Below are 56,525 nucleotides of genomic sequence, written 5' to 3' on the forward strand. Positions count from 1 at the left end.
TCATCAATCAGGCTTATTGGCACAAGCCTGTCCTTGTGGTCTTTTCTGTAGTCTTCCATGTTCATATATTGCCCTCCTCAATGTTTTGGCTGCTCATCAGATTCCAGGAGCCACCCTGAAATGACCGCCCGAAGGCGGTTTCGCTTTATTTGCTGGTCAGTTTTTCCCCGCAGAAAGGGCAGAAGTAGACAAGCATCTTTTCCTTGAATATTTTCATCTTTGTTTTCCCATTCTTGAGGGTAAACTGAGCGCTGGCCTCAATGGGCATAAAAGGATGTTCATTGAGAGAGTTGCTCTCTCTATGCATTGTAAATGTGTAGCCTTTAAGCACCACGGCATGATCATTGGCTTTAGGGGCCTTTTTCTTGAAGTTATCGATAAGCTGTTCTTCCATCTTTTGTTTGCAATCACACATATGTGCCTCCTTGATTTGGTGCGCAGGCCTTCCGGCCTGAGCACCCTACATTTACCCCTGATATTCCAGCCCCAGATCCAGCATCCTAAGTTTGGTGTTCCTGATGCCGTTCATTGCCCTTGCCACCACTGCCTTTTTAAAATTCTCATCATCCGACCGGGTTAAAACCTGCAAATCCAGCACAACCGCGTTCAGATCCGCATGGATCGCGTTTATCTTTTTCTGCCTGGACAGTCTTGCGTATATTTTTTTAATGAACTTCTTCATAATTTCTCCTTTCCTCAATCCGGCTTTTTAATGATTCCAAAGACTTGTCATGCGCCTCGATCAACCTGACCAAACCATACTTCACACCCTGAACCATCACCGCAGCCTCGCTTTTCTTCCGTGCTTCCGCCGGAAGGTTCGCCATCTGCTCGTTTACATAGTTCCCGATCCCATCTATATCTTTCAGCATTGCGAGAAGCTCTTCACGCGGCATAATTACCTCCCTTAATATCAAGATTGCGTTTCACCACCCTTGAAGCCATCAGACCCCGACCATCATCCAGACGAATCCACACATATTCCGGCCTTTTCGGATCAAAACCCACATCCACCTGACAACCTTCGTATTCCCTGAGCCTCTGATCCGCGTAATCATTCTCATCCACCCGGATCACGCCTTTCCAGACCCTGCGCTTGATGATTCGTATCCGAACCTTTGACCCAGGGTGCTTTCTTTTGCCTTGGTTCATCTGCCCACCTCACACGCCTTGCAAGCCTTGAAAAGTCTCACCCTCAAAGGGTTACTTGCCGAAAAAGGCTGCCTTTTGTTTTCCGCGCATTCGGCCAGATCAATTTCTCCAAGCACCGGGCAGTTTACTTTCAGGCCGCCGAAAACCTCTTTAACCTTCAATAAAACCGAGTTTAAATTTCCATTATACTTGTCGTTAATCACAAGGCTGACTGTCGCCTTTGAATATCCAAGCCGCTTTGCAACCTCTCCCTGACCAAAATCATCAACCTTCTGTCTGAGCAATCCAAGAGCATCTACTTCATTCATTTTCGGCCTCCGCTCCGCCCAGATAAACAACCTTGCCTGTGTTTCTGTCGATAACCTGCACAACCCTTTTCACCGCTGGCGGCCTCGGCCCTGTGAATTTTGACTGCAAAGCCCTGTACCTGCCCAGACCATTCCGCTTCAGATAACCAGCTGATTTAAGCATACTGGCATACGTCCTGGCGTATTTTTCCTTGATCACACATTCTTCCGTCGATGACGTAACAGCCAGATCAAGAGCGGAAAATTCCTTGATTATGAAAATAGTCCGCCACATCTGCTCCTGCGCCTGCTCCCTGTCGAACTCAACCCCTGATGAATTAACAGAAGGAGCCGCTACAAGATCCAAAGCCTTTAATCTGTATGTGATTGGCTCTTCAGATATCTTTTCGATAAAACCGGCATTTTCCCAGCCGTAAATATATTTGCGTACATTCGACTTTCCGGGAACAAGAGCATGTTTCCTGAGTTCCATTATGGTGAACTCACCCAGCTCCCGCGCCGAGTCCCATATTTTTTGCCTTGTGTTTGATGCTGCGGAGATCATGAATTCCTCCCTATATCCCCACCTGTATAAAAAGGAGTTTTGCCCCATTCAGCCATGCCGATTTCCTCAAGACCCATGCCCAGAGCCTTCTTTTCTACCCTGTCAAGGTTCACGCACGCACGTCTCACTGAACCCTTGATTACCTTTGTGATTTCCTGAATCAGATCTTCCCTGATTTTAACCCTCTTGCAGTAAAACGAGGCCAGGAGCTTGACATCCTGTGCGTCTGCTGGCTGTGCGTAGGCCCACTCAAGAACTCTTCCGTGAAACCTTTCCCAGTTATTGAGATTCCTGGGCATGTTTTCCTCTCCGATCAGCAGGATGGGCGCGTTGGAACCTTCGTAAATGTCCCTGATAATCTCAACAGCCGAGCGTTTGACAAGATAATCCATCTCATCGATGATCAGGGCTTTCTCTGTCTTGGCGAGTTGCTCGGAAATCTGGTCAACCAGCTTGTAAACCGGGCCTTGAGCCGTAATTCCCATCTGGAGCAGAATGGCTTCAAGCAGGGCGCGTTTTGTCCAGCTTGACTTGCATTCAACATAATAAGCCTTGAATTTATTGGCCGTAACAGCCGCAGACCAGCTTTTGCCGTAGCCGGAATACCCGGAAAAAGAGACGATTCTTGGAAGATGTGAAGGGCTGTTTATTGCACGCTCCATCACCTTGGCGCACAGCGCCACATTCTTTAGCGGAGCTATGGTATTGACTTGATGCAGTTCCTGTGTCACATTTGCCTCCATACATTTTGTTGTTGGTTATCTTTAAGGCCCGGTTGTGTTCCCGCACTCCGGGCCTTGCTTTTTTTTATTCCCCCTTTTAAAGGGGGCAGGGGGATTTATAACCCCCCAGCCATAAGCTGCTCAACGCCCTCATCCATCATCCTGCAAGCGTTGTAATCCTCGGTTGTCTGGAAATAGGAATGAAACCTCGCAAGCCTGTCTGATATCTTTTCACCCGCCTTGATCAGCGCATCCAGACGCTTCCAGAAATCCCACTGATCAAACATGTTTTCAGGAATCTCCTCGTTCAAAATAGCCTGTTCAAGCATTGGAAGGATCGGAGCAGCCATCTCGGCCTCAAGCTTTGACCTTAACTCCTCAAGTTCCGCATTCGGCCCAGGAGCAGGAAGCACATCATTCACCCTCACGCCTGTTTCGGCCTGGATCTCATCCACCTTTTTCAAGGCTCTTTTCATTCTGCCGATTCCACGTTTTTCAAGGGCCTGCTCCTTCATGGATACAGGGAAGAAAGCCTTCTTGTTCGCGTTCCATTCAGGTATGGCAATAAGCCTTTCATTATGGTCATAAACCCATACCCTTGATGCATCGTGGACATCGTATTCAACGATCACAAGCATTCCGTGGTAATGTTCGAGGTTCTTGCTCTTGTCAAAATAGATGTTGGTTCCAATGCTGACCTCGTTGTTTCTGGTCTGTTTTTCAATCCTTGGACGCTTAAGCGAAACCAGTTCTTCTTCAGGCAGAATCTCCGGCCTCCAGCCCTGGTCAAGATACTGCTGCCAGCGTTCAGCAGGTGTCATGTGACGTTTCCTGCCTGTCTTGGGGTCAACTATTTTCGGAAGAGACGAATGCTTGTGATAATAGTTGTACCAGACCTGAAACTGATCCATGAAATCAAGGAACTCCACCCATTCCATAGGGATGTCGCTCTTGCCTTTTTCCCGGACATCTTTATCCATGGCCAGATACACAGAACGCTCGACATCATTGCTCATGCTTTTGCCACGGAATGTTTCAAGCAGCTTCGCCCAGTTGATGGCGTTTTTATTAAAGGCCTCTATCCCACCGCGTCCCTGGGGATTTCCCGGCCTTCCGGATTTGTGTGTAGTTCCGATTCGCTCAAAAAGGCCAGTGACGTCATCCGTCATTTCTATTGCCTTGTTACCCGAACCTCCGTCAGTATAGAAAAATAAGGGAATCCCGCCGTAGGGCTTTTTCTCGTTCAGCGTGAGCGTGTGCCTTACGCAATCGCCCACTGTCTGGGCAGACTCCGCAAGACCCGCGCTCCACCCGACCTGCATCTTGGTGACGTTATCCACCGCGAAACATACTTCAGGGATAAAAGGCCGACCGTGGATAGGGTGATTAACTTTTGCCTTGACGCTGTGACCGTCCATCTGCACGATATCCATGGGCATGAAGCCGTCGTTGCTTCTGCGTACAAATGCTCTTTGCGATCTCAGTTCTTTAGGAGACTTGCGGCCTCTTTCAATGTCCAGTCTGCTGAAATTTTTCACGAATCTGCGTACCTGATCATAAGAAGGGATGTTTTCGCATCCCATGTATTCCATAAATTCGAGAGTCCAGTTTATTGAAGGCTTTGACGGCTTTCTGTAAATCGTAAGAAACTCTTTGGCCCATGCTGGAATGGCTATATCCTTGTGCGGAGATTCCGGCACAAGGCCCATGTATCCGTATTTTGCGTAATCACCTGCCCAGCGTTTGAGGGTGCGTTCGGAAAGGCCGCGTTCACAGGTTCCGCCGGATCTGTTGTTGGCCAATAAAACTGCATCAGCGAGATAACCCGGAAGCGTGCCTTGAGTCTGCATTACCAGTAGATCAATAATTCCCTGACGCTGACTTTTTGGGTGATTCTGAAGAAACTTCACAAAAGTCAGACGCGCCGTCGCTGTGTCTTTCTGCCAACCCTTGAGGGCATGAACATCTGAAACTCCTTCCTTATTATATGTAGGTCGGGTTAGGGCGTCCTTTGCCCGTAACCCGACAGGAGGCTTTGCCACAACCGGCGCACGAAGCACGATAACCTCCGCTCCGGAAGGCTCGACATCAGCTTCCTCAACCACTGGAGCAGGGGCCAGGGATTCAAGAAGGCGGTCGGATTCGGCTTTGATTATGGCGTCCTTTATGTCCGTAGGCAGCTTGGAAGCCTTGTAAAGCTTCACCTTGCCGCCCTGAACAGACTGCTCTTCACAGATCCAGTTTTCCTTTTCCTTGCTGGCTCTTCTCTGAAGAGAAGAACGAGCAATCTGGGTTGCGTCTATTATTTCTTTAAGCGAATAAGCCGTTTTCATGCCGCAGCCTCTTCAGGAACACAGTCAACGCCGGGCATTGCCAGCCATTCTTTAGGGCAGCCTTTGTCAGCCAGACAGCCCAAAACCCTTCTGTTATTCTTAACGCCGTGGATGGTCATGCTTACAAGCTGCTCAGATACCTCAAGCTCAGAGGCAACAGCCCTGCCGCTTATCCCGTTCCTGACCATCCAGACTTTAATTTCAAGGCTTTCCCTCTTCATATAATCCTCTGTTTTACTTGCGATGCTTCATTCAATTTGATAACAGTTAAAAACTAAACACCCTTAATGGAGGCCCAGATGGACTCAACGCCAGACCCAAATGAATCCTATAAGTTCAATAAAGAATCTCTCATCGATCTGTACGCTCAGGCTCATATCCTTCTTGCTCTTTTAACCGTAATCCCGCAGAAAGACTTGCAACGGTTAAAAGACCACCTTGAGCTTCAAGTCGCAACTTGCGGGCAAGAAGGTTTGCTCGGAGAGTCGAGGCTTCTTGCTCTTCAATTAGTTTCTGGAAGTCACCGTAAAGAGGACAACCCTGAAGAGTCACGCAAGCTGTTCCGTGTGATTCAAAACAACGATAAACCTCAATAGTGTTTGCTTCTGTGTTACATTTAGAGTCAGTGGACAGGCGGGATCGAAAAGACTCATATCTCGTGTACATCTTGGCAAATTCCAAGTCCTCAGTGGTCAGAAAAAGTTCCGATCCATCTTCAAGCAGGAGGCTATGAAAATGGCTGGATGAGCTACGAAGTCCTGTCAGCGCCAGACACAAATTATATGGTTCGCTTTGAGATTGAGGTGATTGATTCTTTCGATCGCAAGTATCGGAAGAAAATTGCTCTGAAGATCTCAGATAACGTTTCCAATGAGCCAAAAAAGAACACAACCATCTCTTCATAACGAATCCTCCATCTTCTTAAGCTTCTGTTTTGCCATCTTCGCCTCATGATACGCCTCAGCCCAGGTCAATAATTTATCCTGCTGCTGATCAATCGCCCGGTATCCGAGAGGCCTTATCAAAATGGACAACAACTCCGTACAGTCACAATCCACGGCCCTGCAAAACACCGGGAAAAGCTTCAGCGGCATCACATGCTCGTCAGCCTGCGGATTGAGCCACTTTTCGAGCAACGCCATACTGATCTGAGTCTTTATGCCGTGTCTGCGGCAGCTCTCCTCCATACGTTCCAGAATCTGCTCTCTGGAGTATTTGGAAGCCTTGGCCGCCGCGTTCATAGCCAGCTTCAGATCATATGAGATGTTCAGGTTCTGCCCCCTGAATTTCAGTTCCATCTGATGCACTGTCCGAGAATTCCTTATTTGTTGTCCAAAATCCGTCAATTATCTGACGTTGTAACCATGCAAAAACTGTTGTAGATTGTAGCTTCCGGTTAATTGCTTAACTTTTATGTGTCTAAATTGCTGCATTTCTGGTCATTTGTCAAGCCTAAAAATGGGCATCTTTACTTTTTATGGTACTAAATGCCCTTTATTGCAATACCAAATGATTTCAAATAGATATGCGTGGGCATCTTTTGGAACATAATGAATTCTTTTTGGGCAGCTTCGGCTTGAGAAGCTGCCCACTTTTGAGAGGTTGAAATGAGTGCTATTGGAGAACGACTTAGATCTATAAGAGGGGATTCAGCCCAGGTAGATTTTGCTAAAAAGCTTAATATCCATAGAAATACTTGGGTAAGATACGAAACAGGCGCAGTACCGCCAGATGCTAATGTTATTGCAGAGGTGTGCACTAAATTTGGTATTAATTCTGATTGGCTCTTATTTGGTACAGGGCCAAAAGAAAAAAGTTCACAAATACAGCATGAACCCCAGTCCAGCGTGATCTCATGCGCCGATAATACAGCCATAGACATCGATAACTACTGCTTCATACCTATGGTTGAATGCAGGCTGTCCGGCGGCAACGGTGAACCTGTATATTCGGAGGGAATCAAGGATTATTACGCCTTCAGAAAGCGTTTCATCAATTATATAGCCACAAACGCAAAGAATCTGGTATTGATGAGAGTGTCGGGAACCTCTATGGAGCCTGAAATAAAGGACGGCGGGACTGTGATGATAGATATGGGCAGGAAACACCCTAAAACCGGCTGCTACTTCGCCCTGGGCTACGGTGATACATTGTCAATCAAGGAACTGGAAGTACTTCCGGCTGGCATCGTGCGTGTAATCAGTAAAAACCGCAAGGATTATCCGCCATACGAAGCCAACCTGAGCGACATCCGCATAATCGGCCAGGTCGTCTGGGGCGACCGAATGTTTCCAATATAATTTTGACAGGTTTTCTGATGAGTTTAATGATGTGTTTTGTGCTGGTTTTCAATTTCAAAGTAGTGCCAAAGCTCGCGCCGATTTTTGCCCAAAAACCAAAAGTGGTGCCAAAGCTCGATTTTAACCCGAATCCCACTAAAACCCAGCAAATCCCGGCACTTCCCACATATTTTCAGCTATATCCTATGGTGCCAAAGCATTTGCTGGGTCACACTTTTTTCAAAAAGCGACCCGCCGGAGGCCGCTTTTTATTAAAAGTATTAGTTCGTTTCCCAAAAACTTCATGTTGTTTAATATCCGTATTCGGGAATCAGATATAGATACCTTTTATAAGCGATATTTGAGTACAAAACGGATAATCCAGCAAATCCAAAAGTTTTTTGCCAAGCTTTTTTTCAAAAAAGCGATCTTTACCAGTTGCTTAATAATTATGAATAATGGGAACTTAAAGTCCCCATTTATAGTTCATAATTATTGTATCAAATCAATAGATCACATAATTATTTCCCAACGATCTTTGTTGTTCTCTGAAGCTCTTCCGCAATTTCAGCCAGAATCTTTGAAGATTCGACTATTTCTTCAAGCTCGTGTTCAACTGTGGAAACTGAATTTACAAGAATTTCAGCACCTGTTGCTATGTGATCACTTTTTCTTGCCGAATCCGATGTGATCGATGCAATGCTTCTGATAGTGTCGCTTTGAGAAGTCAGGTTCTCATGAATGTAAACCTGCATTTTGCTGATTGTATCAATTATTTTTTCAATCTCGTTATTTTTGGTAACAACCTTTCCAACTGTATCATCATTAACCTTGATTCTTCCGTGAATCTCGCCAGTGGCTTCCCTTGTCTTTATGGAAAGATTCTTGATTTCATCTGCGACAACGGCAAAGCCTCTTCCTGCTTCTCCGGCCCTTGCTGCCTCTATGGTTGCATTCAAGGCAAGCAGATTTGTCTGGTCGGATATATCTCTAATCATTTCAGTGACTTTGCTTATTTCTATACTGCTCTGACGAAGGTCTGATATCAGTGCTTCGGCTTCTTTTGTTTCGTGGACAGCCTTATCAGCAACCTTTGAAGCATCTTCAACCTTTGTAAGTACAGATTGGAGCGACTGAGCGGCTTTTTCAATGGAAATCGAAACATCCTGGAGATTAGCATTTATTTCAGAAGTGTTGCCAGAAACGATTCTGCTCTGGCCGGAAGCTTCCTGGAATCCACCTGCTATATTTGATCCGCTTTCTTCCAGTTTTTTGGATTCAGAGTTGAGAAGATCTGCCTGGGATGACATTCTTTCAAATGCAATTTTTAATTGGCTTGCTGTTTTTTCAAGTTCTATCTGGGATTTTTTTTGCTCTTCAACTGATTCAAGCTGCTTTTCAATAGCCTCGTTTTGTTCGTCTTTTGCTTTTAATCTGTCCTTTTCAACAATATAAAGGATGAGAGTCAAGGCTAATACTTGTTTTATGAAATTTTCAGTCCTGAAGGCAACAAGTTGCATCTGATCATAATCAAGGATGTTAAAATCCATGCCTTTTGCTTTCATGATTTTAAGGGCTATTATTTGAAGTATGGATAGGCAGGCCCAAGTCAAGGCGCTTTTATTCCCGTGTAGAAGCACTGCAATCAGAGGAACCGACATCAACCAGTAAATTGACGAAGAATTAATGCCACCAGAAAAAATATTGTACACGCTCATGTATAGAAATAATGATGAAATCAGGGCCTCAGTCGCAAATTTGAGAGATTTTGTAAGCTTGAGGGCGAAGGCGCAGGCAAATATGAGAAACATGGCCAGAACAATATTGCCAATAAGAATTGTCTGATGCTCTTTTATCCATTTAATGATTGTTATAAGAAAGAATGGCTGAAGGAGAAAACAGGCTGATACCAGAAGTTTAGCCTTTCGCCTTATTTCTGCTTCAGAGGTCAGTTCTTCAGGGACAAACCAGTTAATCAGCTGAGCATAAAAATTCGACATGATTCTAAATCCTTGGGGAATAGAGTTCTTACCTGGGTTTTAAAGAGAAACGTTGTTTTCATATCATAAAAAGAAACTAATTCAAAAAATAAACGTCAATTTAAATAAAAATTTTGTAACTATTTCCTATAATGACTTTTAATAGATTTTTTTTGAAAGAAGTTCTTCAAAAAAATGCAGTAAAATAAATGATGGACGAATTAATTTATGTGGTTATGCTCAATTCTCAGTAACATTTGAAAGTTCATGGGCTTAACATTTTTAAAACTCTAAAAATATCAGTTTTTTGCCTACTAACAAAACCATAAAGTTTTTGCGGAGCTTTTTACAAAAAGCAACCCGCTCGAGGCACTCCCCTATCAACTTCAAAACAGCCGAAAGAATACGCTTCATCTGATTTTGGTCTATTGGGTTATAAAGCCTCGCCGGAGGCACTCGGCTTAACGTCGGATTACGGACAATGGGCGTCCTAATCCGGCCTACGCATCACCCTTTTTTGATGGCAAATTAACCATAAAAGGCACTTCTTAACTGAAAATCAGGCAGAGCCACATTAATTTATATAATGAGAAGTTATTATGATAAAATTCTGTGGTTTTTGAAAGCCTTGGGGGAACTTTTTACAAAAGTTCCCCCATAACCCAAAATGATTTGTTCCATAGATTTAAACATTTAGCCGGATCATAGCTTTTTGCGAGCCTATTATACCCGGATCGTGCCGATCGATCAGAAGGAATGCCCCCTTTTACCCCATAATCCCATTTTATCAGCTTCTTTTATCATATCCTCCCTGAAGTCAGGATGACTTATGCTGATGAGGGCTTCGGCTCTTTCCTTTGTGTTTTTCCCTTTTAGCTGGACAATGCCGTTTTCGCTTACCACATATTGAACTATTGATCGTGGAAGCGTAACAATGGCCCCTTGTGACAGAACGGGCCTGATAGTTGATTTGAGCTGGCCGTCTTTGTCGTTGAAGGTCGATTTCATGGCTATTATGCCTTTGCCGCCTCTTGAAAGGAATGCGCCGTATATGTAATCAAGTTGGCCACCTGTGCCTGAAATCTGTTTGTGACCGGATGACTCCGAGCAGACCTGACCAGTGAGATCAATCTCAAGCGCATTGTTTATGGCAACGACATTGTCGTTCTGGGATATGATTTTTGCATCATTTATATAATCCACAGGATATGACGCGCAGGCCGGATTATTATTTAAAAAGTCGTAAAGCCTTTTTGTTCCCATTGCAAATGTGTATGTCATCTTGCCTTTGTCAGTATTTTTTTTGGCACCGGAAACGAGTCCTTTTTCATAAAGATCGGCAAACGAATCCACCATCATTTCTGTATGGACTCCCAGATCCGGAATTCCCATCTCTCCTATGATTCCTCCAATCAGATTGGGCAGACCTCCTATACCTAACTGAAGACAACAGCCCTCACGTATCTCATTTATGATGTAGGACGCAATTTTTTTGTCTTCGTCCGAGGCCTGTTTCATGCTTGTTTCTGCAAGGGCAGGGTGCTCACCTTCGATTATATGATCTACTTTGGAAACATGAATAAATTCCTGGTTACCTCCAAGGCATCTCGGAATGTTTTTATTGATTTCGACAATTATTTTTTTTGATTTGGATATTGCGGCAGAAGACATTGAATTGGAAATGCCTATGTTGAAATTTCCGTTTTTACCCATGGGAGCGGCAGAAATGAATGCCACGTCGTAATCAATATACTTGCGTATTATATGCGGTCCCTGGTGATAGGTCATCGGAACGTAGCTGATAAGACCCTGTTCTCCAAGTCGTCTTGATACCGCGCTGAAATGCCAGTCACTGGTTGTTACTCTTTTCTGTTCAGGGTCAGCTTTTATTACTTCAGGTACTTTTATAAGGCATACCACTGAAAGTTTCAGATTTTCCAGTTCACCGTCCATTATTCGTTTTGATAGTGCAAGATCCAGGGAGTGAGGAAAGAGTGTGAATTCACTGTAATAAATGTTGTCTCCTGTTTTGACCATGGCCGCAGCTTCTTTGGCTGTAATCACTTTATTCTTGTATGACTGTTGATGAATATTCATGTAAATCCTCCTTCATAAAACAGATAAAACCATGGAACGTAAATTTGAAAATGCCGAATCAGGGCTGGAAAATCTGATGTCAGCAATATCAGCAACATTGTTTTCATGCCAAAGATAGCATTAAGCGTGCCATCTGGTTCATTGATGGCAAATGAGAGTGGAGTTGTGATTGCGGTGTTATTTAAGCATTGTATTATTTGAAATGATGTAACCATATTTTACAATCTGTAAAACAGGGTAGATGTAGCTCTGGAGTCGGTTCCTGATTTGGGAAAACTGCATCCGGCTTTTAAAACCGGACGCAGTTTTCTTCTAAAAGCTATTTCTTGTTTTTGGTATCCTCAGCTGCAATAGGGATGGGCGGTATTGTGGTTCCTGTCGCATTCGGATAGTTTTCAAATTTAGCAGCTTTTTTGTTTTCTTTTATGAGTTCTCCAGCTTCATGCATCAGTAGATTGAAGCGTTTCTTGCATTCATAAAAACCATGCCACCAGGCGTAATCAGGAGCCATCATGGCTGTTCCCATTCTTGCTCGCCTACCTTCATGGTGCCAGAGTTCATAAAATTCGGTTTCAAGTGACTCGTCGAACTGCTTGGAAGAGTCAAGGAGGCCTTTTTCATAAAGGCTCTCCATCATTTCCTTGGCTGGTTTGAAGTATACATTGTTGTATTCGTCAATGACCTTGTCCAGCTTGCTGTAATGGGCGTCGACCCATGTAGCTCCATGGCACTGCTGACAGACTTCCTTCATCTTGGTTCTTTCTTCTTTCCAGCTTGTTTTTGCAGGGAAGGCCTTGAATTCCTCGGGTCTTATGGACATATTGGTCTGTAGTTCCCAGGAAAGCCTTTCCGTAACATCGTGGGTGGTCTTGGTCTTGCCGGAGCCTGACATATGGCATGAAGAACAAGTAGGCGCCCTATAGTCAACTCCAGGCGTCCACATTCCAGGAGGAGAATCCCATTTGAATTTGTTGCCTGTCGCATCGTAGATGTCGCCGTGCTTTGATTCCTTGTAGATTTCTATCTGTGGATGATCAGGGCCTAAATGGCATTGACCGCAGGCCTCTGGCTTTCTTGCCTCTTCAATTGAAAACTGGTGTCTTGAATGGCAGCTTGTGCAACTACCCTTGCTTCCGTCGGGGTTGACTCTGCCGACGCCCACATTAGGCCAAGTATCCGGGTCAAGCTCACCTTCTTTCATGGCTATTACTGTGCCATGACAGTGATTGCAGCCCGCATTTCTTTCAGTGTTGCTGTTCAGTCCCTGTTTGAGCCAAGGGTCGACCTTCCACATGATTTCGACTGTATTGGCATGTTTGCTGATACTGTACTGTTTTGCTTCGTCAGGATGGCATCTTGAGCAGTCTTTTGGCGTAACAATGCCGGAAATAGGCACTTTCAGGGATGAGGGCGCATAAGGTGCATCAGGTTTTCCGTATTGCTTGTCATGTTTGGCGCTGATGTCTGTGTCGCCTGGTTCTGCCTTGTGGCAGTCATAGCATGTGATTCCTGCATTTGCGTGACGACTGGAGGCCCAATCTGAAACTATGCCTGGATGTTCCTTCTGGTGACACTGGATACAGGCCGATGCTTCAGGAGGCATGCTTCTTTCAAGATTGAACGACTTTATTTTTGAAAAATTGTCAGCGCCGACAAGGACTGCAAACCCCAGGCATAAGAAACATGAAACAATACCGGTTTTCAATTTGAAGAAACGCATTTCTTCCTCCTTAATATTTGCGTGATGATTTTAAAAAATCAATTATTAGCTTTGAACAGACTCTTTTGTTTATGAACCAGATTTCGATGGCATAGAAAACAGCTTTTGCCTTTGCCGTTATCCCCAAAAATTGCGGAACGATGAGCCAGCATTGCACCTCTTTTTTCAGAAATATACAGGATGTTCTGATGACATTTAAGGCAGTTTTCATTGGTCATGCTTGAATACACAATTTCTCGCCTCTTGGTGGAATCGTATGGCTCACCAAAAAAATGACCCCAGAAGTCCTTGATTCCGTGTTTTGTTTTGGAAAAAAAGAAGTTCACTGTCTGTTCAGGAGGCGGAAGATGACAGTCTATGCAGCTGGCTGTGAATCCCTTGGAGTTGGATGCGTGGGATGATGTTCTCCATGCCTCCACGGCTGGTTTGATTTCATGGCAAGAGGCGCAGAATGCCGGAGTTGAAGTGTCAACCATGATTTTGTACCCAAGATTCATCAATGGGAACATCGACAATGCAATTAAGAATATTATAATGGAAAACCAGATCAGTTTCTTCATTTACATCCTCTGGCAGAGTGTTTGTGTTAGTTTTATTGCAGGGAAAGTTATTTTGGCTTGTCTGGAACGTATTAGTGGGACTAAAATAGTTATATCGAATATTATTATTCGTTTCGGACGGTTTTATAAAGAAAAAAATGTCATGTGGTGCGAAGCAGAAGCAAAAAAATGTCATTTTGATTTGGTCTGCGGCTCTGCTTAACATAGCTGTCCGCTAATTTGCCAGAACCATTTCGGTGCTGGATTATAAACAATTGAATGGTTTAAATAACGGTGATGATTTTCAAATGGATGACATATTAACTGCGGGCCAGTCCGGTGATGCCGGAACAAGAGTATTCAGCCTTTGTTTTGTTTGTGTTTTTCTTGTTGTTCTGATTTTTTCGATGGATATGGCGATCCCTCTTGGGGTTGCCATGGGGGTTCCATATCTGGTTGCTGTACTGATTGCTCTCAAGTCTCCAGGTAAAAAATTAACAGTTATCATAACCGTAATCTGTTCTTTACTTACGATCGGCGCATTTTTATATAAACCGGCTGTTGCAGAGATGTGGAAGGCTGTTTTTAACAGGGCGATTGCCTTGTTCTCTATCTGGGTGACTGCCATACTTGGGCTTCAAAAGAAAAATATTGAGGAAAAACAAGATGCCGCCCTTCGCCAGCGTGAAAAGGCACTGGAAGAAGTACGGATACTAAGCGGACTCCTGCCTATCTGCTCTTCATGCAAAAAGATCAGGGATGATAAAGGCTACTGGACCCAGATAGAATTTTACATAAAAGAACATTCAGAGGCGGATTTCACACACGGAATTTGTCCTGAATGCACAAAAGAGCTTTATCCTGAATTCTACGAAAAAAAGTATGGCTCGGGCAAAGGTTCTGAGATCTGATTATATTTTGCCATGTTCCCCTTAGATGTTGAAAAGCGATATAATAAACCTTGTCAATAATTGATGGTCTCGCAAAAAGCCCCAAAAAGGCGCCGCGTCATACCGGACTTGACCCGGTATCCATTTTTTTCAGCTACTTATGGATTCAGGCCTGCGCCGGAATGACGGGAATCGGACTTTTAGCGGCCTTGTCAATAAATGCCTCCGTATATTGATATTCTTCTTATATCCAGAACTCAGGATATTTCCTGCTTTTCGAGATGTTGTTTATTATAAGAGCGACAGCCAAAAGAAGCATGGCTCCTGCGCCGGCAGGAAAAAATACATATAGAAATCCGAGCGCCTTTATTTTTTCGCCTCCTGTGACTGCAATCAGGGCAGTTGCTCCTCCTGGCGGGTGGAGGGTTTTTGTTGCATGCATAACTGCTATGGCTGTCGCAACTGAAATTCCTGAGCTCAACCACATCGGATCTGGTATCAGCTTGAGAGTCGTGACACCTATTAATGCTGAAATCATATGACCGCCAATGACATTTCTTGGCTGGGCAAGCGGACTTTTTATTGCTCCGTAAACAAGAACTGCAGAAGCCCCGAAGGATCCAATGAGCATCACAAGGTCTGATGGCACGAAAAATCTGTAGTGAACGATTCCTACCAAGGAGATCCCAAGAAAAGCGCCGATCCATGACCATAATATTTCCGCAATACTGACCCTGGGAGGGCTCTTGGTTACGCCTTTCATTTTAGTAAAATAACTCCGAATCAAACTCATTGATTTGTCCTTAAAGTATAAGCCCTGACGAGATCAGTCCTTGATATTATTCCCACAAGCCTGTTTTTTTCGTCAGTCACAGGAAGCCTGTTTATTTTATGGATGTTCATCAACGCAGACAGTCTGAAAAGGGGCGTTTCCGCGTGACAGCTTATTGCAGGGTAGGCCATGATGTCGCCCGCCTTTTCTGCATTTATGGTGGAAGATAGGCATCCTTTGTTGCCAAGGCATTCTGAAATTACTGACATGAAATTTTGAGGCAAAGATGTGACCATTCTGCGCAGAAAATCCTTTTCAGAAATCACACCAATGATTGTCATGTCCTGCGCAACGACAGGAACACCAGAGACGTCGAATTTTGCCATAAGCTTCGCAACTTCAATAAGGCAAGTGTCCCTGCCGACTGAAATAACTTCCCTGGTCATGATGTCACTTGCCTTAACAGAATGTTCATATCGATGTATGGCATGGCCGTAAGCTTTAAGATAAAGCTCTCTGAAGTCGGATAAAGATATGTCAAGATAGCCATCTATTTCCTTCATGGCCTCATAAACGTCTTCGTCTGAAATTTCAGGAGCTTTGATTCTTTCTTCGTGATTCACCGGCATTTGTTGCTCCGTGTTTTATCTGTATTTGTCCTGATTCATTTTTATTTCTGATTGGCTATGTTACTACTAAGTTTGGAATAATTTATTATTCCAATAATTAATATTCTTAATAAAAAAAGGATTTGTATGGTTGGTTTGCCATAAAAAACGCCATTTAGTCCGGATTAGAGCGTCCTTTGCTCGTAATCCGACATTGATCTGAAAATGGAGTTATTGTCATCTTGTCATAATTGGAATAAAAAACTTCCGGTAATGAATTAATACAATCCAGTTATAACCAAAACTCAAGTCTGTTGCCTTCAGGATCAGAAAAATAAATCACCTTTGATCCCCAAGCATGCTCTTTGACGGTTGCGTCTTTAAGCCCGTTTTCCCTTAGAAAGGCGCATGCTGTTTCAATGTCATCGACCTTCATAGTGATGGTGATGCCTTTGCCTGCCGAAGATCCAACAGATGTTTTCGATGCGTCGGCTATGCTCAGTCTGGACGTCCTGTTCAGCTCAAATTCCACAAACCACCCAAGTGAAGAGGTCTCTGGAAGCTTCAGCGTATTCTTGTAAAATGCGACAGTTTCCTGCCATTTTTCGCAATAAAGGATTGTGTTAACTATTTGTATATCCATTTTGATATTCATGGCTTTACTCATGGGATATGGCGCCTGCCGGGCAGCCATCTTCAGCGCTTAGGGCTTTTTCCTGGAATTCTTCAGGAACAGGATTAATCTTGACACTCGACTTTTCATCAACAAGCTCGAACACTTCGGGACATGTACTTTCACAGGCTCCGCATCCTATACATAATTCTTGATCAACCTTGAATTTCATTTTATTGCTCCAGTGCAAATTAATGTTCTTTTGTGTTTTGCTTAACCAGAAATTATCCTGATATTTTACCCTGAGCACCCGCAGCCATGGGACATTATTTTTTGCATTGTTTCTGCTTTTGCTCTGTCTCCGTTTCTTGTTATGATTTCCTCTGAAACAGGGATAGAAGTTTTTGCCATTTTCTGGGCTTCACTCACAAGTACAACCATTCCCGCGCAGCAAGGTACTTCCATTCTTGCTATGGTAATAGATTTTATGCCATTTCCTGCAAAAATCTGGGCAAGTTTTTCTACGTGCATTTTGCTGTCATCGAATTTCGGGCAGCCCATTAATACGATCTTGTCTTTTATGAAGTCTCTGTGCAGATTCGCGTATGCAGCAGCAGAGCAGTCAGCCAGAATAAGAAGCTCGGCATTTTTCAGATAAGGCGCGTTCGGAGGAACAAGTCTTATCTTGAGAGGCCAGTTGGCCAGTTGGGATTCTGCTATCGCCGTGCCATGATTGCTTGCAGCTTCTGGCTTAGCCATAGGCTTTAATGTCATGATTGAAGAAGACGGACATCCGCATCCTGTGTGCTTTGGATGCTCTGATTTCTTCTTCATGTCCTCAAGATGCTTGTGTACTGCTTCTTCATCAAACGGATCAGCTTCTCTTTCTATGATTTTGAGAGCGTCCTGGGGGCATGAGCCCATGCAGGCTCCGAGTCCGTCACAGAACATGTCTTTAATAACCTTTGCTTTGCCGTTTATTATCTGTATCGCGCCTTCAGCACATGAAACCACGCAGTTGCCGCATCCGTCGCATTTGTCTTCATTTATTTCTATTATTTTGCGTATTGTTTTCATTTTCTTTCTCCTTCATTTTAAAACTTGATGGCCTCATATTTTATATTTGGGCCACGGAAAACACGAAACATACGAAAAAGTCGATTATTGCTAAGTTTTTTTCAGAAAACCCTTTCTTCAAATAAAGTGTTTTCCGAACCTTTCCCCAAAAAAATTCGGTTAATAAAAAGTTTTTGAGGGGTGTGGGGAACTTTTTACAAAAAGTTCCCCGCGTTTTTCGTGTCTTTAGTGTGTTTCGTGGTTTCTCCCTCTCCATAATCTTGCCGGAGAGGGAGGTGTTCTTATGTGGTGTGCAAGCCTTGAGGCTTGAGCACCTTACGTTTTATGTCTTAGCCGAGTATTGCCTTAAGGTCTTCATCAGCGGTCTTGATCGGCATGATGTTGAAGTTTTTAACCAGAACATCAATAACGTTCGGACTCAAGAATGCAGGAAGTGATGGCCCGAGTCTTATGTCCTTGATTCCGAGGAAGAGCAGGGTCAGAAGAATCGCTACTGCTTTCTGCTCATACCATGAGAGTATGAAGGACAGCGGCAGATCGTTGACTCCGCACTCGAATGCTCCAGCAAGGGCAACCGCTATCTGAACAGCTGAGTAAGCGTCGTTGCACTGGCCTACATCGAGAAGTCTCGGGATTCCGCCTATATCGCCAAGCTGCTTGTCAAAGAATCTGAACTTTCCGCATGCAAGGGTAAGAATCATGCAGTCCTTGGGCACTTTTTCAACAAATTCAGTGTAGTAGTTGCGGCCAGGTTTTGCGCCGTCGCAGCCGCCCACAAGGAAGAAGTGGCGGATTGCCTTGCTTTTAACGCCTTCGATTACCTTGTCTGCAACGCCAAGAACCGTATTTCTCGCAAAGCCAACCATTACGGACGCGCCTGCCTTGTCTTCCGCAAATCCTGGCATATCAAGAGCTTTTTTGATTACAGGACTGAAATCCTTGCTTGCAATGTGCTCAACTCCTGGCCAGCCAACAAGACCCGTTGTGAATATATGGTCTTTATAAGTTTCTTTTGGCTTCTGGATACAGTTTGTGGTCATGAGTATCGCACCAGGGAACTCGTCGAACTCCTTTGCCTGATTCTGCCATGCTGTTCCGTAATGGCCGAAGAAATGGCTGAATTTCTTGAGCTCAGGATAAGCATGGGTCGGCAGCATTTCACCGTGGGTATAGATGTTGATGCCCTTGCCTTCGGTCTGCTTAAGAAGCTCATACATGTCTTTAAGATCATGGCCTGAAACAAGGATGGCCTTGCCTTTTTTTGTTCCAAGAGGAACGCTGGTCGGAACCGGATGCCCGTAAGTTCCTGTGTTGCCTGCATCAAGAAGTTCCATTGCCTTGAGGTTGATTTCGCCGCATTTGAGAACAAGGCCTACTAGTTCATTAACACCAAGGGTGTTATCAAGGGTAGCTGCCATTCCTTCATAGAGGAAATCATAAACAGCCTGATCTGTTTTGCCGAGAATCGCAGCATGGTCGGCATATGCTGCAACTCCCTTGATACCATAAATCAAAAGCTGTCTGAGCGATGTGATGTCAACATTTGCGTCGAGTTCCGCCTTGAAGCTGGTTTTTTCGCCTTCAGCAATAAGAGCTGCGGTGTTAAGTCCTTTGTAGCTTCCCTTGTACTGCGGGAAACTTGTGTTTCCGCCCTTTGCAGTAATTTTTTCTTTCATTGCAGCCATGCGGGTTTCTGCTTCCTGCATGAGCTTGGTGAATCTTTCAGGATCAAAGTCAACGTTTGTAAGGGTTGAAAAAATTGCCTGACATGCGAAATGATCGTCTTCAGGAGTCTTTGCGCCGTGCTTTGCAGCTTCAAGAGCCACAAGGGAGAATCCTTTCATTGTATGAACCAGAAGATCCTGAATTGCCGCTGTTTCAGGGGTTTTTCCGCATACGCCTATCTTGTCGCATCCTGTACCTTTTGCAGTCTGTTCACATTGAAAGCAAAACATATTATTTCTCCTTAGATTTTGTATTAACGGTTTTTATATTTATGTTATCTGTAAATTCATTTCCGCGCTGTTGGATATCTTTTAGCACTGCGTTAAAATGAAAACCTTGACCTGAATCAAGAAAACGGAAAAAAATGAAATGAATAAAAGAATAATTGGAATTATTTCTTCGGCACCTTTGTTTTCTGGCCTGCCTGAAGATGATATTGCCGAAATAGCAGGCATTCTGAAGCAAAAAGATGTTCTTAAGGGTGAAATGATCTTCTCGGACGGCGAACCTTCGAGCGGGTTTTATATTGTAGCAAGCGGAAGCGTAAAGATTTATAAACTCGCTCCTGACGGCAAGGAGAAAATTCTCCATATATTCGGCAAGGGGCAGCCTTTTGCCGAAGTCGCAGTATTCAGCGGTGATCCTTACCCGGCCAATGCTCTTGCTCTCCAGAAAAGTCATCTTCTCTTTTTTCCTAAAAAAGAGTTTATAGATCTTATCGCAAAAAAACCTGGACTCGCGCTTTCCATGCTTGGCGTAATGGCCGCAAGGCTCAGGCAATTCTCGGTTCAGATTGAAAATCTTACTTTAAAAGATGTCCCTGCAAGGCTGGCAGGATATATTCTTTTTCTTGTGGAAGAACAGAGTGACAATAAATCTGTGGAACTTGACGTTTCAAAAAACCATCTTGCAAGCATACTTGGAGCCACGCCTGAAACACTTTCAAGGGTTATGGCCAGAATGGCCCAGGAAGGTCTTATAAATGTTGATGGAAGAATAATTTCAATAATTGATAAAACCGGCCTTGAGAATCTTTCGTCTTCAGGTCGTGGAGGGCTTGAGTAAAGGGGGCACCTTTAAAAATTGTCTTTTTGCGCGTTAGTTGCGTCAGCGTCGTACTCGAATCCTCATTTATACCTCATAAACTCGGGTTCTCCGTGCGCCGCTTCCTTGCATCCATATCAAAAATTCTATTTTTTAGAGGCGTCCTAAAATTAAAAGGCGTTTCCTTTATTTTCAAGGAAACGCCTCGGACTGGTTTTACTATTTTACTTCAATAAGTTTTTTGCTGAGCAATCTGATGTGAGACATTTCTTCCTTGATGATTGCATCAACTTTGGCCTGTCCTGCGCCAGGAGCAACAAGGTCTTTCATTCCAAGATAGAAAACTATGGAATCTTTTTCAGCAGTTATAGCTGCCTTGAATATTTCTTTGAGAGAAGTTGAATCAATTTCTTTTTCATAAAACACTCTGGTGTCAGCAAGCGACTTGAGATAAAGCACTGCTTCGTTCTCAGGGTCGAAAACCTTGGACTTTTTCAGTTCTTCAGTAAGTTCAGACTTCATTTTTTTGAAAGTGTTTTCATGGTCGTCTTCCATTGCAGCAAGCTCAAGAAGAAATTTCTTAGCATCTGCGTCACTAACGCTTTCAGCTGCTTTTCTGTAAAATTTGGCGCCGTTCACTTCGATCTGAACCGCCATTTCAAAGATTTCATCCGCGTTAAAATCATATGCCGCCATGTTTGGGTCCTTTCCTTTTTATCCTGAAGTTTTATGCTCTTGCTTAATAACTTGGGTTATGAGGCTTTTTAGGTTTAAAGCCTGCTATTGTGTCATTATAGGTTTTATTTCTAATTAAGACACATTTTGTCAATATAAAAGTGGCTGTCCTCAATTATTAATGGGGAAGTCTCTTATTCAGGAACAGACCACGCATTTTTATTTTTCCTTTGCGAGTTTGCATTCAGCATCCCACTCAGGGCAGGCGTTCTGTATATCTTCTTCCCATTTGGCAAGGCACTCATTGCATTCAAGTTCAATATTTTTGATATGACCGTATTTTTTTATCATTTCATCCCTTGTCATATCGGTAATCTGGCTGCATCCGCACTGTGGGCATCCTGAAGTAATCTTGAAGCGTTCTTTTTTCATGTTTTATCCTCCTTATTCATGTTTTATACGAAAGTAAGTGTTTTTGACTGAAAGTCAAAGTCGTTAAACGTGTTGAAAAGAATTATTATGGAGTCAATTTCGTTGAATATGATATTTAAATAGCATTTTCCTGAGTTTAGTAAAAGACGAAGTTTTGCATTTGCATAAAAAATAATTTTATGTCCACTCATTTTATAGCCTGATTAAGCGGGGTTATATTTTGCCTTGCGTCATTAATCCTTTTGGGAGATGGCATGATCTGCCGGGCCAGAGAAAAAGACCCTGTAAAGGATAAAAGCGTAACTGATTGTGGCTGCAATCGCAAACTCCTTTGAAAACGCTCCTATTGGTGCTGTTATCAGAACCGTGAACCAGTGGAAGGCTATCAGGCGTCTTGAGTGAAGCTGAATAGGGAAATCATTATATCTTATTATTACAGACAGACCGCTGAGGTTCCATCCGTAAAGGGAAGTGAACGTATGCAGCTTCAGGAGGAATTTCATTATCTGTGGATCTCTGTTTGGATAAAATTCAAGAACTATGTAAGCGATTCCGGTTATGGCTGTCATGACCAGAAAAAACATGCCTGATGTCAGGAAGTTTTTCTGCTGAATAGCTTTTCCATCCCTCATGTACAGAAAAAATATAACAATAACAGCAATAAACAGCATTCCTGAGATTAAAAGCTGGGCCACCATTTTTTCAAAAAGAATAAAAAGGAAGAATATGATTACCCCAAGGTTAATAGCCCAGAATCCGGCTTCTTTCAGAGAGTGTGATTCTATATGCAGATGCTCCGGTATAAGAGCAAACATCAGGCTCATTGTGATGAGAGACAGGGGAAATGAAAAACCCAGGAAAAATGTGTCTATGACAAGTTTTTTCATGCTTATAAGATACAGGTACTCGTTATTTATGATAACAAGTGTCGAAATGACAAGGCCAAGCGAAAGACATAGCATGGAAGCCTGATGAAATTTTTCGCTTACGCTCACATCTTTTTTGAAGAATCCGGGAATGAATCCGAATCGTCTGATTCTTATTGATGCGACAATGGATGCAAGAATAAAGCTGCAGACCATGGCCGGAATATATAGATTAAAAAATGCAAAAAAAGCATATATAATTGATATTATGATAAAAAAAACTACAGGCGCCGTGATTCTTTTTTTGCCTATTGTGTAATATAAAATTATGCTTCCACCGCTGCAGAGATTGAACAGAAAAACATGAAGCCGTTCGAAATTGTAAGGAATCTGAACCGTCATGAATTGCGGAAGAAATCCGCAGAAGAGTGCGATGGTCATGATTACGAGAAAGAAAGCCTTGGAACCTGAGTTCATATATTTAAGCCTCTAAAAATAATAGCTGCAATGATTTTGGGCCGCATGATTTTTGATTTTAGAATTTGGATTTATGGTTGATGGTAAAAGACCAATACTTCAAAAATCGAAAATCATAACTCCTGCGGGTTGCTTTTTGGAAAAGCTCCGCAATCATTTTCATAAAGCTCAAGTATGTGCAGATATAAATTTGTCTGTAAAGTCCCTTAAGAACGATTGTCTCTAAAAAGGTTTTCCACCATATCCATAAATTGTCTGACCGGCTTTTTTCCAAAAAAGCGAACAATCAGAAGTTCGCTCTACAAAGAGCAAGTTCTGCCAAGCGTATGCCTGAGAGCTGTTTCAAGATCCGGTTTTAAGAATACATAACCTGATCCGAGCAATTTTGACGGAATAACACGGCTACTGGCAAGAAGAATTTCGTCTGCCATCTGTCCGAATGCGGCTTTAAGTATTATTTCGGGAATATCAGTAAATGCCGGTCGTTTCAGAATCTTTGAAAGAACTTCAACGAGCATTTTGTTTGTAACTGGTTCCGGGGCAACAAGATTAACTTTGCCTGTCAAGGAATCATTAAGCATTATATGGTAAATTGCTCCGATTACATCATCCATGGAAATCCACGCCATATACTGATTCCCATTTCCTGTTTTTCCGCCAAACCCTGCCTTGAAAACTGGAAGCATTTTGGATAAAGCTCCGCCTTCCGGAGTCAGAACAACACCAATTCTGGCAATAACAAGCCTTATACTCTTTTTAAGATTGTCAGATGCTGATTTTTCCCAGGCATCACAGAGATCTGATATAAACAGATTTCCCTTGGACGTTTTTTCGGAGAGAATTATATCTCCCCTGTCTCCATAAAAGCCGGTTGCAGAAGCAGAAATAAAGACTTTTGGCGGGTTTTTCAGGGTATTTAAGGCCTTTGCCAGAAGAGCTGTTCCTTTGGTTCTGCTTTCTATGAAAACTTTCTTTTTTTCAGGAGTCCATTTGCTGTCGCCTATGTTTTCACCTGCAAGATGAATTATGGCGTCAAATCCTTCAAGTTCGTCCGAATTAATAATTCCCTCTGACGGATTCCAGAAAATCTCATTTTTATTAAAAGGCTTTCTTCTAACCAGTTTATAGACCTCATGGCCTCCTGTCGTAAAAAAGGGAGCCAGATTTGATCCTATAAGGCCGCTTGCCCCGCTTATCAGAATCTTCCATGTTCCGTGCTTTTTTTTGAACTCCATGTGTCTGGAAATATCGCTGGTAGTCAGCTCATGTCTGTATCTGAAAATTTCAGTCAGCTTTGAGCGGATTTTGCCCTCAAGCAGAAAGTCTCCCAAATAAGAAAAAGGAGCTTCTAATTCAATTTCGTCTGTCAGCAGGCATTTGCCATCAGAAGAATCACTGAATATATGAGTATGCCTCCAGCTCTTCAGCGGGCCATGTATCTGAATATCCCTGAACATGCTGTTTATTTCATAATCAGTGTGAAGGGCTGTCCATCTGTAAGGAACCGGCCCTTCGTGCATGATCATTTTTGTTATTGATCCTGGCGAGATTCCACCTTTTCGAATGATCTTCAATGGATCCCAGGGAGGGCTAAGCCTTTCAAGTGCTCCGTCCCTTTCGTGCCAGGAAAAAAGCTCGTGCTTAGGCGCGTCCATTATAGAACTGTATCTGAATATTTTTTTCATTTTTACCTGAATATAAGCTTTGGATTTTCAATAAATACCCTTGTGCCAGGCGGAACTGATTCAGTAAGCCAAACATTGCCGCCAATTACAGATCCTGAGCCGATCACTGTTCCTCCACCGAGTATGGTTGCGCCGGAGTAAATTACAACTCCATCCTCAATTGTCGGATGCCTTTTTATTGTTTTGAGTTCATCCATTTTATCTTTTGGCAGAGAAAGAGCACCAAGCGTAACGCCCTGGTAAATTCTCACATTATTGCCGATATTTGTTGTCTCGCCTATGACGACGCCTGTTCCATGATCTATGGCAAAGCTTTTGCCTATTGTGGCTCCAGGGTGAATGTCGATTCCTGTCACTGCATGTGCGTATTCCGACATCATTCTTGGAAGAAGAGGAACCTGAAGTTCATAGAGTCTGTGTGCGGCTCTGTGAACCATTGTTGCAAAAATGCCGGGATAACTGAAAATTATTTCGTCATGGCTTTTTGCGGCAGGGTCTCCATCGTACATTGCCTTTATATCAAGGGCGAGCATTTTTCTGATTCCGGGGATGGATTCGAAAAATTCAAGCGCAATTTCAGCGCCCTTGTTTCTGCAATCATCGCACAGACGTTCAAATCTGGAACATTCATGCCTTGTAGCGCAGACAATCTGTTCGTAGAGCAAGTCAAAAAGAATGGAAAGAGATTGCCCCATATTGTAGTTCATGTTCTGGGGCGTCATTCTTCTTCTGCTGAAAAACCCAGGGAAAAAAATATTTCTAAGCCTGTTTATTATCTGGATCACGTTTTCCTGGGACGGGATAGGCTCGAAATCTATGTGAGTATAAATATCCGGATCAAGCGTGGAGTCTATGATTCCGTTTATGAGCGAGTGCAGCTTGGTCTTCGCATTTTCGAGACTGTCTGTGTTGCATTCGCACTGAATGCTTCCCGAATCTCTTAATATTATCATGGCTTGTCTCCGATTTAGAGTTTATCCTGCTCTTTGAGATAATTCTGATGGTCTTGCAAAAAGTCAGAAAAGAACGCCAGCGTCATGCCGGACTTGATCCGGCATCTTTGTATTTTCAGGTGATTCTGGATTCCAGCTCCCGATTTTCACAGGGACAGGCCCCGCTGGAAGACGGTAATCGGACTTTTTGCTACCTTCTCAATTCTAATCTCTGATTGAAATATGGCAACCCATGCTTTCTGGTTTGGATTATCTGTTTTTTTCTGGCTTAAAAAAACAAGCCATAAACTTACAATACTTTTTGTTTTTTGTCGTCTGAAGACTGACTGTCATGATCAATAAAGGAAAAAGATTAAATTTCTTTAAAAAATGACCAGTCTGATTTATGGGTATATGATCGTATATAACATGAATTTTGCCACGGCTTTTTCTTATATTTAAACCAATAAAAAGCATTAACGGAGGGACATATGACTAATAATGTCGTTATTACAGTATCATGCGGAACAGACGATCCTAACCGCGCCACAAGGGCTATTCATTTGGCGACAGTCGCGCACAGGGAAGGCCGGAACGTTACCCTGTTTCTTCTCGATGAAGCGGTTTATCTTGCGAAGGAAGGCCTTCTTGAAAATCTGAAGGCGGCCACAGGAGATTCAGCAGACGATCTGATGACCTATCTCCAGGCTAACGGCGTGCCTATTTTGGCATGTACTCCATGTGCAAAGGCAAGAAGAATCACAGATGCTGATCTTATTGAAGGAGCAAGGATGGGAACAGCGGTTGAGCTTATCAATCTTATTGCGGATGCTGCAGTTATAAATCTCTAAGTTTTCTTTATATGCTTTAACCATGATGGACTCGCAAAAAGTCTGAAAATGGCTTAATCGTCATGATGGACTTGATTATGATCTTTGTAATTTCAGCCGCTTATGGATTCAGGCCTGCGCCGGAATGACTGTAATAGGACTTTTTGCGACCTTGTCAACCATGTTTATCCGGGCCGGGGTTTCCAGATCCCTTCCCGGACAACTTCAAGTATTTTTTGTGGCAGTTTATGACTCATACAGACAAATTATTAAAAGACAGGGCCATTGCAGTTATGGGAATTCCCCCCGGCACAGATGAAAGCGGACTCAAATATGCCTATTACAGGCTGATGTTTCAATATCACCCTGACAGAAATCCAAGCAAAGAATATGCCCATGAGATGACCTCACTTATTTCAGAAGCCTTTCAGGAAAGAATATCAAACCTATTCTTTTGCATGATTTTGATCTTGTTTCCAAGATTGCAGGGAAACCGCCAGAAGAGATAAAAGGTATGATGACCTATGATGAATGGCTCAGGAATCAGTTTTATAATATGGAGGGTAAATCCATCTGGTCTTATTGATCGGGTGGATTAGAGGGTTCTTCCATAGTCCTATACAAGTTCGATATGCCACATAAACAACTGCATCAACTGAGCCTTCATGAAAAGGCATTTCTTCGGCTCTTACGATGATTTTTTTCATCTCGTCGGTTGCAGAGCCTATTGCCTCTTCAGATATGTCGAGACTATATATATTTTTTAAATATGACCGGGCCGCAGCCTTGTGCTGAGAACGTCATTGGTTTTACCAAGATGAATTAGAATATACCCCGCGTTAATCAGAGCTATTTCATTTCTATTCCAAAAGTCAATATTTGTATTTCAGATCTGATTTCTGGAAATCCATTCTGGGAAAAACTTTGATTTTTGGTGAATCCATATCATGAAATTTTTTGCGGAGCTTTTTCAAAAAGTGACCCTCCGGCGGCCTTTCAAATCAATGCACTCTCGATTTAAAATTGAAATTGCTTCTTGCCAGAAATTGATCTGACCCAATTTATATAGCGTTTTGTGTCTTCAGCATCCATTTTTGCCCCAGTTTTTATTGCCTTCAAAGCTTGACAAAATTATATATGGGCATATGCTCATAATGAGAATTAAAAAACAAGATTAGAGTTGGTTTATGATTTTGAAGCTTAGATGTTTTAGAGAGTTTGCACAACGGGCGAACGAATATATGGCAGTCAGGGTGAAGCCTTTTTTGAACAATAAAGTGATTGGAGCTAATGCTCAAGTCTATCAATTTTGATGGACCAGCAAAAAGTCTAAAAAGGGCATTGGCGTCATGCCGGACTTGATCCGGCATCTTTGTATTTTTAATTCTTTCTGGGTTCCGGCCTTCGCCGGAATGACGGGAATCGGACTTTTTGCGGCTTTGTCAATCCTGATGGCTTTGGCAATAGTGGGCGGCAAAGGATGCTGTCCGCAGATACTTTTGATTGTTTTGATGGGAACCAGACCGAAAGCTGCACATAATGTTTTTTAGAGAAAAAAGAATTGTGCTTATGGGACAGTTACCATGGCTGATATTCGAAGATATGGAGACTAAAGAATGGAAAAACTAAAGATTGTAGTTATTGGTGGAGTCGCTTGCGGCCCAAAAACCGCGGCAAGGATAAAAAGGCTTAAACCAGATGCCGACGTAACCGTAATTGAAAAGAAAGAGCTTCTTTCATATTCGGGATGCGGACTTCCTTATTATCTTTCAGGGGAGATCAAAGATCACAAAGAACTAATGGCAACTCCAGTCGGAATAGTAAGGGACACACATTTTTTCAAGGTTGTGAAAGATATTCGTGTTTTGAACCAGACATTTGCCAAGTCTGTGGCCAGGGCCGCAAAAAAAGTCACGACTGTAAATACGATGACAGGCGAGATAATTGAAATACCCTATGACAGACTTGTCCTTGCCGTAGGGAGCACCCCTTTTCTTCCTGAAATAAAAGGTGTTGATCTTAAAGATGTCTACACCCTGTCAACGGTCGAAGACGCAAGGGAGATCAGGGACAGGCGCGAAAGTCTTAAAGGGAAGAAAGCCGTAATAATCGGTGGCGGTCTTATTGGCCTTGAAGTTACCGAGGCGTTCAGAATCCAGGGAATGGATGTCACGATTGTTGAAAGGGAGGATACTGTTCTTCCGTCCCATTCAGACCCCGAAATGGCTTTTCATGTTCATAACGAGTTGAGAGCCAGGGGGGTAAAACTTGCACTGTCTTCCGCAGTCAGTGAAATAAAAGGCGATGACCAGGGCAAAGTAGTCTCTGTGGTTACCTCAAAAGGCGAAATTCAGGCCGACATTGTTCTTGTTTCTGTGGGCGTAAGACCTAATTCCAGCCTTGCTAAACAGATGGGCCTTGAAATAGGAACGACCGGAGCCATAAAAACCGATGAATATTTAAGAACGTCAGATCCTGATATTTACGCGGGAGGAGACTGTTCAGAAGTCTGGAGCAGACAGACAGGAAAGCCGATCTACGCACCGATGGGATCAACCGCAAACAAGCAGGGCAGAATAATTGCCGATAATATCTGCGGAATTCCCACAAAATTCAGGGGCGTTCTTGGAACAGTAATCATAAAGATTTTTGGACTGACTTTTGCCTGTACAGGAATGACAGAACGCCAGGCTAAAAATGAAGGACTTGATTATCTGACCGTTCTGAATCCTTCTCCTGACAGGCCGCATTTCATGGAATCAGCAAAGCTTCTTATCATAAAGCTGATTGTTGACAAAAAAACGGGAAAAATTATCGGATCGCAGATGACCGGCCCGGGAGAGGCTGCAAAGAGAATGGACGTGACCGTTTCTGCCATGAGCCAGAACGCCAATGTCTATGATCTCGGCCAGTATGACCTTGCCTATGCTCCACCTTATTCTCCGGCCATGGACAACATCATAACCGCGGCAAATATTGCCGAAAACAAGATCTCAGGAATTGCAAAGGGCTACAGCCCTGCCGAAGTAATGGAAAAAATCAGAAAGGACGATGACTTCATTTTTCTTGATGTGAGAACCCCGGACGAATTCGCCCAGGTCAGGATTCCTGACAAACGCGTTAAACATATTCCGCTTGGGAAACTGAGACAGGCCGTGGGGGATCTGCCAAAAAACAAGGAAATAATTACTTTTTGCAAGATTTCATTAAGAGGCTACGAGGCCCAAAGAATCCTTGAAGGTGAAGGTTTCGGGAATGTTTCCTTTCTTGATGGCGGAGTGGTTTGCTGGCCTTATGAAAAAGAAGGCGTGTAAAAATGAAAATTGCTGTGGCAAGCGGTAAGGGCGGAACAGGGAAAACCACGGTGGCTTTGGCACTTGCATCATCATTTGAAGGAGAGATCATTTATCTGGATTGTGATGTTGAAGAACCAAACGCTCATCTTTTTCTTAATCCTGAGGTGGAAAAGGCTGAAACCGTTTATTCCTTCGTTCCCCTTGTGAATGAGAGCAAATGCACTTTATGCGGAAAATGTGATGATATATGCAGATTCAGCTCTATCGTCATAATGGGCAGGAAACTTGTCACTTATCCTGCCATGTGTCACGGTTGCAGAGGTTGCGAGCTTGTATGCCCTGAAAAGGCTATCACCGCCGGCAAGAGAGAGCTTGGGACAATTGCGCAGGGGCGTTCCGGGAATATTAACCTTCTTACAGGCAGGCTCAGAATAGGCGAAGCCATGTCTCCGCCGCTCATCAAGCATCTCAAATCACTTATCCCTGAATCTGCGAAGCATATAATTTCAGATGCTCCTCCGGGTGCCTCATGTCCTATGGTGGCAACAGTCAGGGACGCTGACTTTGTGCTCCTTGTCACTGAACCCACGCCATTTGGCATAAACGATCTTTCAATAGCTTTTGAGGCCCTGAGGGAAATGAATCTTCCATGCGGACTCATAATAAACCGCTCCATGCCGGGAAACAGGACAGCGCATGAATTTGCGGAAAAGAATAATATCAGAATTCTTCTTGAAATCCCGGATGACAGGGCCATAGCCGAAGGATATTCCAGGGGCGCCCTTATCACTGAAACAAGACCTGAGCTCAAGTCCGGGTTTATTTCAGTATTCAAAAAGATCGGCGAAATAATATCCGCTGGCAGGGAGGCATACCCATGAAGGAACTTGTCGTAATAAGCGGAAAAGGCGGGGCGGGCAAAACAAGCATAACAGCGAGCCTTGTCGTTCTTGCCGGAAAAAGTGTTATCGTGGACGCAGACGTTGACGCGGCTGATATGCATCTTGTGCTGCCCCTGAAAGAAACGTGCAAATTTCCTTTTGAGGCAGGTTTTGCTGCTGTTCTTGATACGTCAAAATGTACTGAATGTGGCTATTGCCGGGAAGTCTGCCAGTTTTCTGCAATTAACGAAAAATACGAAATAGACCATATTCTCTGCGAAGGATGTGGAGTCTGCGCCCATTTTTGTCCTTCGGGCGCAATTTCCATGCAACTTAAAACATGCGGTGACTGGTTTGTGTCTGAAACCCCTTTCGGAACCATGATGCACGCAAGACTTTTCCCAGGAGAAGAAAGCTCAGGGCTTCTTGTCAGCAGACTCAGACAGGAAGCAAGAGCCAGGGCGGAAGCCGGCGCTATTGATCTTTGCATAACAGATGGGCCTCCTGGCATAGGGTGCCCGGTAATTGCTTCTATAACAGGGGCGAGTCTTGTTCTTGCCGTGGCGGAACCAACCATATCGGGCATTCATGACGTTAAGAGAGTTAAGGAGCTCGCCGGATTTTTCAGAATTCCCGTGGTTCTATGCATAAATAAAAGCGGCCTTAATCCTGAAATTGAAACAGAATTCAGAAAATGGGCTGCGGTCAACAAGGTGCCTGTTGTCGGAGAGATTCCATATGACAGCGATGTGACAGCAGCCATGATGGCAGGCAAAACAATCGTTCAGCATTCCGGCGGCAAACCTTCCAGAGCGATCAGCCTTTTGTGGGAGGAATTAAAGGCGAGCCTTGAATTGGGCGGCGTTTGATAGTTGACAAAGTAGCAAAAAGTCAGATTGCCGTCATTCCGGAGCAGGCCGGAATCCAGAAGTGGCTGAAATTACAAGGATGCAGGCTCAAGTCCGGCATGACGCTAAAGCCATTTTTTGACTTTTTGCGAGTCCATCATAGTTGGCACCTGAATCAAAATGGGAGGTCTTGCAAAAGCAGGGTGCGTGGCGCTTTCCCACGCACCGCCTTCGCCAAGCAAGTGGTGCGTGCAAGGACGGCACACCCTACAGTGCATGGTTAATAAATGGAATAAACCTTTTATAGGAGGATCATATGAAAATAGCAGTATCATCAAAAGGGACAGATCTTACATCTGAAATCGATTCAAGATTCGGTCGCGCGGCTTTTTTTGTGGTCGTGGACTCAGAAACCCTCGATTTTACGGCTGTAGAAAACACCCAGAACCTGAATCTGCCCCAGGGAGCGGGAATTCAGTCAAGCAAGACTGTGGCTGGGACAGGAGCCGAAATAGTCGTGACTGGAAACTGCGGCCCAAAGGCTTTCACTGCTTTATCAGCGGCCGGAATCAGGATCGCGGTCGGATGTACGGGGCGGGTTATTGATGCGGTTCAGCAATGCAAAAATGGCCTTCTTTCATTTGCGGATGAAGCCAATGTCGAAGGTCACTGGATATAAAATCTAAAAAAGGAGTAATGCAATGCGTTTTGCCATACCAGTAGCAGATGGAAAGTTAACCCTTCATTTCGGGCACAGCAAGGAATTCATTTTTATTGATGTTGAAGACGGTGTTTTCAAAAAAACCCAGACCCTTGAACCTCCTCCCCATGAACCAGGTGTACTTCCAAAATGGATGCACGATAACAATGTCAATGTGATAATAGCTGGTGGAATGGGGCATAAGGCCAAGGAGTTTTTCCTGGGATACGGCATTGAAGTGGTTGTTGGGGCGCCCCAGATTGCAGCAGAAGAACTTGTTTCAGGGTATCTTAACAAAACCCTTGTTTCAGGACCTAATGCCTGTGATCATTAAAAAACTGATTATTCTTGTAAATGTATAATTGATGGTTTCGTAAAAAGTCAAAAAAATGCTCGGCGTCATGCCTGACCTGATTGGGTATATTTGTATTTTTAGATATTTCTGGATTCCGGCCTTCGGCTGAATGACGGTAATCGGACTTTTTGCGACGTTGTCATAATTTGTCATCTGTTAGTTTTGAGACCCTATTTGTGTGTTAAGCAAAAGTTTTTTAAGGAGTAAGTCAGTAATGATTCATGAAAAAATGCCTGATTCAAAATCATCATGCAGCAGCGGATCCTGCGCAAGCTCTAAAAATAATGCGGTCAAGACAAGCGAGGAACTGTCAAAGATTGCCCTGTCCAGAATCAAATACAAGCTTGTTGTAATGAGCGGAAAAGGGGGCGTCGGTAAAAGCAGCGTAGCCTGCAATCTGGCCGTTTGTCTCGCAAAAAAGGGATTTAAGACAGGCCTCATGGATGTGGATGTGCATGGGCCAAGTGTAGGCAAGATAATGGGCATGAAGGGCCTCCTGGACGCAAGCGATGATCATATGCTTATCCCCATGCCTTTTGGTGATAATCTGAAGGTTGTTTCCATGCAATCTCTCCTTCCCCATGAAGATCAGCCCATAATATGGCGAGGGCCGGCCAAGGGCAATATGATCCAGCAGTTCATAGGTTCGGTTAAATGGGAAGACCTTGATTTTCTTATAATTGACGCTCCTCCCGGAACAGGCGACGAGCCTCTTACTGTAATCCAGACAGTGGAAGACGCAAAAGCAGTGATCGTAACCACTCCCCAGGATGTTGCACTTGCAGACGTGAGAAAATCCATCAATTTCTGCAAGACCGTAAACATGGAAATCCTGGGTCTTGTTGAGAATATGGGGCCTTTCCCTTGCCCCCATTGCGGAGAGGTCGTCAGCCCGTTCAGCAGCGGCGGCGGTGAAAGAACAGCAAGTGAAATGGGTATAATGTTTCTTGGCTCTGTTCCATTTGATACCCAGGTGGTGACTTCATGCGACATGGGCGTTCCCATTGCTGACACCCATACAAACGGGCCTTTTATGGGAGCTTTTGACGCAATAGTGGAAAAGGCGTTAAAGAATCTCTGATGTTGATTATTTAGTGCTTGTATAAGTATTGACAAGGTCTCAAAAAGTCAGATTTCCGTCGTTCCGGCGCAGGCCGGAATCCAGAAGTATCTGAAAATAATGGATGCCGGATCAAGTCCGGCATGACGCCGCAACCTTTTTGGGACTTTTTGCGGCCTTGTTGCTTTTTCGAATGATCGTCTTTTTCCTCAAGCTCCCATGCCTGTTTGCATCATATTCAAGTTAATCTGTTGTAATCACAAAAACAATATACTATATTGCCCGATTCCGCTTCTGACAGCTTGCTTTTTTATCAGAAGTGAATTTTTGAAATTGATAATATTATTAGAGAGTTCTTATGCGAATAATCACCAGACCCGACTTTGACGGGCTTGTTTGCGCCGTTTTTTTAAAAGCCGCCCTTGGCAAGGATATCCCGGTTTTATGGGTTGAGCCTGATGCAATAAGGCATTGTGGTCTTGAGGTAAGGCAGGGGGACATAATCGCTAATCTGCCGTGGAAATCCGGGTGCAGCGTCTGGTTTGATCATCATGTCACAAACCGTATTGATGAAAAATTCGAGGGCGTTTATGAAATAGCTCCTTCAGCAGCCGGTCTGATTTACACATATTATAAGGATAGGTTCAAAACGGATTTTGCAGAACTTTCAGCTGCCGCTGACAAAATTGATTCTGCCAATCTGACTGTCGAAGAGGTCTTAAGGCCCGAAGACAATTCTTATCTGCTATTGTCCATGACCATAAAGAACCGGGCTGAATGTGAGAAGCATTACTGGGACAGGCTTTGCGATCTATTTCTTGAAAATGGCATAGACGATGTGATGAAAGATTGGGATGTAAAGGCAAGATGCGATGAGGTCATAAGAGAAAATTCAGAATATAAGGAGCATCTATCCAAGAGGACACAAATAGACCAGGGCGTGGCCCTGACGGATTTTTCTGATTTGATGATAGCTCCCCAGGGCAATAGATTTCTCGTTTATGCTCTTTATCCTGAAACCCATGTTGCGGTGAAGATAAGGCGTGATTACCATGAAACTGACAGCGTTATTGTAAGTGTGGGACATAGTATTTTTAACCGCACCTGCAATGTTAACACAGGATTTCTTCTTTCAAGATTCGGAGGAGGGGGCCACAGGGGCGCAGGTGCATGCAAGATGAAAATATCCGTGCTGGAAAAGGCTCTGTTCGAGATCATGAATACTCTGAAAGAAAACAAGGCAAGCTGATTTTAAAACATTCATAGAACATGATGCTTTACTTCATGGTTTTTCAGCAGGTTTTGACAAGATAGCAAAAAGTCCGATTTCCGTCATTCCGGTGCAGGCCGGAATCCAGAAGTATTTGAAAATACAAAGATGCCGGATCAAGTTCGGCATGACGCCGACGCCTTTTTCTGACTTTTTGCGAGACCATCAAGTTTTGAAAGCCAAAAGGACGGATCGTTTGAGCCAGATAAAGGAAATTGCTTCTTCGATAAAAGCTCTTGAGAATGACCTTTCACTCTGCACAAGATGCGGAATGTGTCAGTCAGTGTGTCCTCTTTATACTGAAACAGGGAGAGAGCCTGACTCTGCAAGGGGGAAACTTGCGCTGCTCGACGGATTGAGATTTTCTCTTCTTTCAAAACCTGATGGCGTGATGGATCTGCTTCAGAGATGTCTTCTTTGCGGAGCTTGTGCTTCGCATTGTCCTCGAAAGGTAAACAGTATTTCTGTTTTTCTAAGGGCAAGGATGATCATAGCCGGAATTACAGGTCTTAATCCATTCAAGAAAGCCATATTAAGGGCTGCGTGCAATAATCCCCGGGTTTTTGACATGATTCTTGATACGGCAGGTTTTTTCCAAAAAAAACTATCGGCGGATATTGCCGGAACGTCTGATTTTTCCTGCATAAGGGATGGATTTAGAAGCAAACAGAGGATTTCCAGAAATTTTGCTCCAAAGTCGTTTTCTGAAATAACAGGAACGGTCGATTACAGAAGGCAGGGCTCAAAGGGTCGCGTCGCTTTTTATCCAGGCTGCCTTGTCAACAGAATGTACCCTTCCATTGGAACCGCCTCGCTTAATGCCATAATAGACTGTGGATACGATGTTGTGATTCCTGATGGTCTTGTCTGTTGCGGAATGCCTGCGGCTGCATCCGGTGATATGGGATCAGCCAGGATTGCTGCTGAAAAAAATGCCGAGATTCTAAAAAAAACAGATTGCGACCTGATAGTAACATCCTGCCCGACCTGCGGTTATGCGATGAAAAAACTCTGGTCTGTGTTCGCAGAAAAATCAGGGCATAATGACTCTTTTGATTATGTTTCTGAAAAGATTTCAGATATTTCAGATTTTATTATAAGGTATGGAGAAAAAAAATATACCGCCCCAGGGCCTGATTCCGGGTCAGATGACAGAAAGACAGTGACAGTACATGATCCCTGTCATCTTAAACGCAGTCTTGGCATTTATAAAGAGCCGAGAATCATCCTTGAAATGGCCGGATACAAAGTGAGGGAAATGAAGAATTCTGACAGATGCTGCGGCATGGGCGGAACCTTTTCAATCTCGCATTATGACCTGTCAATGTCAGTGGCCGAAGAAAAGAAAAAAGCGGTTATGGACTCAGGGGCTGACGTCCTTGCAGCCGCATGTCCTGCCTGCATGATGCAGATTGGGGGGGGGCTTGCTGCTGACGGGTCTGAAATAGATGTACGGCATCCTGTGGAAATTTACGCGGAAAAGATACCTAATGTCTTTTAAAGAGGGGCAATGAACAATTCGGCATCAGAAAAGCTGAGGAAATTTTACGGCAGATTCTCAAATGATGACAGGGTGCTTATCCTTATCAATGCTGATCCTGACGCTATTGCCAGCGCCATGGCCGTCAAAAGACTCTTGTGGCGGAAAGTGGCTTCCTCCTGCATTGCCTCTGTGAATAGAATCAAACGCTCTGATAACCTTGCAATGATAAAGCTGCTTGGCGTCAAGATTAATTATATTTCAGAAATTGATCCTTTCAGATTTACAAAATATGTAATTGTCGATTCCCAGCCCGATCATCATGACTGCTTTGGACTTTTCAGACCCTCTGTTGTTATTGATCATCATCCTGAAACATGTGTCTTTGGAGATTTTGTAGATATAAGACCGACCTATGGCGCAACAGCTACTATCATGACTGAGTACTTGCGGGCCGCTGCCATCAAACCTTCTGAAAAACTTGCGACCGGTCTTTTTTATGCAATCAAGACTGATACGGGTAATTTCGGTCGTCAGACACTGATGAAGGACATAGAGGCTTTTCAGTATCTTTTCAGATTTGCCAATCATCAGCTTGAAAGAAAAATCGGCCAGACAGATCTCCCCATTGATTTTCTTCCTTATTTTGAAAAAGCTCTCAAGGAAAAGGTTATAAGACGTCATAAGGTCTATGTTCATTTAGGAGATGTTCCCAATCCTGATGTTTGTGTCCAGATTGCGGATTTTTTCATGCGCCTCAATTCCATGACTTGGAGCATTGTTTCCGGCCTTTTCGATGGAAAGCTCGTCATTGTTTTCAGAAACGACGGAATAAGAAGAAGCGCCGGGAATGTGGCCTCTGGAGGATTCGGGGCATATGGGTCGGCCGGAGGGCATAAAAGCATGGCAAGGGCAGAAATCCCGGTTGATTCTCTTCCTGATTGCGTCAAGCTTACAAGAAAAAGTGATGTCATCAAATGGATCATAAAAAGGGTGACAGCAAGGGCGGGAAAGTCTTGATGCGGAAGCAGCCATGAAAATAACCATAATCGGATCAGGAACCTGTGTACCGTCACTCGTAAGGAGTTCTTGTTCTGTTCTTGTTCAGGCAGGAGACAGCAGTATCCTTCTGGATGTCGGTCCAGGAACAATGCACAGGCTGCTTGGGGCAGGGCATCTTATTTATGATGTTGACGCCATCTTATTAAGTCATTTCCATCCTGACCATTGCGGCGAGCTGGCTAATTTTCTTTTTTCCACAAAATATCCCCACGCAGGACAGAGGATGGGCAGACCACTAGTTCTTGCAGGAGGCCCGGGTCTAAGCAGGTTCTATTTTGGTTTGAGAAGCGTTTTTGGGGACTGGATGGACACACCTTGCGGGATTTTCCAGAAAATAGAAATCAGTAATGGCATTCCTGAAAGCATAGCTATTGGGGATGCAAAAATATATGCCGCTAAAGTTGAACACAAGCCGGAAAGTATAGCGTATAGAATTGAGTGCGGCGGAAAGTCCGTGGTTTATTCAGGAGATACTGACTATTCTGAAAGCCTGATTGAACTGTCTATGGGATGTGACGTCCTGATCTGTGAATCTGCAATGCCTGACGAGAAAAAAGTACCTGGACACCTTACTCCGTCCCTTGCCGGGGAAATTGCCGAACAGGCAGGTGTCAGCCATCTCGTGCTTACGCATTTTTATCCTGAATGCTCGGAAGTAGATATTGAAAAACAGTGCAGAAGGACATATTCAGGCAAGATAACCTTGGCAGAGGATTTGATGGCTTTGGATTTATGCCTGATGCGGTCTAATATATGAAACCTGAATTAGCGGAAATTGGTGATATAAGACAGCTTGCAATACATCACAGAAATATGTTTGAAGAAATATGGGATCAAAAGGGGCTGCTATTAGAAGACGCCAAAGCTTTGGAGCTTGAAAAGGCATATTTTGAAAAACTGGAAAAACAGATTCCGGAAGGCATTTGTAAGGCTTGGGTGGTTAAAAAGAACGGTCATATTTTGGCAAGCGGAGCAATTACAATTATAAGTCTTGTACCTGTGCCGAATGACATAAATTATAATATTGCCTATATGCATAGTGTATACACAGAAAGAGAGTTTCGTGGCAGAAAGCACGCCAGGCAGATAATAGAAAGAGCAATAGATTATTGTAGGGGGAATGGAATCAAAAGAGTGCTTCTTAATGCCAGCGATGAAGGAAAACCAATATATGAAAAATGTGGTTTTGTTTCGGTTGCAGAGACAATGAGATTGTTTATTGAATAAAAAGCTGCAACTTTACGAGCAGTCTATCCAAGGCACAAGGCTGACGTCGGATTACGAGCAAAGAACGCTCTAATCCGACCTACGAATCTGATTTTAAATATATCTTTTCGATCAAAAATCAGACTTCTGAAATCGAAAATCATGGTTTTTTTAGCGGAGCTCTTTTTTCAAAAAAGCGACCCGCCGGAGGCAGATATTAGCAAGTGATGAATTACTATCCGGTTAATCTCAAGATAAAAGACAGGCCATGCCTTGTTGTCGGCGGCGGAAAAGTCGGGACAAGAAAGGTTAAGGGACTTATGCAGTGCGATGCCAGGGTTGTTGTTGTGAGCCCTGTTGTGTCGCTTGCGATAGAGCGGCTTGCCGGGCAGGGCAGGATTGTATGGAAAAAAAAGGATTATGATCCTTCGGATCTTGATGGTTTTTTTCTTGTCATAGGCTCGACCAGCAATCAGGACGTAAACTGGCAGATAAGCAGGGACGCTGAAGAAAAAGGCATGATCTGCAATATTGCTGATGTTCCTGACGCATGCAATTTTATTCTTCCCTCTGTGATAAGAAGGGGGCCGCTTACAGTGACGGTCTCAACGTCTGGTCAGAGTCCGGCCTTTTCAAAGAGCCTTAGACGGCAGATGGATTCCATGTTCGGCCCTGAATACGAGATGTTTCTTTCCATAATGGGCGGAATAAGAAAGACTCTGCTTGCCGAGGCCCATGACCACGAGGCTCACAAACCACTTTTTGAGGCAATAATAAAAGGCGGGCTGCTTGAGCTTTGCAGGACAGGCGACCTTGAAGCCATAGACAGTCTGCTTTTCTCCGTGCTTGGTGAAGGGTATTCATGTGCCAGGTATATTGATGATAAAGAAGATCAGGAGCTAAAGAATGCTTGAAATTGCACTCGCTTTTTATATTTTCAGCTCGATATCTTATATTGTTTATTTCTGGGATCAGAAGGCCATACATCACAAGTCAGGATTTATACTTCTTCTGGCGGGATTTGTATGTCATCTCGGGAGTTTGGCCGCAACAGTCATTCATCTCGGATATATGCCTGTTTTCAGTCTCAGGGGAGTTCTTTCCTTCTCTTCGATTTCTGTCACCGCAATTTTCATTATTATAAGAATACTTTTGAATATAAGGATTATGGGCGTGCTTGCATCATGTCTGTCAGCCCTTGTCCTCGGAGCTTCAATGATAGTTCCCGGATACCAGTTCGCTTCGACAGGCGGAAGCTACAATGATTTTTTACTTATTATCCATGTAGTTATCACATTTACAGGGGATGCAGCTTTTGTGATGGCTGCCGGCGCAGGCTTTCTTTACATACTTCAGGAAAACGCGATCAAGGCAAAAAGAAAAGGAATTTTTCTAAGGCGCCTTCCATCCCTTGAACTGCTTGACAGCACAGGATACTCCTGTCTGAAGCTCGGATTCTGTTTTCTTACCATTGGTCTTGCCGCAGGAATGGCTTACGCAAAAATTACATGGGGCAGATTCTGGGGGTGGGATGTCAAGGAAATCTGGTCAGCCGCCACCTGGTTTTTATATGCGGCCATATTGCATGGAAGAAAAGCCTCTGGCTGGCGCGGCAGGCATGCGGCAATAATGTATATGTTCGGCCTTGCAGTGGCCCTTTTTACCTTCTTTGGGGTCAATTTTTTGATGGGCGGGCATCACGGTGATTTTACAAGGTTCAGATAGTGTACGGTTTTTATACATAGGGCGTTCATATTTTATGGATTATCATCTGCCCTGCGCGTACTAAAAAAATAATGATGGGTTTTTGAGTTATGAATGAAATTCTGCTTTTGGGACTAAGCCATAAGACTGCATGTGTTGAGCTGAGGGAAAAGCTTGCCTGCTCCAAGGATGATGCTGTTTCTCTTCTTGAAAGGCTTAAGTCCGAAGATTGCATTGACGAGGCTTATGTCCTTTCCACATGTAATAGATTTGAAATTGTCGTTGTATGCGAATCTGCTGATCTTGCGTCTGGATCTGTTATGTCAGTAATTTCAGATTACAGAAATATTCCTTTATCTGATTTTGAAGGCGCTTTTTACAGCCATACAGGAGATGAGGCCGTAAAACATATTTTCAGGGTTGGGGCAGGGCTTGATTCACTTGTTCTTGGAGAACCCCAGATCCTGGGGCAGATAAAAGATGCATATCACCTTGCCGTGGCCAGAAAAAGTTCGGGAATGATCCTTAACAGGCTTTTTCACAGGGCTTTTCAGACCGCAAAAAGAATAAGAACAGAGACAGGAATAGGCGGGAGCGCCGTATCCATAAGCTATGCAGCCATCGAGCTTGCCAAGAAGATTTTCGGAAGCCTTGAGGGTAGAAGAGTTCTCATGATAGGAGCCGGAGAGATGGCGGAACTTGCAGTGGCTCATCTTATAAGGCAGAAGGTCGGGCAGGTTACTGTCGCGAACAGAACTCTTTCACGGGCTGTTGATCTTGCATCAAGATTCGGCGGTAAAGCGGCCTCAATTGAAGAGCTGCCCTCTCTTCTTGTGGACGCGGACATAATACTCAGTTCAACCGGAGCTCCTGGATTTGTCATAGAAAGGGATGTCGCAAAGAGTGCAATGAAGAAGCGTGGCAACAAACCCGCTTTTTTCATAGATATTGCCGTGCCAAGGGATATTGACCCTGAAATTAACAGGCTGACCAATGCATATGTATATGACATTGATGATCTAAAGGGCGTTATTGACGAGAACCTTGAAAGCAGAGGCAAGGAAGCTGTCAAAGGCGAACGAATTGTTGACGAGGCATCCATTAAGTTCAGGAAATGGTTGAATGGACTCGATATAGTGCCGACAATTGTGGCTCTTAAAAACAGGCTTGAGGATATTGCTGATTTCGAGCTTTCAAGAACCCTTCCAGGTCTGAAAAGCCTGACAGAAAACGAGCAGGATGCCCTTAAAAGAATGACCCAGGGACTTGTGAGCAAAATACTTCACAACCCCATCCAGTTTCTAAGGAAAACGAGTCACAAGGGCAATGAGTCTCTTTATATAGGCATAATCAGAAGTCTTTTCAATCTTGATGAAGATGAACGTTTAGAAACAGAAAGCGTGGATGAAGATAATTCAATGTCTGGCAGGGCCTCCTGATTGTGTCATCATTTGAGAATGTACTCACTTATTGCCCAAGATGCGGAAAAGGTGGGATTACATTAAATTCATCCGGCGGACTTCTATGCCCAGCCTGCGATCTGGAATTTTTCTTTAATACCGCGGCAGCTGTCGCAGCACTTATAACGGACGTTGGAGGAAGGCTTCTGCTGACGGTAAGAAAAAATGATCCTGGTAAGGGAATGCTTGATCTTCCCGGAGGCTTTGTGAATCATGATGAGTCAGCAGAAGATGCCCTGAGAAGGGAAGCCCTAGAAGAACTTGGAATTGAAATAACCAATTTAAGATACTTTGGTTCATGGCCAAATTCCTATGAATATTCAGGGCTTCAATACAAAACCCTGGATCTTGCATTCATTGCAGATATTGCCGGCGATTCTGATATTATTCCAGGCGATGATGTCTCTGATTATGTTTTCATGAATTTGGACAAGATCAGCCAGGACGACATTGCATTTGATTCCATCAGGTTTATCATATCATCTTTCCTGCAAAATACAGCCGGGTTCAATAAAAAAGCCTGATTACTTTTTTCTGTTCGTGTTCAATACATATATGGATGTCATATGTTGATTTTTATCATATAATCCATATGTTATATCAGAAACTAAAAATCCTTTATTGTGAATAGACTTTCAGGAATATTTGAGCAGTTTTGTTATTTTGCGACACAAGAATGAAATAATGATTCTATATATATTTACTTGAAATAATAGATAAGTATTTAACATTTGGCCATATTGCGCGGCCAAAGCCGGTTTTTTTGGCTTTACAAGAAAACTGCAACATGATATCGACGAATACTTTTCCGGTTGTTATTTTTAGTAATATGCGACTTTTCCGCAATCTTCATTCATTTTGTAGTGCATCTTGGTTTTTTGTGACCGGAAAATCATGAAAACTGTCAGCAGAAGGGAGAGAGTATGGATAAGGAACAACAGGAGCTTTACAGAGGGCTTTTGCTGCAGCAGCTTCAGGAATTGCTCGAGCATGCTGATGACACAGTGGTTGATATGACAAATCAGGCGGAGAGTTATCCAGATCCGACTGACAGGGCAACCCACGAGTCAGACCAGAGTTTCACGCTCAGAATCAGGGACCGTGAACATAAACTCATCAAGAAGATCAAACAGGCAATCGAAAGAATCGATAATGGTAATTTCGGAATCTGCGAGAGCTGTGGTGAGGATATTTCATTCGAGAGGCTGAAAGCAAGACCTGTGGCAGAGCAGTGCATAGAGTGCAAAACAAAGGCAGAAGCACTGGAGAAAGTGCTTGGCGTCTAATTTGTCAGGGCTCATAGACCTGCATATTCATTCCAATGCCTCAGATGGGACTAACAGCCCTGAGGAAATAATTGATATCGCTGTAAGATCAGGGATTTCGGCTATTTCCATTACAGATCATGACACGCTTGACGGCGTGAAAAAGATTCTGGAAAAAGGAATACCGGACTCCCTGGATTTTTTGACCGGCGTTGAGATCAGTTCGGCTCCTCCAAAAGGATGTTATTGTTCTGGCAGTTTCCACATTCTAGGTTACGGAGTCGATCCTGACAACCGTGAGTTGCTTGATGTTTTGACTAAGCAGAAACAAGCCAGACTGGATCGTAATCCCAAGATGCTTGACAGATTGAGTTCGCTTGGGCTAAAAATCGCTCTTTCGGATGTTGAAGCCGAAGCATCCGGGGGGCAGCCAGGGAGACCACACATAGCTGTGTGCATGGTAAAGGCCGGTTATGTAAGATCCCTGGAAGAGGCTTTTGATAAATATCTGGCAAAGGGCAGGCCCGCATATGTCGAAAAAGAAAAGATTCCATGCGACAAGGCCATATCTGTAATATCAAAAGCTGGCGGCGCGGCTGTACTTGCGCATCCAGGATTATTGAGATGCCCACACGACAAGCCATTTCAAAGTCTGTTCGATTGTCTTTGTGATATGGGTATTGCCGGCCTTGAGGCTTATTACAGCGGACACTCAGAGAGCCAGGTGTCAATGTTCGAAGGTTTGGCGAGGCGAAAAGGTCTCATTGTCACGGGTGGTTCTGATTTTCACGGTGAAATGAAGCCTGATATAAAAATAGGTACAGGCAGGGGATCTCTTCGGGTTCCCTATTTATTTTTTCTTGATTTAAAAAAGGTTTTGTCTTCCTGAGTGTCTAATTCCTGCCCAATGAAAGCTTCCAGAGATTATAATCTCCTTGAGAACAACATAGGTTATTCTTTTAAAGACCGCTCGCTTCTTCAGAATGCTTTGCGCCACAGCTCATATGTCAATGAGAAAGCTGACCACGGAAGTGATAACGAACGCCTTGAGTTCCTCGGTGACGCAGTGCTCAACCTTGTAATAGGTCATCTTCTTATGGATAGATATCCTGACCAGAAAGAAGGTGTGCTTTCAAAAATGAGGGCTAATCTTGTGAATGAGGTGAGGCTTTCCGAGATTTCAAGGGCCATGGGCTTAGGGCCCTTTCTCCTCCTTGGCAAGGGTGAGCTTATCACAAACGGAAGGGAGAAAAATTCCATATTGGCAGATGCGTTTGAGGCCATTATTGCATCTGTTTATCTGGATGGCGGTTTTGAATCCGCATTTTCAATGGTTAGAAGGCATTTCCAGGACATTATAATAGATACAAGGCCAGAAGACAGAACTTATGTGTTTGACGCCAAAAGCAAGCTTCAGGAAATGGTTCAGACAATGTTCAGGGAGACCCCTGTATACAGAATCGTTGATGAAGAAGGGCCTGACCATGATAAGACCTTCAAGGTTCTTTTAAAGTTTTCTGATATGTCCGCAGAAGGCGCCGGGAAAAGTAAAAAAACGGCTGAGCAGGAAGCCGCAAGAAAGGGCCTTGACATGATTTCGGATAAAACAGTTGAAAAAGAAACAGATGAAAAGGACTGAGAGTCCATTTGTAATTCCATTCTTTATACCCCATGCAGGCTGTCCTCATCAGTGTTCATTCTGTAACCAGAGAACAATATCAGGCAAAAAAACGGACAATCCAATATCTGATCATTCCATTGAAGATGCGGTGAATCTTTATCTGGGATATTCCGGAGATGTTCACAATCATGTTCAGCTTGCTTTTTTTGGCGGCAATTTTTTGGGAATTGGAAAAGCAGCTGTCGGAAAATATCTTGATCAGGCAGGATTTTTGTTTGAAAAAAAAATGATCCACAGCATCAGATTTTCAACACGTCCTGATACTGTCACTCCTGAAATGATGGCACTGATAAGGGATTATCCTGTAAAGACAATTGAAATAGGAACACAGTCCATGGACCCTCGTGTTCTGTCTTTATCTAACAGGGGACACAGCCCTGAAGATACGGCCTTGGCAGCAAAACTTAGTCGATCTGAGGGATATGAGACAGGACTCCAGATTATGATAGGACTGCCTGGAGAAGATGAAGCTTCATCTGTTTTTACAGGAAATGCAGTTGCAGATTTGTCTCCTGATTTTGTGCGTATTTATCCTACGGTTGTGGTTGATGGGAGTCCTCTTGCGGAATCATACAGAAAAGGACTCTATATCCCCCTTGAAATTGAAGAGGCTGTGAAAAGGGCCAGAAATCTTCATGCTGTTTTCACAGGCAGAAATATAAAAATAATAAGGATGGGCTTGCAGGCAACCGATGATTTGATCCCTGGTACAACAGTCCTTGCAGGGCCATATCATCCGGCTTTTGGCCATCTTGTTTTGTCATCAATCTTTTATGAAAAAATCATTGCAAGGATCAGCGCTGATTTTCCCTGTATCAGTCTTGATGGGAAAAATCTGGAAATTGCATGTAACAACAAAAGCATTTCCAGGGTCAGGGGCAATAAAAATGAAAATATAAAATCTCTCCTGATCAAATACGATCTGGCTGGAGTTTCGGTTGTTTCAGATCCAGCCCTTGATGTCGAAGATTTTCATTTGAGGGTGGTTGCGCCGGAATCAAAAAAAAGGTCGGCTTTATTTGTTGAAAGCCTTAAGCCTTAGCTCTGGATATTAAGGTTGTAATCCATTGCTGTCAGGATTTTTTGGTATCCTCTCATGCTTTCTATGTTTATAACCACAGGTCCCGCAATATTTGCCACAATTGACCCCTTCTTGTTTTTTTCGGTCTTCTTTTCTTCAGAATCTTTTGCAAGTACAAGAAATACAATTATTTCAGACGTTTCACCGGCTTCTATTATGGATGTTTCTTCATCAGAAAGCTCAATATCATAACTGATGCCGAATGTGTGCGGAAGAACGACCGGAATATTAAGATCTGGCTTTTCAACGGATTGAAGTATGAACACAGAAGGATTAAGAGGCTCTTTAAGGAGCCTGAAAGTTTTAAGATCCTCAAACCCGGGAATTCCGTTTGGAAATAAAATGGTTTTGTTCTGATTGTTTCCGTTGTCAAGGAGAGCATCAGGGCTAGGCTTTTCAGATTTCATATTTTTCTCCTTACTATTTGTGCATTGTTATTGTTGTTTGTTATTATACATCAACTATTTAACTTTTGGAATGAAGGGTTTTGGGTGTATATTGATCGATGCTTTTAGCAATTTGCGGTATTCTTTGTTTCCTTTGACTATTTTGTAGGCTTTAAGGAACTGGGACCAATTTTTGTTGCTGGTTTTAAAATCGCTCATCACAGCGTCAGATTCTTTACCCATAGAGGCTGCAAGATAAGAAATAACAAAAACTTCAGATACTTCAATCTTCTCGTTATTCATGTATCCGATTAATTTATCAGCAGGCTGATTAAAACGGGTGGCCAGATTCACCTTGATAAATTCCTCTGGTTTTTCCACCTGCTCTGTTAGAGAATTCAATGATTCATCAAGGGAATCATCTCCTGTTCTTATGGTTCCAGCAAAGGCTGTTGCAGTGATAAAAACAAAGCATATGGCGATGAAATATATGTACTTTTTTTTCATTAGTTTAGTTCCTCATCATAAAGGTTATCTTTTTTTATAGAACAGTCTGGATTCGTAAAGAAAACGGGTTACTACAGTTCTGATTTAAAAAGAGTTTCTGTATCAGTAACAACATCTTCCTGTGGATCACCTGTAGTGCCATCTGGAAGAGTCGTAGCTGTAGCTGAAGCAGGCTCGGTACCCTCCTTAAAGCATTCCAGTCGTTTACCTGAGGAATCATAAACTTCTGCAAATACGACATTCTCAGGAGCCTTGAAAACTTCCACAGGTTTGTCCTTGAGAGCCTCTTTCATGAAATCAAGCCATATGGGGCTGGCTGATTTGCCGCCTGTCTCGCCATCGCCCATTGTTTTTTCATCATCAAAGCCTACCCATACTCCGGTCGAATACTCAGGAGTAAAGCCAATGAACCAGGCATTAAAATACTCATTGGTTGTGCCTGTTTTGCCGGCTGCAGGTCTTCCAAGGGCTTTTATATTTGTGGCTGTTCCTTCATTTACGACGCTTTCAAGAAGACTCGTCATAATGTAAGCTGAGGCAGAATCTATGACCTGAGCCCTTGCCGGAAGATTTTCCTCAAGAACATTACCATTTCTATCTATGATTTTTGTTACAAAGACGGGTTCTGCCTTATATCCCATGTTTGCAAAAACTGAATATGCGTTTGTGATTTCAATGAGAGACACTCCTGAAGAACCAAGTGCGAGCGAGAGATTTTTCTCGAGCGGTGATGTGATTCCAAGGTTCTTCGCATATGAAATTACCGTATCCACACCTATGTCCTGAAGGATTTTTATGCTGATGATATTCCTTGAGAGAGCCAGAGCCTTGCGAAGAGTGACAGGCCCCATGAATTTTTCATTATAATTCTGAGGTGACCAGACCTTGTCTCCAATTTTGAAGGATATTGGCGCGTCAACAATGGTTGTTATAGGAGTATAGCCTTTATCAAGAGCTGCCGCATAAACAATAGGCTTGAATGAAGATCCAGGCTGTCTTTTGGATTGTATGGCCCTGTTGAACTGGCTTGATTTGAAATCATTTCCACCTATGAGGGCTTTGACATAACCAGTGGAATTTTCCATGCAAACAAGTGATCCCTGAACTTCAGGCTTCTGCTCAAGGCTCGCTTTCCAGGACCCAGTACCTTCATCAGGAGAGATGAGCTTGACTTCGATCATATCTCCGGATTTGGGGGGCGATTTATAGCCTTTTCTTGATGAATCCTTGCCTGGTCTGAGTGCCCAGGACATGTCTTCCTTGCTCACAATTGCCTGGGTCTTTCCTATATTTACAACAAGGCCGCCCTTGCTTTTTCCTGAATCTGAAACTAAACCTGCTACAATATCACCTTCGGAAAAGCCGGATTTGCCGACGTCTCTGATGATATTTCCAGGTTCCATATTCTGCGCTTGGTCTGAAGATGGTTTTTCAATGGTTTTGAATCCCTGGCGTTTGTCAATTACTCTAACGCCTTTGTCAACCGCCTCGAAAGCCTGTTTCTGAGTCTCCAGATTTACTGCGGTATAAATCTTGAGGCCACCTTCATAAAGGGTTTCCGGTCCGTATTTTGTTTCTATATATCTTCTTACATGTTCTATGTATTGCTGGGCTGATTCGTGGATTTCTTCTTTTGCGTGGTTAAGCTTTATTTCCGCAGCAAATGCTTCATCAGCCTCTTTCTGTGTTATGTATTTTTCTTCGACCATCTGTTTAAGAACATAATGCTGCCTCTCTTTTGCCAGTTTCATGTTTTTCATTGGGGAATACTGGCTGGGTGCCGGAGGAAGTCCTGCAAGAATAGCACATTCAGCAAGGCTCAGATCCTTTAGTTTTTTTCCGAAATAAGTATCTGCAGCAGAAGCGACACCGTATGCGCCTTGTCCCAGATAGATCTGGTTAAGGTAAAGAAAAAGGATTTCGTTTTTTGTGAAGCCCTTGCTTATTCGATACGATAATATCGCTTCCTTGATCTTTCTTGTATATGTTTTTTCAGGGGTAAGGAGGAATGATTTAACCACCTGCTGGGTAATTGTGCTGCCGCCCTGTTTTAATTTACCTTCGGAAAGATTTTTTACAAAAGCTCTGAATATGCTTGTGAAGTCAATTCCCTGATGTTTGTAAAACCTGGAATCTTCTGCCGCAATGAATGCTTTTAGAAGCAAGTCAGACATGTCGGACAAGGGAGCGAGAATTCTTTTTTCGTGGGCGAACTCACCAATTTTTGCCTGGTCATCTGAAAAGACCGTTGAAACCAGCGGCGGCCTATAATCTCCGAGCGTTGAAATTTTGGGCAGTTCCTGACTGTAATATTTGTAGGTCAAAAATATTACCCCTGCTCCGGATACTGCCCCAAGCAGCACGAGCGAAAAGAATATTTTAAAAAAAACGCCTAAAAAACTTTTCTTGGTTTTTTTTGCTCTTTTTTTCATTACTTCTGTATAAGATCTTTGATTCTTCATTTCCCACAAGGCTTTGGTTTTTTCTGGCTAAGCAGAAGTTATTTTTGTCATTCAGGTTCATATTCTGGCCCTGATTTAGTTATGGAAATCTAACAGAAGAGATACCCATAAGCAAGTGGAGTATTTAAGAAAATACCGGAATAAGAGGAAAAATACGTTGACTGGGCTTTTTTAAATGTTTAGTTAGTTTGTTTGCCGTTTTTTATTAAGAGTTTTTTATCAGAAATATTGGAGAGATTATGGAGCTAAAGCTTGACTTTAAAAAAGCCGGCGGGCTCATTCCTGTGATTGCCCAGGATTATGCCACCGGTGAAGTGCTTATGCTGGCTTATATTAATGAAGAAGCCTGGACGAAAACCCTTGAAACAGGAAAAATGACTTATTTCAGTCGTTCTAGAAATAAGCTTTGGCTGAAGGGTGAATCTTCGGGCCATGTTCAGATAGTGAAAGAAATCAGGATTGACTGTGATTCTGATACCGTACTTGTAAAAGTTGAGCAGCTTGGCGGGGCAGCGTGTCATGAAGGATATAAATCGTGTTTCTTCAGAAAAGTTGAAAACGGAAAGCTGAATATTGCTGATAAGTTGGTTTTTGACCCAAAGGAGGTTTATAAATAATGAGTTCTAAGCTTAAATTAGGTGTCCCTAAAGGAAGTCTTCAGGACGCTACCATTGCGCTTTTTAAAAAATCAGGCTGGAAAATATCAGTAAGTGGCCGCAGTTATTTCCCGACCATTGATGATGATACCATCGAATGTTCGCTCTGCCGGGCCCAGGAAATGGCAAGAAACGTCGAGAACGGAACAATGGATGTTGGTCTTACAGGCAAGGACTGGATCGCGGAGTATGGCTCTGACGTTCATGTTGTCAGTGACCTCATTTATTCAAAGGTAAGCGCAAAACCAGCAAGATGGGTAATTGCGGTCAGCCACGATTCTCCTGTTAAAAAGCTTGAGGATCTTGAGGGCAAGAAAATTTCCACAGAGCTTGTAGGATATACCAAAAGATATTTTCAGGAACGCGGCATAAATGTTGATGTGGAATTCTCATGGGGAGCCACTGAAGCAAAGGTTGTCGCAGGTCTTGCAGACGCAATAGTTGAGATAACCGAGACAGAGAGCACCATAAAGGCCCATGGACTTAGGATCATACATGAGCTCATGCAAACAAACACCCAGCTGATTGCAAATAAAGAGGCCTGGAAGAATCCTGAAAAGAGGGCAAAGATCGAGCAGATGGCCATGCTTCTTCAGGGTGCGCTCGTGGCAGAGAAACTCTCCGGTCTTAAAATGAATGTACCGGCTGACAGTGTTGATAAAATAGTTTCAATGCTTCCTTGTCTTAAAGGCCCAACAGTCTCTCATCTATATAATTCAGATTGGTTTGCCGTTGAAAGTGTTGTAGAAACAAGTGTTGTTCGTGATATTATTCCTGCGCTAAAGGCTGCGGGAGCCCAGGGAATAATTGAATACTCCCTGAATAAAGTTATTTAAAATAAAAGTAAAATAATTAAAAATCCTGGCCGGGACCTTTTTTAAAGGGGTTCCGGTCTATGGTTTTATGGAAAGTGTGAATGATAATTAAAACAGCTGAATTTATAAAAAGCGCTGTTACCCCGTCCCAATACACGGATGCGTTGCTACCGGAAATAGCCTTTGTCGGCAGATCAAATTCCGGGAAATCCTCCTTGATTAACGCTCTGCTGAACAGAAAGAATCTGGTAAAAACCAGTTCAAATCCTGGATGCACCAGACTGATCAATTTTTTTCTTATTAACGACAATCTTTCTTTTGTCGATCTTCCTGGTTACGGATATGCTAAGATTTCCAAAGATATCCGTAAGACCTGGGGCAAGATGATAGAAGACTATCTTGAAAAAAGGGTGACCCTTAAGGCTGTCGTTCTCATAATGGACATCAGAAGGCTTCCTAGCGAGGATGAACTCAGTCTCATCGCTTGGCTTTCCGAACGCGGCAGACCATGCATTCCTGTTCTCACGAAAGCCGATAAGCTTTCGGGCAACGGCAGAGTCAAATATATCAAGGCCGCCTCGGAAGTCATCAATATGCCGGTAAAAGATCTTGTTGTTTTTTCCTCAAAGACAAGGGCAGGCAGGGAACGTCTATGGGATATTATTAATGAGCTGACCGTTGCTTCTGAATGGACCGACGAAGAGCTTGGAAAGGAGTAGCGGATGGGCATAAAAGAAGAGCACAAATGCGGATTCATAGCTATAGTAGGAGCGCCTAATGCAGGCAAGTCCACTCTGCTTAATAAGATTATAGGCGAGAAGATAGCAATAACCTCCAAAAAACCGCAGACCACCAGGAATAGGATTTTAGGAATTCTGAACAGGCCGTCTTCACAGATGATTTTTGTCGATACACCAGGAGTCCATAAAACAAATAAGGTTTTTAACGCGCGGATAGTCGATACGGCAATCTCCGCAATGGGCGACGCTGACCTTATACTGCTTGTGGTTGATGCTTCTGAATCTGATCGTGAGGCCGAAGATTATACCGCTACTAAACTTAGAGAGTTTAACAAGCCTGTTATTCTTGTGCTTAATAAGACAGATATTGTCCATAAGCCAGCTCTGCTTGAAATGATAAAAAAGTGGACCTGGAAATATGAATTTTTGGAAATAATTCCTGTCTCGGCTGAAAAGGGTGATCAGGTTGACGTGCTCATTGATTCAATGGAGAAGGCTCTTCCTGAAAGTCCTGCTCTTTTCCCAGAGGACCAGCTTACTGACCTGCCTGAAAGATTCCTGTGTGCGGAAATAATACGCGAAAAGGTTTTCAGGCTGACAGGCGATGAAATTCCATATGCCACGGCAGTAACCATAGAAGTTTTTTCAGAAGAGGCCAAGCTCGTCAGGATTGAAGCTGCAATCCATGTCGAGAGAGATTCCCAGAAGGGCATAATAATAGGGAAGGGCGGTCTGAAGCTTAAGGAGATTGGATCTGCTGCAAGGGCTGACCTCGAAGTCTTTCTCGGCACCAAGGTTTTTCTCCAGACCTTTGTCAGGGTTCAGAAAAACTGGACAAGAGATGGCAAATCTTTAAGAAATTTTGGTTATTAGGAGTTCTTTGTGTCTTCCTTCGGATATGACTGGGATGATGATGATATAAGGCGAGAGAAGCATAAAGCCAGAGAACTTAGAAATTCCGAATGGTGGAAGCGCAAGTGCTCCCAGGGGAGATGCCATTATTGCGGGTCTTTGGCCCCTGCGGCTGAACTAACCATGGATCACATTGTCCCGCTTGCAAGGGGCGGCAGATCCACCAAGAATAATGTAGTCCCTGCATGCAAGGAGTGTAATAACAGAAAAAAACTGCTCTTGCCCATGGAGTGGGAAGAATACATACATGGTCTTAATAAAGATGGGCATATCTGATAAAGCATTAACGATGGACTCGCAAAAAGCCGAAAAAGGGCGGCGGCGACATGCCGGACTTGATCCGGAATCCAGGATTCTCAGATACTTCTGGATTCAGACCTGCGCCGGAATGACGAAAGTCGGACTTTTTGCGACGTTGTCATTAATAAAAGCGCCCCAAGCACTCCTTTGAGGCGCTTTTATTTTGAGGCCCGTTATTTTTTTATTCCATATTGTTCCAGGATCTTTTTCATTGTGCCGTCATCAGCCATCTGTTTTATGGCCGCATTGAATTCATCCATGATTTTCTGTCCGTTTGGCAGAGCTTTTGAGATGCAAAGGTAAAGATCCTTATTTTCAAGTCCAGGCTCTACGAACTCAACTTCTCCGGCACTTTCCTTTAATTCTGTTTTTAGCAGATGCTCACCGACATATTTATCGCAGACAATCAGTTCTATCCTTCCTGCAATGAGTTTTTTAAAATTTGTAAGATCGTCCTTTGCTTCATCTTTTTTAAGATATGCAGCCGCGTCGAATTCAGCTGTATTTACATAGCCGCGAACAACGCCGATGCTGTAAGGTTTGAGATCTTCGAGTGTCTTGAATGTTATTTTGCTGCTTTTCTTTTTGAAGAATCCGAGGGGGCCTCCCGGAAATGGAGCTGACAATATGAAATCTTTTTTAAGATCCTCGGAATAGTATTCTGGCAAGTAACCGGCATAATCGCCATCTTTTGCCATTTTTACAGCCCTTGCCCAGGGAAGATAATCTATCTGCGCGATTTTTCCATTTTTTTTAAAAGCCTCAGTTACTATTTCTGCTACATAGCCTCCACCAGGCATTTTAGGGCCTATATATGGTTCCCACTCGAGACTTGCAAGCTTTATTGTCTCGGCAGCCATCAAATTTGAGCAAAGAAAGACCAAGAAGAGAGAAATCATTACAACCATTCTTCTAAACATAAAAACTCCTTTCATTGATTTGGTTTCAGTTTTGCCGGTAAAAAACAAGGATGATATCTGGATTTTATAAATTGAACTTGGGGTGATAAAACTGACAAAGTCTCAAAAGGACCGGCTTTCCTCATTCAGGCCCAGGCCAGCATGACGCCGAAGCTCTTTTTTTTGCTTTTTGCGGGTTCATCAAAATTGACAAGGTCGCAAAAGTCCGATTTCAAGTCATTCCGGCGCAGGCCGTAAGCCAGAAACCTTTGATAATACTGGATGCCGGATCAAGTCCGGCATGACGAAAAAGCCCTAAGGTTGTGTATGCACTGTCTTATTACTTTTAGGTTTTTAAGGAGCTTTTTTATGAAAAATATTAGATAGCTATTGGAGTTATAAAGAATCCCACACTTAACTGGAACAGAGCCAAATTAAAAAGCGCGCCTGGAACAGTTATGAATGCAATTTTGATAAGATCACAAACGCGCTTTTTACAAAGCATTACTATCAAAAGTGATTTCAAATGGGGATATGAAAGAACTCTTTTGCTTGAATGAATATTTATGAAAGAAGAGTCTTCAAGATATCCTCTTTCCCGATAACTCCAACCAGTACTTCATTTTCAACAACAGGTATTGTATGAAATCTTTTGTCCACAATAAGGCTTGCGACTTCTTCAATGGTCGCTTCTGGCGATACTGTTTCAGGATTTTCAGTCATCGCATCCGCAACTGTCATTGCGGACATTTTTTTTATTTCAGCTTCCATATTTTTTACAGAGCCGATTTGGATAAATCCATCAAGAAAGGCGAATACTGATGGCATATTGATTTTTTTCTGCTGGGCAATCAGATCGCTTTGACAGATTATTCCGAGTACCTGACCGTCGTAGTCCAGAACAGGAGCTCCGTTGATATGTCTTTCAAGGAGTAATTTTGCTGCGTCCTTAATTTTCATGTCAGGAGTCATCGTAATTACATCTTTTTCCATTATATCCTTGGCTTTTATCATAATTACGCCTCCTATGATTTAAATTTATGGGTTGAAAACCTTGTTATTCTTATATTTACTCCCAAAACCCATGGCGAGTCAATCTGTTTGATAGTTCTGTTTGATAGTTTTGCTACCGCCAGATAATGATAATGATGAAATATAAGGAAAAAAGTTGATAGTCTCGCAAAGAATCAAAAAAGTCATACGCGCCATCCCTGACTTGATTAGGTTTCCGGTATTTTGAGAGACTTCTGGATTGCGGTCTGCGCCGGAATGAGGCGCGTCTGACTTTTTACGGCTTTGTCTGTCTTGATATAAAATTGGATTGGTCTTTGGTGACAGAAAGGAGGATGGCGCACTTTGGAACCAGTTTATTCGCTCATAAATTGAGAACCTGTACGCCATTAAACCGGAAAATAAATTTTGTGGCTATGCTCAATTCTCAGTAATATTTGAAAAGGTCATGGCCTGAACATTTGTAAGACTCTAAAAATATCAGTATTTTTGTCTACTAACAAAACCACAAAGTTTTTGCGGAGCTTTTTCCAAAAAGCGACCCGCTCGAGGCACTTGCCCTATCAACCTCGAAACAGCCGAAAGAATACGCTTCGTCTGACTTTGGTCTATTGGGTTATATAGCCTCGCCGGAGGCGCCCTGCTTAACGTCGGATTACGGACAAAGGTCGTCCTAATCCGACCTGCGTATCGCCCTTGTTTTGATGGCAAATTAACCTACAAGGCACTTTTTAACTGAAAATCAGGCAAGGCCACAATAAATTTTAATTTCCAGGGACTGTATATGTTGTGCAGCTTCCACCTGAGCAGGATCTTGTTTGCGTGTATGGTGAGGTGGCTGTTGAAGCTGATTTACATGAGGCTCCGCCTCCGTCTTTCATATTGTGGCTTGTAACGCTCAGAACTCTTTCAAACTCCTGGGCGCCGCATTTCGGGCACATAATTTCATCTTCATCACTTGATGATCCCATTACAAGCACTTCCACAAATTCACCGCATTTTACACATTTGAATTCAAAAATTGGCATTTTTTACTCCTGTTACTCCAAGGCAGAGTTTTATAATAAATTTTGAATACATTTATCATTATGAATGAACGTGTCAATGGCTGTATTTATTTTCTGCCCCTGTTTTTGAAAGAAGCTCCCTGGCATGATTAATAGTTGCCTCTGTTATTGTCTGGCCACCTATCATGCGTGCGATCTCATCAACCCTTTCATTTTCTGACAGTTCCTTTATGAGTGTCGTAGTACGGTCGCCAATAATCTGCTTTTCGATGGAAAAGTGGTGGTGTCCGAATTTTGCGATCTGGGCAAGATGCGTTATGCATATAACCTGACGGCCAGAAGAAATGGCGGCTATTTTTTCGCCCACCGCCTCTGCTGTGGCTCCTCCGATTCCTGTGTCAACTTCATCAAAAACAACTGTCTCAACCTGTCCGTCACTTGTCATTGCGGATTTTATGGCAAGCACCACCCTTGAAAGCTCTCCGCCAGAGGCAGTCATGGAAAGGGATTTGAGACTTTCTCCCTTGTTAGGTGCAATCATGAACACAACCTTGTCCATGCCATGATCGTTAAGCTTTAAATCCAGATCAGGAAAAAGGCTTGGTTGAAGAGGGCTCGACGCGAGGTTCGATATCTTGGTGCAGAAAGTTGTTCCTTTCATGTATAGAGACGCCAGTTCGTTCTCCACTGCTTTATCAAGCTTGGCCGCTGTTTTTTTTCTTTTGTCAGATAGCTCTTCGGCAAGTCCGGCAAGTTTGCCATATTTTGCAGCAATATCCTTTTCAAGTCTTATTATTCTTGCGTCAATGTCATCAAGGATTTCGAGCTCTTTTGATATTTCGTCCAGATGGGTTAATATGGACTCAATCGTTCCGCCGTATTTTCTTTTCAGCTTTGTTATGAGATCAAGCCTGTTTTCTATTTCTTCTAGTCTTTCCGGATTTGTTTCAAGCTTGTTCTGATACGTTTGAAGTTCAGATGAAATATCTTCAATCCTGTATATTATCTCATCCGTTTTAGTGATGAATTCTTTAAGTTCTTCATCTGCCTTGGAGGACTTCTCAAGAAGTCTGCGGATTTCCATGAGAGTCGTGAAAGCCGAGTTCTGTCCGGAATAAATACCAGTTAAGCATTCATAGGCAGTCTGCTGAAGCATAACCGAATTTTTGAGTCTGTGGCGCT

General features: G+C 43.3%; 62 protein-coding genes, 1 other RNA gene and 1 pseudogene (1 of these 64 running past the window's edge). 30 read left to right on the top strand and 34 right to left on the bottom strand.

Going from position 1 to position 56,525, the window contains the following annotated elements; all coding sequences use genetic code 11:
• Window positions 1-83: 83 nt before the first annotated feature.
• The 10 genes from K245_RS27205 to K245_RS0108005 all read right to left on the bottom strand — a co-directional run bounded on the left by K245_RS27205 (window position 84) and on the right by K245_RS0108005 (window position 5,280).
• Window positions 84-146: hammerhead ribozyme type II (locus K245_RS27205), an RNA gene on the bottom strand.
• Window positions 146-415 (bottom strand): hypothetical protein, encoded by a 270-nt coding sequence (locus K245_RS0107965; RefSeq protein WP_027358861.1) that lies wholly within the window; start codon window positions 413-415, stop codon window positions 146-148. Before K245_RS0107965 ends, K245_RS27205 begins: the two co-directional genes overlap by 1 nt.
• 51 nt (window positions 416-466) lie before the next feature.
• Window positions 467-682: a hypothetical protein gene (locus K245_RS0107970; protein ID WP_027358862.1), complete on the bottom strand. Its 216-nt coding sequence runs from the start codon at window positions 680-682 to the stop codon at window positions 467-469.
• On the bottom strand, window positions 666-896 hold the full coding sequence (locus tag K245_RS0107975; RefSeq protein WP_027358863.1) for a hypothetical protein: 231 nt from the start codon (window positions 894-896) through the stop codon (window positions 666-668). The genes K245_RS0107970 and K245_RS0107975 overlap by 17 nt, the downstream gene beginning before the upstream one ends.
• Entirely contained in the window at window positions 886-1,152 is a 267-nt protein-coding gene (locus K245_RS0107980) for a Mu transposase C-terminal domain-containing protein (RefSeq protein WP_027358864.1), read from the bottom strand. Before K245_RS0107980 ends, K245_RS0107975 begins: the two co-directional genes overlap by 11 nt.
• Window positions 1,149-1,460: a helix-turn-helix domain-containing protein gene (locus K245_RS0107985; RefSeq protein WP_027358865.1), complete on the bottom strand. Its 312-nt coding sequence runs from the start codon at window positions 1,458-1,460 to the stop codon at window positions 1,149-1,151. The genes K245_RS0107980 and K245_RS0107985 overlap by 4 nt, the downstream gene beginning before the upstream one ends.
• Window positions 1,453-2,004, bottom strand: a complete 552-nt coding sequence (locus K245_RS26480) for a hypothetical protein (protein WP_051283979.1) — start codon at window positions 2,002-2,004, stop codon at window positions 1,453-1,455. The genes K245_RS0107985 and K245_RS26480 overlap by 8 nt, the downstream gene beginning before the upstream one ends.
• Entirely contained in the window at window positions 2,001-2,735 is a 735-nt protein-coding gene (locus K245_RS0107995; protein WP_198013854.1) for an AAA family ATPase, read from the bottom strand. The genes K245_RS26480 and K245_RS0107995 overlap by 4 nt, the downstream gene beginning before the upstream one ends.
• Window positions 2,736-2,842: 107 nt before the next feature.
• Window positions 2,843-5,059 (bottom strand): Mu transposase C-terminal domain-containing protein, encoded by a 2,217-nt coding sequence (locus tag K245_RS0108000; protein WP_027358867.1) that lies wholly within the window; start codon window positions 5,057-5,059, stop codon window positions 2,843-2,845.
• Window positions 5,056-5,280 carry a hypothetical protein gene (locus K245_RS0108005; RefSeq protein ID WP_027358868.1) on the bottom strand — a complete coding sequence of 75 codons (225 nt, stop codon included), beginning with the start codon at window positions 5,278-5,280 and terminating at the stop codon, window positions 5,056-5,058. The genes K245_RS0108000 and K245_RS0108005 overlap by 4 nt, the downstream gene beginning before the upstream one ends.
• A 78-nt stretch (window positions 5,281-5,358) precedes the next feature.
• Here K245_RS0108005 and K245_RS0108010 point away from each other — a divergent pair, with 78 nt between their 5' ends.
• On the top strand, window positions 5,359-5,655 hold the full coding sequence (locus K245_RS0108010) for a hypothetical protein (RefSeq protein ID WP_027358869.1): 297 nt from the start codon (window positions 5,359-5,361) through the stop codon (window positions 5,653-5,655).
• A 303-nt stretch (window positions 5,656-5,958) separates the two neighbouring features.
• On the opposite strand, the gene K245_RS0108020 is transcribed toward K245_RS0108010, so the two are convergent.
• A complete protein-coding gene (locus tag K245_RS0108020; protein ID WP_027358870.1) occupies window positions 5,959-6,357 on the bottom strand; it encodes a hypothetical protein in 399 nt (132 codons plus the stop codon).
• Between the two features lie 309 nt (window positions 6,358-6,666).
• Here K245_RS0108020 and K245_RS0108025 point away from each other — a divergent pair, with 309 nt between their 5' ends.
• The gene (locus K245_RS0108025) at window positions 6,667-7,359 is read left to right on the top strand and encodes an XRE family transcriptional regulator (protein ID WP_027358871.1); all 693 of its coding nucleotides are present in this window, start codon (window positions 6,667-6,669) and stop codon (window positions 7,357-7,359) included.
• 500 nt (window positions 7,360-7,859) lie between these two features.
• Here K245_RS0108025 and K245_RS0108035 read toward each other — a convergent pair whose 3' ends face one another.
• From K245_RS0108035 to K245_RS0108055, 4 genes are all read right to left on the bottom strand, one after another.
• Complete coding sequence (locus K245_RS0108035; protein WP_027358873.1) at window positions 7,860-9,338, bottom strand: methyl-accepting chemotaxis protein; 1,479 nt, start codon at window positions 9,336-9,338, stop codon at window positions 7,860-7,862.
• Window positions 9,339-10,064: 726 nt separating this feature from the next.
• Window positions 10,065-11,414, bottom strand: coding sequence for an acetyl-CoA hydrolase/transferase family protein (locus K245_RS0108040; protein ID WP_027358874.1), 1,350 nt, complete (start codon window positions 11,412-11,414; stop codon window positions 10,065-10,067).
• A 319-nt stretch (window positions 11,415-11,733) separates the two neighbouring features.
• Window positions 11,734-13,134 (bottom strand): multiheme c-type cytochrome, encoded by a 1,401-nt coding sequence (locus K245_RS0108050; protein WP_051283980.1) that lies wholly within the window; start codon window positions 13,132-13,134, stop codon window positions 11,734-11,736.
• Between the two features lie 38 nt (window positions 13,135-13,172).
• Window positions 13,173-13,694, bottom strand: coding sequence for a cytochrome c3 family protein (locus K245_RS0108055; protein WP_027358876.1), 522 nt, complete (start codon window positions 13,692-13,694; stop codon window positions 13,173-13,175).
• A gap of 287 nt (window positions 13,695-13,981) precedes the next feature.
• Here K245_RS0108055 and K245_RS26485 point away from each other — a divergent pair, with 287 nt between their 5' ends.
• A complete protein-coding gene (locus tag K245_RS26485) occupies window positions 13,982-14,584 on the top strand; it encodes a hypothetical protein (protein ID WP_051283981.1) in 603 nt (200 codons plus the stop codon).
• Window positions 14,585-14,807: 223 nt separating this feature from the next.
• On the opposite strand, the gene K245_RS0108070 is transcribed toward K245_RS26485, so the two are convergent.
• From K245_RS0108070 to hcp, 6 genes are all read right to left on the bottom strand, one after another.
• Entirely contained in the window at window positions 14,808-15,326 is a 519-nt protein-coding gene (locus tag K245_RS0108070) for an HPP family protein (RefSeq protein ID WP_232223810.1), read from the bottom strand.
• Between the two features lie 26 nt (window positions 15,327-15,352).
• Window positions 15,353-15,964, bottom strand: a complete 612-nt coding sequence (locus tag K245_RS0108075; protein ID WP_051283982.1) for a CBS domain-containing protein — start codon at window positions 15,962-15,964, stop codon at window positions 15,353-15,355.
• A gap of 271 nt (window positions 15,965-16,235) precedes the next feature.
• Complete coding sequence (locus tag K245_RS0108080) at window positions 16,236-16,598, bottom strand: VOC family protein (RefSeq protein WP_027358879.1); 363 nt, start codon at window positions 16,596-16,598, stop codon at window positions 16,236-16,238.
• A gap of 4 nt (window positions 16,599-16,602) precedes the next feature.
• Window positions 16,603-16,788 (bottom strand): ferredoxin, encoded by a 186-nt coding sequence (locus K245_RS0108085; RefSeq protein WP_027358880.1) that lies wholly within the window; start codon window positions 16,786-16,788, stop codon window positions 16,603-16,605.
• 65 nt (window positions 16,789-16,853) lie between these two features.
• Window positions 16,854-17,633 (bottom strand): ATP-binding protein, encoded by a 780-nt coding sequence (locus tag K245_RS0108090; protein ID WP_027358881.1) that lies wholly within the window; start codon window positions 17,631-17,633, stop codon window positions 16,854-16,856.
• Between the two features lie 329 nt (window positions 17,634-17,962).
• Entirely contained in the window at window positions 17,963-19,588 is a 1,626-nt protein-coding gene (hcp, locus tag K245_RS0108100; protein ID WP_027358883.1) for a hydroxylamine reductase, read from the bottom strand.
• Between the two features lie 139 nt (window positions 19,589-19,727).
• Here hcp and K245_RS0108105 point away from each other — a divergent pair, with 139 nt between their 5' ends.
• Window positions 19,728-20,423, top strand: a complete 696-nt coding sequence (locus K245_RS0108105) for a Crp/Fnr family transcriptional regulator (RefSeq protein ID WP_027358884.1) — start codon at window positions 19,728-19,730, stop codon at window positions 20,421-20,423.
• A 198-nt stretch (window positions 20,424-20,621) separates the two neighbouring features.
• Here K245_RS0108105 and K245_RS0108110 read toward each other — a convergent pair whose 3' ends face one another.
• From K245_RS0108110 to epsC, 5 genes are all read right to left on the bottom strand, one after another.
• A complete protein-coding gene (locus tag K245_RS0108110; RefSeq protein ID WP_027358885.1) occupies window positions 20,622-21,098 on the bottom strand; it encodes a ferritin-like domain-containing protein in 477 nt (158 codons plus the stop codon).
• 198 nt (window positions 21,099-21,296) lie between these two features.
• The gene (locus tag K245_RS23610) at window positions 21,297-21,509 is read right to left on the bottom strand and encodes a hypothetical protein (RefSeq protein WP_035276780.1); all 213 of its coding nucleotides are present in this window, start codon (window positions 21,507-21,509) and stop codon (window positions 21,297-21,299) included.
• Between the two features lie 233 nt (window positions 21,510-21,742).
• Entirely contained in the window at window positions 21,743-22,852 is a 1,110-nt protein-coding gene (locus K245_RS0108125; RefSeq protein ID WP_027358886.1) for a hypothetical protein, read from the bottom strand.
• A gap of 299 nt (window positions 22,853-23,151) precedes the next feature.
• Entirely contained in the window at window positions 23,152-24,537 is a 1,386-nt protein-coding gene (locus K245_RS0108130) for a TIGR01777 family oxidoreductase (protein WP_051283984.1), read from the bottom strand.
• A 2-nt stretch (window positions 24,538-24,539) separates the two neighbouring features.
• Window positions 24,540-25,490 carry a serine O-acetyltransferase EpsC gene (gene epsC, locus K245_RS0108135; RefSeq protein WP_035276783.1) on the bottom strand — a complete coding sequence of 317 codons (951 nt, stop codon included), beginning with the start codon at window positions 25,488-25,490 and terminating at the stop codon, window positions 24,540-24,542.
• A 470-nt stretch (window positions 25,491-25,960) separates the two neighbouring features.
• Here epsC and K245_RS0108140 point away from each other — a divergent pair, with 470 nt between their 5' ends.
• Window positions 25,961-26,320 carry a DsrE family protein gene (locus tag K245_RS0108140; protein WP_027358889.1) on the top strand — a complete coding sequence of 120 codons (360 nt, stop codon included), beginning with the start codon at window positions 25,961-25,963 and terminating at the stop codon, window positions 26,318-26,320.
• A 227-nt stretch (window positions 26,321-26,547) separates the two neighbouring features.
• Window positions 26,548-26,808, top strand: coding sequence for a J domain-containing protein (locus K245_RS0108145; protein WP_027358890.1), 261 nt, complete (start codon window positions 26,548-26,550; stop codon window positions 26,806-26,808).
• 27 nt (window positions 26,809-26,835) lie between these two features.
• Here the strand turns inward: K245_RS0108145 and K245_RS28540 are convergent.
• A pseudogene (locus K245_RS28540) lies at window positions 26,836-27,075 on the bottom strand (methyltransferase domain-containing protein); the annotation flags it as partial.
• An 840-nt stretch (window positions 27,076-27,915) separates the two neighbouring features.
• Here K245_RS28540 and K245_RS0108165 point away from each other — a divergent pair.
• The 19 genes from K245_RS0108165 to K245_RS23625 all read left to right on the top strand — a co-directional run bounded on the left by K245_RS0108165 (window position 27,916) and on the right by K245_RS23625 (window position 45,609).
• Entirely contained in the window at window positions 27,916-29,613 is a 1,698-nt protein-coding gene (locus K245_RS0108165; protein WP_027358892.1) for an FAD-dependent oxidoreductase, read from the top strand.
• Window positions 29,614-29,615: 2 nt separating this feature from the next.
• Window positions 29,616-30,476, top strand: a complete 861-nt coding sequence (locus K245_RS0108170; protein ID WP_027358893.1) for a nucleotide-binding protein — start codon at window positions 29,616-29,618, stop codon at window positions 30,474-30,476.
• Window positions 30,473-31,345: an ATP-binding protein gene (locus tag K245_RS0108175; protein WP_027358894.1), complete on the top strand. Its 873-nt coding sequence runs from the start codon at window positions 30,473-30,475 to the stop codon at window positions 31,343-31,345. Before K245_RS0108170 ends, K245_RS0108175 begins: the two co-directional genes overlap by 4 nt.
• Before the next feature lie 295 nt (window positions 31,346-31,640).
• Window positions 31,641-32,003, top strand: a complete 363-nt coding sequence (locus tag K245_RS0108185; protein ID WP_027358896.1) for a NifB/NifX family molybdenum-iron cluster-binding protein — start codon at window positions 31,641-31,643, stop codon at window positions 32,001-32,003.
• Between the two features lie 22 nt (window positions 32,004-32,025).
• Window positions 32,026-32,358, top strand: a complete 333-nt coding sequence (locus K245_RS0108190) for a NifB/NifX family molybdenum-iron cluster-binding protein (RefSeq protein ID WP_027358897.1) — start codon at window positions 32,026-32,028, stop codon at window positions 32,356-32,358.
• Between the two features lie 235 nt (window positions 32,359-32,593).
• Complete coding sequence (locus tag K245_RS0108195; protein ID WP_027358898.1) at window positions 32,594-33,460, top strand: Mrp/NBP35 family ATP-binding protein; 867 nt, start codon at window positions 32,594-32,596, stop codon at window positions 33,458-33,460.
• Between the two features lie 337 nt (window positions 33,461-33,797).
• Window positions 33,798-34,688 carry a hypothetical protein gene (locus tag K245_RS0108200; protein ID WP_027358899.1) on the top strand — a complete coding sequence of 297 codons (891 nt, stop codon included), beginning with the start codon at window positions 33,798-33,800 and terminating at the stop codon, window positions 34,686-34,688.
• A gap of 217 nt (window positions 34,689-34,905) precedes the next feature.
• The gene (locus tag K245_RS0108210) at window positions 34,906-36,210 is read left to right on the top strand and encodes a (Fe-S)-binding protein (RefSeq protein ID WP_027358900.1); all 1,305 of its coding nucleotides are present in this window, start codon (window positions 34,906-34,908) and stop codon (window positions 36,208-36,210) included.
• 9 nt (window positions 36,211-36,219) lie between these two features.
• Complete coding sequence (locus K245_RS0108215; protein WP_027358901.1) at window positions 36,220-37,209, top strand: DHH family phosphoesterase; 990 nt, start codon at window positions 36,220-36,222, stop codon at window positions 37,207-37,209.
• A gap of 13 nt (window positions 37,210-37,222) precedes the next feature.
• Complete coding sequence (locus tag K245_RS0108220) at window positions 37,223-38,008, top strand: MBL fold metallo-hydrolase (RefSeq protein WP_027358902.1); 786 nt, start codon at window positions 37,223-37,225, stop codon at window positions 38,006-38,008.
• The gene (locus K245_RS0108225) at window positions 38,005-38,478 is read left to right on the top strand and encodes a GNAT family N-acetyltransferase (RefSeq protein WP_027358903.1); all 474 of its coding nucleotides are present in this window, start codon (window positions 38,005-38,007) and stop codon (window positions 38,476-38,478) included. The genes K245_RS0108220 and K245_RS0108225 overlap by 4 nt, the downstream gene beginning before the upstream one ends.
• Window positions 38,479-38,684: 206 nt before the next feature.
• Entirely contained in the window at window positions 38,685-39,371 is a 687-nt protein-coding gene (locus K245_RS23615; RefSeq protein WP_051283985.1) for a precorrin-2 dehydrogenase/sirohydrochlorin ferrochelatase family protein, read from the top strand.
• Window positions 39,364-40,182, top strand: coding sequence for a cytochrome C assembly family protein (locus tag K245_RS0108235; protein ID WP_027358904.1), 819 nt, complete (start codon window positions 39,364-39,366; stop codon window positions 40,180-40,182). The genes K245_RS23615 and K245_RS0108235 overlap by 8 nt, the downstream gene beginning before the upstream one ends.
• A gap of 89 nt (window positions 40,183-40,271) precedes the next feature.
• Window positions 40,272-41,600, top strand: coding sequence for a glutamyl-tRNA reductase (gene hemA, locus K245_RS0108240; protein WP_027358905.1), 1,329 nt, complete (start codon window positions 40,272-40,274; stop codon window positions 41,598-41,600).
• A 2-nt stretch (window positions 41,601-41,602) separates the two neighbouring features.
• Window positions 41,603-42,145 carry an NUDIX domain-containing protein gene (locus K245_RS0108245; protein ID WP_027358906.1) on the top strand — a complete coding sequence of 181 codons (543 nt, stop codon included), beginning with the start codon at window positions 41,603-41,605 and terminating at the stop codon, window positions 42,143-42,145.
• Between the two features lie 399 nt (window positions 42,146-42,544).
• A complete protein-coding gene (gene dksA, locus K245_RS0108250; RefSeq protein WP_027358907.1) occupies window positions 42,545-42,907 on the top strand; it encodes an RNA polymerase-binding protein DksA in 363 nt (120 codons plus the stop codon).
• A complete protein-coding gene (locus K245_RS23620) occupies window positions 42,897-43,775 on the top strand; it encodes a PHP domain-containing protein (RefSeq protein WP_051283986.1) in 879 nt (292 codons plus the stop codon). The genes dksA and K245_RS23620 overlap by 11 nt, the downstream gene beginning before the upstream one ends.
• Before the next feature lie 18 nt (window positions 43,776-43,793).
• Entirely contained in the window at window positions 43,794-44,525 is a 732-nt protein-coding gene (rnc, locus tag K245_RS0108260; protein WP_027358908.1) for a ribonuclease III, read from the top strand.
• Window positions 44,497-45,609: an elongator complex protein 3 gene (locus tag K245_RS23625; RefSeq protein ID WP_156906741.1), complete on the top strand. Its 1,113-nt coding sequence runs from the start codon at window positions 44,497-44,499 to the stop codon at window positions 45,607-45,609. Before rnc ends, K245_RS23625 begins: the two co-directional genes overlap by 29 nt.
• Here the strand turns inward: K245_RS23625 and fliW are convergent.
• The 3 genes from fliW to K245_RS23630 form a co-directional block, all read right to left on the bottom strand.
• Window positions 45,606-46,055 carry a flagellar assembly protein FliW gene (gene fliW, locus K245_RS0108270; protein WP_027358909.1) on the bottom strand — a complete coding sequence of 150 codons (450 nt, stop codon included), beginning with the start codon at window positions 46,053-46,055 and terminating at the stop codon, window positions 45,606-45,608. The genes K245_RS23625 and fliW overlap by 4 nt on opposite strands.
• Window positions 46,056-46,109: 54 nt before the next feature.
• On the bottom strand, window positions 46,110-46,541 hold the full coding sequence (locus tag K245_RS0108275) for a hypothetical protein (RefSeq protein WP_027358910.1): 432 nt from the start codon (window positions 46,539-46,541) through the stop codon (window positions 46,110-46,112).
• Window positions 46,542-46,612: 71 nt separating this feature from the next.
• Window positions 46,613-49,003: a penicillin-binding protein 1A gene (locus K245_RS23630; RefSeq protein WP_051283988.1), complete on the bottom strand. Its 2,391-nt coding sequence runs from the start codon at window positions 49,001-49,003 to the stop codon at window positions 46,613-46,615.
• A 239-nt stretch (window positions 49,004-49,242) separates the two neighbouring features.
• Here K245_RS23630 and hisI point away from each other — a divergent pair, with 239 nt between their 5' ends.
• The 5 genes from hisI (at window position 49,243) to K245_RS0108305 (ending at window position 52,402) form a co-directional block, all read left to right on the top strand.
• Window positions 49,243-49,620 carry a phosphoribosyl-AMP cyclohydrolase gene (gene hisI, locus K245_RS0108285; RefSeq protein WP_027358911.1) on the top strand — a complete coding sequence of 126 codons (378 nt, stop codon included), beginning with the start codon at window positions 49,243-49,245 and terminating at the stop codon, window positions 49,618-49,620.
• Window positions 49,620-50,495: an ATP phosphoribosyltransferase gene (hisG, locus tag K245_RS0108290; protein WP_027358912.1), complete on the top strand. Its 876-nt coding sequence runs from the start codon at window positions 49,620-49,622 to the stop codon at window positions 50,493-50,495. The genes hisI and hisG overlap by 1 nt, the downstream gene beginning before the upstream one ends.
• 80 nt (window positions 50,496-50,575) lie before the next feature.
• Window positions 50,576-51,193 (top strand): ribosome biogenesis GTP-binding protein YihA/YsxC, encoded by a 618-nt coding sequence (gene yihA, locus K245_RS0108295; protein WP_027358913.1) that lies wholly within the window; start codon window positions 50,576-50,578, stop codon window positions 51,191-51,193.
• A 3-nt stretch (window positions 51,194-51,196) separates the two neighbouring features.
• On the top strand, window positions 51,197-52,087 hold the full coding sequence (gene era, locus K245_RS0108300; RefSeq protein WP_035276789.1) for a GTPase Era: 891 nt from the start codon (window positions 51,197-51,199) through the stop codon (window positions 52,085-52,087).
• Window positions 52,088-52,096: 9 nt separating this feature from the next.
• Window positions 52,097-52,402 (top strand): HNH endonuclease, encoded by a 306-nt coding sequence (locus tag K245_RS0108305; protein WP_027358915.1) that lies wholly within the window; start codon window positions 52,097-52,099, stop codon window positions 52,400-52,402.
• A 197-nt stretch (window positions 52,403-52,599) separates the two neighbouring features.
• Here the strand turns inward: K245_RS0108305 and K245_RS23635 are convergent, their stop codons facing one another.
• From K245_RS23635 to recN, 4 genes are all read right to left on the bottom strand, one after another.
• Window positions 52,600-53,346, bottom strand: coding sequence for a substrate-binding periplasmic protein (locus tag K245_RS23635; protein ID WP_035276791.1), 747 nt, complete (start codon window positions 53,344-53,346; stop codon window positions 52,600-52,602).
• A gap of 543 nt (window positions 53,347-53,889) precedes the next feature.
• The gene (locus K245_RS0108325; RefSeq protein ID WP_027358917.1) at window positions 53,890-54,339 is read right to left on the bottom strand and encodes a CBS domain-containing protein; all 450 of its coding nucleotides are present in this window, start codon (window positions 54,337-54,339) and stop codon (window positions 53,890-53,892) included.
• A gap of 761 nt (window positions 54,340-55,100) precedes the next feature.
• Window positions 55,101-55,364, bottom strand: coding sequence for an FmdB family zinc ribbon protein (locus K245_RS0108330; RefSeq protein WP_027358918.1), 264 nt, complete (start codon window positions 55,362-55,364; stop codon window positions 55,101-55,103).
• 73 nt (window positions 55,365-55,437) lie between these two features.
• Window positions 55,438-56,525 carry the 3' portion of a DNA repair protein RecN gene (recN, locus tag K245_RS0108335; protein WP_027358919.1) on the bottom strand. Its footprint extends 637 nt past the window's final position, so 1,088 of the gene's 1,725 nt are visible here — the last part of the coding sequence; the start codon falls outside the window, past its right edge; the stop codon is at window positions 55,438-55,440.

It is taken from the genome of Desulforegula conservatrix Mb1Pa (genome assembly GCF_000426225.1).
GTDB lineage: Bacteria > Desulfobacterota > Desulfobacteria > Desulfobacterales > Desulforegulaceae > Desulforegula > Desulforegula conservatrix.

Bases quoted from the DNA above. Each gene is read 5' to 3' on its own strand.
- K245_RS0107965 (WP_027358861.1), bottom strand. From the start codon at position 415: ATGTGTGATTGCAAACAAAAGATGGAAGAACAGCTTATCGATAACTTC.
- K245_RS0107970 (WP_027358862.1), bottom strand. From the start codon at position 682: ATGAAGAAGTTCATTAAAAAAATATACGCAAGACTGTCCAGGCAGAAA.
- K245_RS0107975 (WP_027358863.1), bottom strand. From the start codon at position 896: ATGCCGCGTGAAGAGCTTCTCGCAATGCTGAAAGATATAGATGGGATC.
- K245_RS0107980 (WP_027358864.1), bottom strand. From the start codon at position 1,152: ATGAACCAAGGCAAAAGAAAGCACCCTGGGTCAAAGGTTCGGATACGA.
- K245_RS0107985 (WP_027358865.1), bottom strand. From the start codon at position 1,460: ATGAATGAAGTAGATGCTCTTGGATTGCTCAGACAGAAGGTTGATGAT.
- K245_RS26480 (WP_051283979.1), bottom strand. From the start codon at position 2,004: ATGATCTCCGCAGCATCAAACACAAGGCAAAAAATATGGGACTCGGCG.
- K245_RS0108000 (WP_027358867.1), bottom strand. From the start codon at position 5,059: ATGAAAACGGCTTATTCGCTTAAAGAAATAATAGACGCAACCCAGATT.
- K245_RS0108005 (WP_027358868.1), bottom strand. From the start codon at position 5,280: ATGAAGAGGGAAAGCCTTGAAATTAAAGTCTGGATGGTCAGGAACGGG.
- K245_RS0108010 (WP_027358869.1), top strand. From the start codon at position 5,359: ATGGACTCAACGCCAGACCCAAATGAATCCTATAAGTTCAATAAAGAA.
- K245_RS0108020 (WP_027358870.1), bottom strand. From the start codon at position 6,357: ATGGAACTGAAATTCAGGGGGCAGAACCTGAACATCTCATATGATCTG.
- K245_RS0108025 (WP_027358871.1), top strand. From the start codon at position 6,667: ATGAGTGCTATTGGAGAACGACTTAGATCTATAAGAGGGGATTCAGCC.
- K245_RS0108035 (WP_027358873.1), bottom strand. From the start codon at position 9,338: ATGTCGAATTTTTATGCTCAGCTGATTAACTGGTTTGTCCCTGAAGAA.
- K245_RS0108040 (WP_027358874.1), bottom strand. From the start codon at position 11,414: ATGAATATTCATCAACAGTCATACAAGAATAAAGTGATTACAGCCAAA.
- K245_RS0108050 (WP_051283980.1), bottom strand. From the start codon at position 13,134: ATGCGTTTCTTCAAATTGAAAACCGGTATTGTTTCATGTTTCTTATGC.
- K245_RS0108055 (WP_027358876.1), bottom strand. From the start codon at position 13,694: ATGAAGAAACTGATCTGGTTTTCCATTATAATATTCTTAATTGCATTG.
- K245_RS26485 (WP_051283981.1), top strand. From the start codon at position 13,982: ATGGATGACATATTAACTGCGGGCCAGTCCGGTGATGCCGGAACAAGA.
- K245_RS0108070 (WP_232223810.1), bottom strand. From the start codon at position 15,326: ATGAAAGGCGTAACCAAGAGCCCTCCCAGGGTCAGTATTGCGGAAATA.
- K245_RS0108075 (WP_051283982.1), bottom strand. From the start codon at position 15,964: ATGCCGGTGAATCACGAAGAAAGAATCAAAGCTCCTGAAATTTCAGAC.
- K245_RS0108080 (WP_027358879.1), bottom strand. From the start codon at position 16,598: ATGAATATCAAAATGGATATACAAATAGTTAACACAATCCTTTATTGC.
- K245_RS0108085 (WP_027358880.1), bottom strand. From the start codon at position 16,788: ATGAAATTCAAGGTTGATCAAGAATTATGTATAGGATGCGGAGCCTGT.
- K245_RS0108090 (WP_027358881.1), bottom strand. From the start codon at position 17,633: ATGAAAACAATACGCAAAATAATAGAAATAAATGAAGACAAATGCGAC.
- hcp (WP_027358883.1), bottom strand. From the start codon at position 19,588: ATGTTTTGCTTTCAATGTGAACAGACTGCAAAAGGTACAGGATGCGAC.
- K245_RS0108105 (WP_027358884.1), top strand. From the start codon at position 19,728: ATGAATAAAAGAATAATTGGAATTATTTCTTCGGCACCTTTGTTTTCT.
- K245_RS0108110 (WP_027358885.1), bottom strand. From the start codon at position 21,098: ATGGCGGCATATGATTTTAACGCGGATGAAATCTTTGAAATGGCGGTT.
- K245_RS23610 (WP_035276780.1), bottom strand. From the start codon at position 21,509: ATGAAAAAAGAACGCTTCAAGATTACTTCAGGATGCCCACAGTGCGGA.
- K245_RS0108125 (WP_027358886.1), bottom strand. From the start codon at position 22,852: ATGAACTCAGGTTCCAAGGCTTTCTTTCTCGTAATCATGACCATCGCA.
- K245_RS0108130 (WP_051283984.1), bottom strand. From the start codon at position 24,537: ATGAAAAAAATATTCAGATACAGTTCTATAATGGACGCGCCTAAGCAC.
- epsC (WP_035276783.1), bottom strand. From the start codon at position 25,490: ATGATAATATTAAGAGATTCGGGAAGCATTCAGTGCGAATGCAACACA.
- K245_RS0108140 (WP_027358889.1), top strand. From the start codon at position 25,961: ATGACTAATAATGTCGTTATTACAGTATCATGCGGAACAGACGATCCT.
- K245_RS0108145 (WP_027358890.1), top strand. From the start codon at position 26,548: ATGACTCATACAGACAAATTATTAAAAGACAGGGCCATTGCAGTTATG.
- K245_RS0108165 (WP_027358892.1), top strand. From the start codon at position 27,916: ATGGAAAAACTAAAGATTGTAGTTATTGGTGGAGTCGCTTGCGGCCCA.
- K245_RS0108170 (WP_027358893.1), top strand. From the start codon at position 29,616: ATGAAAATTGCTGTGGCAAGCGGTAAGGGCGGAACAGGGAAAACCACG.
- K245_RS0108175 (WP_027358894.1), top strand. From the start codon at position 30,473: ATGAAGGAACTTGTCGTAATAAGCGGAAAAGGCGGGGCGGGCAAAACA.
- K245_RS0108185 (WP_027358896.1), top strand. From the start codon at position 31,641: ATGAAAATAGCAGTATCATCAAAAGGGACAGATCTTACATCTGAAATC.
- K245_RS0108190 (WP_027358897.1), top strand. From the start codon at position 32,026: ATGCGTTTTGCCATACCAGTAGCAGATGGAAAGTTAACCCTTCATTTC.
- K245_RS0108195 (WP_027358898.1), top strand. From the start codon at position 32,594: ATGATTCATGAAAAAATGCCTGATTCAAAATCATCATGCAGCAGCGGA.
- K245_RS0108200 (WP_027358899.1), top strand. From the start codon at position 33,798: ATGCGAATAATCACCAGACCCGACTTTGACGGGCTTGTTTGCGCCGTT.
- K245_RS0108215 (WP_027358901.1), top strand. From the start codon at position 36,220: ATGAACAATTCGGCATCAGAAAAGCTGAGGAAATTTTACGGCAGATTC.
- K245_RS0108220 (WP_027358902.1), top strand. From the start codon at position 37,223: ATGAAAATAACCATAATCGGATCAGGAACCTGTGTACCGTCACTCGTA.
- K245_RS0108225 (WP_027358903.1), top strand. From the start codon at position 38,005: ATGAAACCTGAATTAGCGGAAATTGGTGATATAAGACAGCTTGCAATA.
- K245_RS23615 (WP_051283985.1), top strand. From the start codon at position 38,685: ATGAATTACTATCCGGTTAATCTCAAGATAAAAGACAGGCCATGCCTT.
- K245_RS0108235 (WP_027358904.1), top strand. From the start codon at position 39,364: ATGCTTGAAATTGCACTCGCTTTTTATATTTTCAGCTCGATATCTTAT.
- hemA (WP_027358905.1), top strand. From the start codon at position 40,272: ATGAATGAAATTCTGCTTTTGGGACTAAGCCATAAGACTGCATGTGTT.
- dksA (WP_027358907.1), top strand. From the start codon at position 42,545: ATGGATAAGGAACAACAGGAGCTTTACAGAGGGCTTTTGCTGCAGCAG.
- rnc (WP_027358908.1), top strand. From the start codon at position 43,794: ATGAAAGCTTCCAGAGATTATAATCTCCTTGAGAACAACATAGGTTAT.
- fliW (WP_027358909.1), bottom strand. From the start codon at position 46,055: ATGAAATCTGAAAAGCCTAGCCCTGATGCTCTCCTTGACAACGGAAAC.
- K245_RS0108275 (WP_027358910.1), bottom strand. From the start codon at position 46,541: ATGAAAAAAAAGTACATATATTTCATCGCCATATGCTTTGTTTTTATC.
- K245_RS23630 (WP_051283988.1), bottom strand. From the start codon at position 49,003: ATGAAGAATCAAAGATCTTATACAGAAGTAATGAAAAAAAGAGCAAAA.
- hisI (WP_027358911.1), top strand. From the start codon at position 49,243: ATGGAGCTAAAGCTTGACTTTAAAAAAGCCGGCGGGCTCATTCCTGTG.
- hisG (WP_027358912.1), top strand. From the start codon at position 49,620: ATGAGTTCTAAGCTTAAATTAGGTGTCCCTAAAGGAAGTCTTCAGGAC.
- yihA (WP_027358913.1), top strand. From the start codon at position 50,576: ATGATAATTAAAACAGCTGAATTTATAAAAAGCGCTGTTACCCCGTCC.
- era (WP_035276789.1), top strand. From the start codon at position 51,197: ATGGGCATAAAAGAAGAGCACAAATGCGGATTCATAGCTATAGTAGGA.
- K245_RS23635 (WP_035276791.1), bottom strand. From the start codon at position 53,346: ATGTTTAGAAGAATGGTTGTAATGATTTCTCTCTTCTTGGTCTTTCTT.
- K245_RS0108325 (WP_027358917.1), bottom strand. From the start codon at position 54,339: ATGATAAAAGCCAAGGATATAATGGAAAAAGATGTAATTACGATGACT.
- K245_RS0108330 (WP_027358918.1), bottom strand. From the start codon at position 55,364: ATGCCAATTTTTGAATTCAAATGTGTAAAATGCGGTGAATTTGTGGAA.